Source organism: Nonomuraea sp. NPDC050547, from assembly GCF_044457345.1.
GTDB lineage: Bacteria > Actinomycetota > Actinomycetes > Streptosporangiales > Streptosporangiaceae > Nonomuraea.
In genome coordinates, this window is sequence record NZ_JBITGW010000015.1 from 228,118 (window position 1) to 285,788 (window position 57,671).

Below are 57,671 nucleotides of genomic sequence, written 5' to 3' on the forward strand. Positions count from 1 at the left end.
CCGCTGTCGAAGGCGCTGGCCAACGGGCGGCGTATCCGGGCGGTGATCAGGGGCTCGGCGGTCAACCAGGACGGGCGCAGCAACGGGCTCACCGCGCCCAGCAGGAGCGCCCAGGTCGACGTGATCACCCGCGCGCACGCCGCCGCCCGCGTCCGCGCCGACGAGGTCGACTACGTGGAGGCGCACGGCTCCGGCACCCAGCTCGGCGACGCGATCGAGCTGTCGGCCCTGCACGACGTGTTCGGCGAGCGCCCGGCCGAGCGGCCGCTGCGGGTGGGCGCCATCAAGACCAACATCGGCCACACGCAGGCCGCCGCCGGGGTCGCCGGGCTGATCAAGACCGTGCTCGTGCTGGAGAACGGGCTGGTGCCGCCCAACCTCAACCTGGACCGTCCCGCGACGGCCATCCCCGAGGACGGCACCGTCCAGCCGGTCAACGAGGTGCTGGAGCTGGCGCCGAGGCTGGCGGGCGTCAGCTCGTTCGGCCTGTCGGGCTCGAACGCCCACGTGGTGCTGGAAGCGGCCCCCGCTCCCGAAGCGCCGCCGGTGGCCGCACCCGTCTACGCCCTCCCCGTCTCGGCGGGCAGCGAGACCGCGCTGCGCGAGCACGCGGGACGGCTGGCGCTCAGCCTGGCCGGGCAGCCGGATCTGCGCGCCGCCGACGTGGCCCGCACGCTGCAGGACGGCCGCGCCCACCTGGACCACCGGCGCCTGCTGGTCGTGGAGGACCTGCGCGAGGCCGTCACCCGCCTGCGTTCCCTGGCGGAGGCCCCCGGGACGCCCCGGGCCAAGGACAACCCGAGGATCGCCTTCCTGCTCCCCGGCGTCGGCGACCAGTACGCCGGCCTGGGCAAGGAGCTGTACGCGAGCGAGCCCGTCTACGCACAGGCCGTGGACGACTGCGTCGAGCGGGTGCTGGCGCACGCCGACCTGGACCTGCGCCCCTTCTTCGAAGCCGAGGCCGCCCCGCGGCAGGACGACCTGGCCGCGCTGCTCGGCCGCGACACCGGCGAGCGCGCCGACGACCCGCTCGACCACGCCCCGATCGCCCACCCCTTCCAGTTCACGGTCGAGTACGCGCTGGCCAAGCTGCTCGCGCACTGGGGCGTCACCCCCGACATGCTCATCGGCTACAGCCTCGGCGAGTACGTGGCCGCCTGCCTGGCCGGCGTCTTCACCCTTGAGGACGCCCTGCACGTGGTGATCGAGCGGGCCCATCTGATCAACGCGGTCCCCGCGGGCCGCATGGTCGCTGTGGCCGCCTCGGAGGAGCGCATCCGCGAGGCGCTGCCCGACCTGGAGGTCGACGTGGCCGCGCTCAACGGCCCGTCGATGACGGTCCTGAGCGGCCTGCCCGGCCAGATCGAGCAGGCCACCACCGTCCTGATGGCCGCCGGGCTGGCCTGCCGCCCGATGCGCTCGGCGCACGCCTTCCACAGCTCGCTGCTGCAGCCGGCCCGCGACAAGCTGCTGGCTCTGCTGGAGACCGTGCCGCGAAAGCCGCCGTCCACCACGATCGTCGCGAACCTCACCGGCGCCGCCCTCACCCCCGAACAGGCGGTCAGCGCCACCTACTGGGCCGACCAGCTCGTCAGCCCGGTCCGCTTCGCCGACGGCGTACGCCACTGCGTGGACCAGGACATCGACGTCTTCATCGAGCTGGGCGCCGGGCAGACGCTCGGCGGGCTGGTCCGCCAGAACCTCGCCGGCGCGGGGCCCGCCGCCGTCCTCGGCACACTGCCCGCGCTGTGGACGACCGGCGAGCGGCGCGACGCCAGGACCGAACTGCTGGAGAGCGCGGGCCGGCTGTGGGAGCTGGGCGCCACGATCCGCTGGGACCTGACCGGCCCGTCCGGCGCGGGCGTGACCACCCTGCCGGGCTACCCGTTCCAGCGCACCCGCTTCTGGCCCGAGCCGGGCCGGGACGTCGCCCCCGCCACCGTCATCAGGGCCGCCGCCCCCGCCCGTTCGAGCGACCCGGCCGACTTCCGGTTCGTGCCCGCGTGGCAGCGGGCCGCCGCACGCCCCGCCCACCCGGCCTTCCTCTCCCTGCCCGGCCCGCTCGTGATCTTCTCCGACGGCCTCGCCGGTACGGCTCTCGCCGACCTGGCCGAAGCCGGCGGCACCACGGTCATCGAAGTCCTCCCCGGCACGAGCGCCGGCACCCCTGCCCATCGTGAAGGCCGCCGCCTGACCATCGACCCCGCGGACCCGGCCCACTACGCCGAGGTGTTCGCCGACCTGCCCGGCGGTCCCGTGCACGTGGCCCACCTGTGGAGCCTGCTGTCGGACCGTACCGACCTGGTGGCGGCCATCGGCCACGGCTTCGACAGCCTGCTGCTGGCCACCCAGGCCATGAACGTCACCCCCGGCTCCCGGCTGCTCACCGTCACCCGGGGCGCCACCGAGATCCTCGGCGGGGACGCGCTCGCGCCCCAGCAGGCCATGGCACACGGGTTCGGGCGGGCGGTGCAGCACGAGTTCAAGGACCTGAGCTGGACCGGCGTCGACCTCGACCCCGACGCCCCGGCCGAGGCGCAGGAAGCCGGGCGACTGGTGGCCGGGCAACTGGCCGCCGAACTGATCGCCGAGGTCGGCGGCAGCGACGCCCTGGCCGGCTGGCGCCGCACCCACCGCTGGCTCCGCGCCTGGTCCGAGGTGCCGTCCACGCCCCCCGGCGAGGGCTCACCCTGGCGCGCCGACGGGGTCTACCTGATCACGGGTGGCACCCGGGGGCTGGGGATGGGGCTGGCCAGGCACCTGGTGCGGAGCGGGGTCAGGAAGCTGGCGCTGCTGAGCCGTACCCCACTCGACAGGGAGGCGACGCCGGAGCCCGGCAGCCGTGCGGAGCGCACGCTCCAGGACGTCGCGGCGCTGGAGGCAGCGGGCGCGCAGGTGCTGCTGGTGGCCGCCGACACCGGGAACGCGGAGCGGTTCGGGCGGGCCATCGAGGACGTGCGCGGCCACTACGGCGCCCTGCACGGCGTGATCCACTCGGCCGGTCTGCCCGCGGGCGGGCTGATGCAGCGCAGGACCGTCGCCGAGGCCCGCGCGGTGCTCGCGCCCAAGGTCCTGGCCATGGGCCCGCTGGCCGAACTGGTCAGCGCGCGGACCCCGGAACACGAGCGGCCGGAGCTGCTCGTCCTGTACTCCTCGGCGGTCACCGCGTTCGGCGGAATCGGCGAGGGCGACTACTGCGCGGCCAACAGCGTCCTCGACGCCTACGGCGAGGCGCTGGCCGCCACCGCCCCTTCCACCAAGGTCGTCTCCATCTCCTGGGGCCCCTGGCTGCACGACGACTGGCAGGCCGAGAACTTCAAGGGCACCGGCGGCCTGGCCGAGCGGGTGCGCGCCTACCGCGAGAGGTACGGCTTCGCCGAGGAGGCGGGCAACGAGCTCCTCGACACGATCATCCGGGGCGGCCACGGCTACGTCCTGGCCGCCAGGCAGCCGCTCGGGGAGGTGGTCAGGGAGTGGACGGCGATGCTCGACATCGACAACCTCATCGGCGCCGCCTCCGCGGTCCCGCGCGGCGAGCGCTTCCCCCGCCCGCAGCTGCGCACCGACTACGCGCGGCCGCGTAACGAGCGGGAGACGCTGATCGCCGAGATGTGGGGCGCCTACCTCGGCATCGCCCAGGTGGGCGTGCACGACCCGTTCTTCGACCTCGGCGGCAACTCCCTGGTCGGAATGGCCATGGTGCTCGCCATCGAGAAGGAGCTCGGCGTCCCGATCGCCCCGGCCGTGCTGTTCGAGCACCCGACCGTGGCCGCGTTCGCCGCGGCCGTCGACGGCGGCGAGTCGGCCACGCAGGAAGTACTGACCAGCAGCTCGGCGAGGGGTCAGCGGCGGCGCCGCGCCCGGTCCGCAAGCGGAAGGCCCAGCACCGGAAGGGACAAGAACCGTGAGTGACGAGAGCGCCGGCACCGACATCGCGATCGTCGGGATGTCCGGGAGGTTCCCGGGCGCGCCCGGCGTCGCCGAGTTGTGGTCCGCCATCAGGGCGGGCAGATCGGGGATCACCCGCTTCACCGACGAGGAACTGCGCGCCGAGGGTGTCACCGAGGAGCAGCTCCAGGACCCGAGCTACGTGAAGGCCAACCCGGTCATCGAGGGCATCGACCTGTTCGACGCCTCGTTCTTCGGGCTGGGCGCCAAGGAGGCGCAGATCCTCGACCCGCAGCACCGGTTGTTCATGGAGCACAGCTGGGCGGCGCTGGAGGACGCGGGCTGCGACCCGACCCGCTTCGACGGCTCCATCGGCGTCTTCGGCGGCTGCGCCCACAGCTCCTACATGCAGAACAACCTGCTGCCCGGCGGCATCGGCGAGGTCATGGGCCACCTGGCGCTCGGCCTGGCCAACGACAAGGACTCGCTGACCACCCGCGTCGCGCACACGCTGGGCCTGACCGGACCCAGTTACGGCGTGCAGAGCTACTGCTCGACCTCGCTGGTCGCGATCTGCGCGGCGGCCACGAGCCTGGCCGGGTTCGAGTGCGACATGGCGCTGGCCGGCGGCGTCGCCGTCAACGTCCCCCACCGCGTCGGCTACATCTACCAGCCCGGCGGGATCGCCCCGCCCGACGGCGAGTGCCGCGCCTTCGACGCGGCGGGACTCGGCAGCCCGCTCGGCAGTGGCGTCGGCGTGATCGTGCTGCGCCGTCTGGAGGACGCGCTGGACGCCGGCGACCAGATCTACGCGGTCATCCGAGGCTGGGCGGTCAACAACGACGGCGGCAAGAAGGTCGGCTTCACCGCACCCGGCGTGCAGGGACAGGCCTCGGTCATGGCCGAGGCGCTGGCCGCCGCCGACCTCGCCCCCTCCGACATCGACTACGTGGAGGCGCACGGCACCGGCACCGCGCTCGGCGACGCCGCCGAGCTCGCCGCGATCCAGCAGGTCTTCCGCGGCGAGTCGCTGCTCGTCGGCTCCGTGAAGACGAACCTGGGCCACCTCGACCGGGCGGCCGGGGTGACCAGCCTCATCAAGGCGGCGCTGGCGCTGCGCAACGACGAGATCCCGCCCACGCTCAACCTGGTCACGCCCAACCAGCAGCTCAGCAGCGGCGACGCCGAGATCGAGGTCGTCACCGAGCTGCGCTCCTGGCCGCGGGCGGCCGGCCGTACCAGGAGGGCGGGGGTCAGCGCCTTCGGCATCGGCGGCACGAACGCCCACGTGGTCCTGGAGGAGGCGCCGCCGGCGCCGAGGCCGGAGACGGAGCCGCGGGCCGAGCTGCTGGTCTGGTCGGCGCGCACCGCCGAGGCGGCGGACGCGATGACGGACCGGCTGGCCGCCCACCTGGAGAGCCAGGAAGGCGTACGGCTGGCCGACGTCGCGCACACGCTGCAGTCGGGCCGTCAGCTGTTCGGGCACCGCAGGATCCTGGTCGCCGGCGACGCGGCCGAGGCCGTGGCCGGGCTGCGCGAACCGGCCGTGCTCACCCGCTCCGACACCCGTGACGACCGGCCCGTGGCCTTCCTGCTGGCGGGCACCGGCGAGCAGTACGCGGGCATGGCCGCCGACCTGTACGACACCGAGCCGGTCTTCGCCCAGACACTCGACCGGTGCCGTACGGCGCTGCGCGGGCTCATGGACGGCGCCGACCCGCTGGCCGGCATGCTCCGCCCCCGCGTGACGGGCGAGGCGGGCGCGCTGGCCAGGATGCTGGGCCGCGCCGAGGCCTCGGACGCCACCTCGACCGACCTGCTCCAGCCCGCGTTGTTCGCGGTGGAGTACGCGCTGGCGCGTCTCGTGCGCTCCTGGGGCGTCGAGCCGTCGATCCTGGCCGGCTACAGCCTCGGCGAGTACGTGGCCGCGACCCTGGCCGGGGTCCTCTCGCTGGACGACGCGCTCGCGCTGGTCGCCCACCGGGCCAAGCTGATCAACCAGTTGCCCGCGGGCACCATGAGCGCCGTCCCGCTGCCCGAGGCCGAGGTCAGGGCGCGCATCGCTCCCGTCCCCGGCGTGGACGTGGCCGCCGTCAGCGGCCCCGAGCTGACCGTGATCTCCGGCGAGCCGGAGGGCATGGCGGCCGTGCGGGCGCTGCTGGAGGCCGAGTCGATCCCGTGCCGCCCGCTGGCCACCACCCACGCCTTCCACTCGCGCATGATGGAGCCGATCCGCGGCGAGCTCACCGCGTGGATCGCCGCCACCATCACGCTCAACCCGCCCCGCGTCCCCTACGTCTCCAACGTGACCGGCGCCCTCGCCACCGCCGAGCAGGTGACCGACCCCGGCTACTGGGCCGAGCACATGTGCGCGCCCGTGCAGTTCGACAAGGTCATCGGCACGCTGCTCGGGCACGACGAGGCCGCGCTGCTGGAGATCGGCCCCGGTCCGTCGCTGGGCGCGATGGTCCGCGGGCACCGCGACTGCCCGCGCGACCGGTGGCCGCTCATCGTGCAGGCGCTGCCCGCCGAGAGCGACCGGCGGCCCGCCGGGAAGGTGCTCGCCGAGGCGGTCGGCCGGCTGTGGCTGGCCGGGGTGCCCGTGGACTGGGCCGGCTACCAGCAGGACCGCCCGGTGGCCAAGGTGTCGCTGCCGCCGTACCCGTTCCAGCGCACCCGCTACTGGGTGGACGCGCCCACCGCCACGGCGGCTGCCGTCGCGCCGATCGACCTCCCGGCACCGGCCGCCACGCCGGAACCGCACGTGCGGGTGATGACCGCGAAGTGGACCGCCGCGGAAACCGCCGGGGCGTCCGCGCCGGTCGGGCGGGCCGTGCTGGTCGCCGACCGCGGCGGCGTCGCCGGGGCCCTGGCCCGGGTACTGCGCGCCGCGGGCACCGACGTCGAGATCGACGCCGGAGCCGCGGACGTGGCCGTCGACGCCGGGCCCGGAGCGGCCGACGTGGTGGTCGACCTGCGCATGCTCGACCACACCGACGCCGGCAGCGACGGCCGCGAGGCCCTGCTGCCCGTGTCCGCGCTCCTGGACACCTGGGCCGAGAGCGGCGACAACACCCGGATCCTCGTGGTCACCTCCGGCGGCCAGGCCGTGCTTCCCGGCGAGAGCCCGTCGCCCGCCCAGGCGGCCGTGGCGACGCTGCCGCTGGTGGCCAACCAGGAGTACCTGAACCTCGACTGCCGCGCCGTCGACCTGCCACCGGGCCTGGCCGCAGGGGAGGCCGCCGCGCTGCTGGCCGCCGAACTCGCCGCGCCGCAGGGCGAGGTCCTGGCCGCCTACCGCGACGGCCGCCGCCTCCTGCGCGCCTTCGAGCCGGCACGCCCCGCCGACACCCGAGAGGCCGGCGAATCCGCCGACCGCCTGGAGGGTGTCAGGAAGGGCGGCGCCTACCTGGTGACCGGTGGCCTGGGCCCGGTCGGTCTTCTGCTGGCCGACCACCTGGCCGACGCCGGAGCCGGCCGCCTCGTCCTGACCAGCCGCAACGGCCTGCGGAGCCTCAACGGGCAGGCCGCCGACCCGCGTCACGCGGCTGTGGAGCGGCTCAGGGCGCGCGGCGTCGAAGTGGCGACCCCGGCCGTGGACGTCACCGACCCGGACGCCATGCGCGCCGCCCTCGACGGCGTCGACGGCGTGATCCACCTGGCCGCCGAGAGCTCCCCCGACACCTTCGTCTCCCTGCGCGACCTGGACGAGGCCGCTGTGGCCAGGCACTTCGCCGCCAAGGTGGCCGGTGCCAAGGTCCTGGAGCGGGTCTTCGACGAGATGGAGCGGCCGCCCGCGTTCTGCGTGCTGTTCTCCTCCACCTCCTCGATCCTCGGCGGCATCACGTTCGGCAGCTACGCCGCCGCCAACGCCGCCCTGACCGCGCTGGCCCACCGCGTCCACGCCCGCCGTACCCCGACCACGTGGGTGGCGGCGGGCTGGGACACCTGGGCGGTCTCGCTGGAGCGCCTGGGCGGCGGGCTCGGCGCCGCGATGGTGGCGCACTCGATGAGCACGGAAGAGGGCATGGCCGCCTTCGACCGGCTGCTCGCCGCGCCCGAGCCGGGCCTCGTGGTGGCGGCGGGCGGGCTGGACGACCGGCTGCCGCGCGCGGCCGCGACCACGCCGGTGACGGCCAAGGGGGACCGGTTTCCCCGGCCTGAGCTGCCGCAGCCGTACAGCCCGCCGCTCACGGACGCCGAGCGCGGCCTGGCCGAGCTCTGGTCCGACGTGCTGGGCGTCGAGCCGGTCGGCACCCGGGACAACTTCTTCGACCTGGGCGGCAACTCGCTGGTCGCGCTGCAGATGCTCCGGCTGGTGAAGGAGCGGTTCGGCGTGGCCGTACCGACGGTGATGCTGTTCGAGGCGCCGACGGTGAACCGGCTGGCGGCGATACTCGACGAGCGCGGCGCGGCCCTGCCCGCCGCGCCCGCGAACGCGAGGGTCGTCGAGCGGGCGAAGCCCAGCGAGGACGACGACGACCGGCGGATCGCCATCGTTGGCATGGCCGGGCGTTTCCCCGGCGCCTCCGACGTGGGCGCCTTCTGGCGCAACCTGCGCGACGGCGTCGAGTCCATCACCTTCTTCTCCGAGGAGGAGCTGGTGGCGGCGGGCGTGGACCCCGAGCTGGTGCGCGACCCGGCCTACGTGCCGGCGCGGCCGGTGCTGGACGAGGTGGCCGAGTTCGACGCCGCCTTCTTCGGGATGAGCCCGCGCATGGCCGCGATCACCGACCCGCAGCAGCGGGCCTTCCTGGAGGTCTGCTGGGAGGCCCTGGAGCAGGGCGGGTACGCCGCCCCCGAGAACCGGGGCCGGGTCGGCGTGTTCGGCGGCGCCAACATCAGCACGTACCTGCTGCGCATGAGCGACCACCTGCTGGGCGCCGACAGCGACGACTTCAGCGACTTCGAAGTCATCATGGGCAATGACAAGGACGCCCTGACCACGGTCGTGTCCTACCTGTTCGACCTGTACGGGCCGAGCGTGGCGGTGCAGACGTTCTGCTCCACCTCGCTGGTGGCCGCGCACATGGCGGTGCAGAGCCTGCGGGCGGGCGAGTGCGAGCTGGCGCTGGCCGGCGGCGTCTCGATCCGGGTGCCGGACCGGGTGGGACACAAGTTCGGGCCGGGCGGGCAGGAGTCGCCCGACGGGCACGTGCGCACGTTCGACGCCCAGGCGCGGGGCAGCATGTTCGGCGACGGGGCCGCGGCCGTACTGCTGAAGCGGCTGCCGGACGCGATCCGCGACGGCGACCACGTCTGGGCGGTCATCCGCGGCGCGGCCATGAACAACGACGGCGCGCTCAAGGTCGGCTACACCGCGCCCAGCGTGGTCGGCCAGGCCAGGGTCATCTCCGACGCGATGGCCGACGCCGGCGTGAGCGGCGACGACATCAGCTACATCGAGGCTCACGGCACCGCGACCGAGCTCGGCGACCCGATCGAGGTGGCCGCGCTGACCCGGGCCTTCGGCCGGACCAGTGACAAGCGGTACTGCCCCATCGGCTCGGTGAAAACCAACGTCGGCCACCTCGACCGCGCGGCCGGCGCCAGCGGCCTGATCAAGACGGCGCTCGCGCTGGACAGCGGGATGATCCCGCCGAGCCTGCACTACACCAGCCCCAACCCCGAGATCGACTTCGACGACAGCCCGTTCTACGTCAACACCGAGCTGGCCGAGTGGCGCACCCGTGACGGGCGCCCGCGCATCGCCGGACTCAACTCGCTCGGCATGGGCGGCACGAACGTGCACCTCGTCGTCGAACAGGCGCCTGCCAGGGACACCGCCCCCGAGTCCCCGCGCAGGTACCAGGTGCTCCCGCTGTCCGCGCGCAATGCCACGGCGGCGGACCAGGCGTGCCAACGCCTTGGCGGGCACCTGCGAGAGGCGACCGGGGCCCGGCTCGCCGACGTCGCGTACACCCTTCAGGTGGGACGCAAGACGTTCGAGCACCGCCGGGCCCTGGTCGCCGCCACCGTCGAGGAAGCCGCGCGGGAACTGACCGGCACCGGAGTCCTGAACCGGGTCGACACCGTGCAGGGACGGCAGGTCGCCTTCCTCCTGGGCGGCGTCGGCGAGCAGTACCCGGGCCTGGTCGGCGGGCTCTACGCGCACGAGCCGGTCTTCAAGGCCCACCTCGACACCTGCCTTGAGCAGCTGCGGGAGCTGGACCTGGACGACCTGCTGACCGGCGAGCGCGGCGGCGCGCCCGGCCTGGCCGCGCTGCTGGGCCGCGGCGGCGACGGCGACGAGCGCGCCGCCCGGCTGGAGCGCACGGAGCTGGTCCAGCCCGCGCTGTTCGCCGTCGAGTACGCGCTGGCCCGCACGCTCATGGACTGGGGCCTCCAGCCGCGGATCATGCTCGGCTACAGCCTCGGCGAGTACGTGGCCGCCACCCTGGCCGGAGTCCTGTCCCTGGAGGACGCGCTCAAGCTGGTCGCCCACCGGGCCAGGCTCATCGCCGGACTGCCCGGCGGCTCCATGCTCGCGATCTCCATGCCCGAGGACGGCCTGCGCCGCCGCTTCCCGCTGGACGGGCTGGACGTGGCCGCCGTCAACGGGCCGCAGGTGACGGTCGTCGCCGGGCCGGGCGAGGCGGTGGACGCCCTGGCCGAGCGGCTTCGGGCGGCGGAGGTGCCGTGCCGACCGCTGCAGACCACGCACGCCTTCCACTCCAGGATGCTGGAGCCGATCGCCGCCGAGCTCACCGACTGGGTGAAGAAGAACGTCCGGCTCAACGCCCCGGCGCTGCCGTACGTGTCGAACCTGACCGGCCAGGTGGCCGGCGAGGAGGTGCGCGACCCCGGCTACTGGGCCAGGCACATGTGCGAGACCGTGCGCTTCGCCGCCGGGCTCGAGAGCCTGCTGGCCGACCCGGAGCTGGCGATCGTGGAGATCGGGCCGGGCCAGTCGCTCGGCGCGCTGGTGCGCGGCGCGGGCTGCCCGCCGCAGCGCTGGCCGCTCATCTCCCACGTACTGCCGGCCGCCGGGGACAACCGGCCCGACGACGAGGTGTTCGCCGGCTGCCTGGCCCGCCTCTGGCTGGGCGGCGCCACCCTCGACTGGGACGCCTACCACGGCCGCGTCGAGGGTGCCGACCCCGCCGGGCTGCCGGGCCGCGTGCCGTTGCCCACCTATCCGTTCCAGCGGCTGCGCTACTGGATCGACCCGCCCGCGAGCAAGGGCAGGAAGAGGACGGTCGAGGACGCGATCGCCGAGGGCTCGCTGTTCGACGCGATCACGAGCCTGGCCAAGCTGCCCGAGGACCAGTGGCTCTACCAGCCCGTCTGGCGCCAGGTCACCGCCTCGCCGAGGGCCGAGCCCGCCACCTGGCTGGTCTACGCCCGCGACGGGCTGGCCGAGCGCGTGGTGGACGAGCTCCGCCGTACCACGGACAAGCCCATCTCGGTGGTACGGCCCGGCGACGCCTACACCACCTCCCCGGACGGCTACACGATCAGGCCCGGCAACGTGGCCGACACCGCGGCCCTGCTCAGAGATCTGCGCGGCGCGGGCCGTCCCCTCGACCGGGTCGTCCACCTCTGGGGGCTGGACGCGACGGAACAGGGCCCCCACACGCTGGTCGCGCTGGCCAGGGCGGCGGGCGAGTCGGGTGTGGACAGCTGGTCGCTGGACGTGGCGGTCACCGGCACCCAGCAGGTGCTCGGCGAGGACGTCACGAACCCGGACAGCGCGCAGCTGATCGGCCCGAGCCTGGTGATCCCGCTGGAGTACCCGAACGTCCGCACCCGCTTCATCGACGCCGAGCGGGACGGTCCCGCCGACCTGGTGGCCGAGCTGGTGCGCGAGCAGTCCGCCAGGACGGTGGCGCTGCGGCGCGGCAGGCGCTGGGTGCCCGGCTACGACCGCATGCCGCTGCCGGAGGCCGAGCCGCTGCGCGACGGCGGCGTCTACCTGATCACCGGCGGCCTGGGCGGCATCGCGCTCGGCCTGGCCGAGCAGCTGGCCAAGGAGTCGCAGGCCAAGCTGGTGCTGCTGGCCAGGAACGGCCTGCCGGAGCGCTCCCGCTGGGCCGCGATCCTGGGCGGCGCCGAGCAGGCCGGCGAGACGATCCGCCACCGCGTCGAGCGGGTGCTGGCGATCGAGGCGGCCGGCGGCGAGGTCGAGGTGGTCGTCGGCGACGTGGCCAGCGCGGACGACGTCGCCCGCGCGGTCGAGCGGGCCCGCGAGCGGTTCGGCACGCTGCACGGCGTGCTGCACGCGGCGGGCGTGCCCGGCATGGGACTGATGCAGTTCAAGCGGCCGGAAGAGCTCGACGAGGTCATGGCGCCCAAGATCGCCGGTATGCGGGCGCTGGCCGAGGCGCTGCGCCTGGGCGAGCCGGACGAGGCCGAGCTGGACTTCCTCGTCCTGTTCTCCTCGATCACCTCCGCCACCGGCGGCGGCCCCGGCCAGGTGGACTACTGCGCCGCGAACGCCTACCTCGACGCCTATGCCCACCGGCCGGCCTCCTCCGGGACCCGCGTGGTGTCGGTCGACTGGGGCGAGTGGACGTGGAACGCCTGGGAGGCCGGCCTGGCCGGCTACGACGAGGGGCTCCAGGACTTCTTCCGCAAGAACCGGGTGCGCATCGGCATCGGGTTCGAGGACGGCTGGCGCTCGCTGTTGCGGGTGCTGGCCAGCGGCGAGCCCCGCGTCGTGGTGTCCACCCAGGACTTCCCGACGCTGGTCGAGGGCAGCTCGATGTTCACCCTGGAGGCGGTCACCGCCGCCGAGGCGAGCGGCGAGCGGCACCCCCGTCCCGAACTGGTCACCTCCTACCAGGAGCCCACCGGCCCCGCGGAGGAGAAGATCGCCGGGATCTGGTGCGACCTGCTCAAGCTGGAGCGGGTCGGCGTCCTGGACAACTTCTTCGAACTCGGCGGCAACTCGCTGCTCGGCGTCACCATCGTGGCCGCGGTCCGCCGCGCGTTCGAGCTGGCCGAGCTGCCCCCGCACATCCTCTACGAGGCGCCCACGGTGGCCGCGCTGGCCCAGACCGTGGAGGCGATGGCCTCGGGAGAGGCGCAGACCGACGGCGGCACCGAAGGCGGCAGCCAGGTGCGCGCCCAGCTCCGCAGATCAGGACTCGAAGCCTCGGCCGCCCGCAGGCGTGGCCGGTAACGAAGGGGAATGTCATGGCTTTGATCGGCGTAATCGGCGCAGGCGTCATGGGCGTCGGCGTCGCCCAGAACCTCGCGCAGACCGGGCACGACGTGGTCCTGGTCGACAAGGACGAGCAGATTCTCAAGGAGGCGCTCGAAACCATCTCGCGCAACGCGCGGATGAGCCGGCTCATGGGCGGACCGGCGCTGGACGCCGACGAGATCCTGTCGAGGATCACCACGTCGGTGGGTGTCGGCGGCGCGGCCAAGGCCGAGGTCGTCATCGAGAACGTCACCGAGAACTGGGACGTCAAGCGGGCCGTCCACGAGGAGCTCGACGAGGTCTGCGGGCCCGACACGGTCTTCGTGGTCAACACCTCGGCGATCCCGATCACCAAGATGGCCTCGATCACCCGGCGTCCCGACAAGGTCGTCGGGGTGCACTTCATGAACCCGGTGCCGGCCAAGCCCGCCTGCGAGCTGATCCCCGGCTTCCACACCTCGGCCGAGACCGTCGAGCGTACGCGCGACCTGCTCAAGGCCATGGGCAAGAAGGCCATCGACGTCAAGGACGCCTGCGGGTTCGTCTCCAACCGGGTGCTCATGCTCACCGTCAACGAGGCGGCGTACCTGGTCCACGAGGGCGTGGCCACCGCCGAGTCCGTCGACGAGGTCTTCCGCAGCTGCTTCGGCCACCCGATGGGCCCGCTGGAGACCGCCGACCTGATCGGCGTCGACACCATCCTCTACTCCGTCGAGGTGCTCTACGAGCACTACGCGGACAGCAAGTACCGGCCGTGCCCCCTGCTCAAGCAGATGACGGACGCCGGGCTGCACGGCCGTAAGTCCGGCCGCGGTTTCTACACCTACAACTGAGAAGGGTTCACCACCATGTCCAACACCGCTCAGGGCCAGATCCTCGACTTCGTCCGTGGCCGCTTCCCGCAGGCCGAGCTCGACGCCGCGCAGGACATCTTCGCCCTCGGGTTCGTCAACTCGCTGTTCGCGATGGAGCTGGTGATGTTCGTCGAGAAGACCTTCGGCGTCACCATCCCCAACGACGAGCTGCGCATCGACAACTTCCGCACGGCCGACTCGATGGCCGAGCTGGTCGACAGGCTGGCGAGAGTGGCGGCGTGACCACGAGCAGGGTCACCGACCGGCGCTCGGCCCGCGAGTTCGTCGACGCGCACATCGTGCCTCACGCCGACGCCTGGGACCTCGACGGCCGCGTGCCCGAGGACCTGATCCGCAAGGCGAGCGAAGCGGGCCTGTGGGCCCCCTTCCTGCCCGAGCGGTACGGCGGCGCCGGCATGGACATGGTGACGCTGGGCGAGGTGCACGAGGAGGTGGGCCGGGGCTGCTCCTCGGTCCGCAGCCTGCTCACCGTGCACACGATGCTGTCGTGGACCGTGCAGCGCTGGGCCACCCCGGCCCAGCGCGAGCAGTGGGGCCCGGCACTGGCGAGCGGAGCGGCGCTGGGCGCCTTCTGCCTGTCGGAGCCGGGCGCCGGCAGCGACACCTCCGGCATCACCACCACCGCCACGGAGACCGACCGCGGCTGGGTGATCAACGGCACCAAGAAGTGGACGACCGGCGGCCAGCGGGCGGACGTGTTCCTCGTCTTCGCCCGCACCGCCTCCAGCATCGGCGCCTTCCTGGTGCCGAAGGACACCCCGGGCGTCCGGGTGCGCCCGATCGAGGAGATCCTGGGCACCCGGGCTTCCATGCTGGCCGAGATCACCTTCACGGACGTGGAGGTCGAGCGCGAGGCGTTGCTCGGCCCGAGCGGCTTCACCGCGGGGATGGTCCTCACCGGCACCCTCGATCTGGGCCGCTACAGCGTGGCGGCCGGGTCGGTCGGCATCGTCCAGGGCTGCCTGGAGGCGAGCGCGGCCTACGCCGCCAAGCGTGAGGTCGGCGGCAAGCCGCTGCGCGACCTCCCGCTCATCCAGGCGAAGCTCTCCGACATGGTCACCGACGCGCGGGCGGCGCGCCTGCTGCTGTCCGAGGCCGGCCGGCTGAAGGACGCGGGCGACTCGGCCACGCTCATGGCCACCTGGATCGCCAAGTACTTCGCCTCCACCGCGGCGGCGAAACACGCCTCCGAGGCGGTCCAGATCCACGGCGCCAACGGGTTCACCCCCGACTACCCGGTGGCGCGCTTCTACAGGGACGCCAAGGTGATGGAGATCATCGAAGGCAGCAACGAGATCCAGCGCATGACCATCGCTGGTCAGGCAGATCGGGAGAAGCCATGACCGTAGAGACCGTCGCCCTCCTCCCCGAGAAACCCGTACAGGGGCGGATCAAGTGCATCGTCTGGGACCTCGACCACACGCTGTGGGACGGGGTCCTGCTGGAGGACGAGGAGGTGCACGTCCGCGAGAGCGTGGTGGAGGCGATCTTCGAACTCGACCGCAAGGGCGTCCTCCACTCGGTCGCCAGCAAGAACGACCGGGACACCGCGCTGGAGAAGCTGCGCGTGCTCGGCCTGGACAAGATGTTCCTGTTCCCGCAGATCGGCTGGAACGCCAAGTCGGAGTCCATCCGCCGGATCGCCAAGGCGCTCAACCTGGGCCTGGACGCCTTCGCCTTCGTCGACGACCAGCCGTTCGAGCTGGCCGAGGTGGCCCACGAGGTGCCCCAGGTGACCTGCGTCGACATCCTGGAGCTGCACGACGCGCTGGAGCGGCCGGAGTTCCAGCCCCGCTTCGTCACCGACGAGTCGGCGCTGCGCCGCGAGATGTACCAGGGCCAGATCGCCCGCGACGAGCTGGAGAGCGAGTTCGTCGGCACCAACGAGGAGTTCCTCGCCAGCCTGGAGATGTCGTTCACGATCGCGCCCGCGCTCCGCGACGACCTGCAGAGGGCGGAGGAGCTCACGGTCCGCACCAACCAGCTCAACTCCACCGGCCGCACCTATTCCTACGAGGAGCTCGACACGCTGCGCGAGTCGCCCGACCACCTGGTCCTGGTCGCCTCGCTCACCGACAAGTTCGGCAGCTACGGCAAGATCGGGCTGGCCCTGGTGGAGAAGCAGGAGGAGGTCTGGCGGCTCAACATGATGCTCATGTCGTGCCGGGTGATGTCACGCGGCGTCGGCATGGTCCTGCTGAACCACATCATGCGGCTGGCCGCCGAGGCCGGGGCCGCGGTCCGCGCCGACTTCGTGGAGACGGGCCGCAACCGCATGATGCAGGTCACCTACGCGTTCGCCGGGTTCCGGGAGGTGAGCAGGGACGGCGCGCACGTGGTCCTGGAGGCCGACCTGAGCGTGGTCCAGCCGCCGCCGTCGTACGTGCAGCTTGAGATCGTGGAATGAGGCGCCCCCCATGACCGTCAACGACGTGATGAGCACGGACGCGCTCAACCGTTGGCTGCCCTTCCGCACGCAGACCGGCGCCGAACCCGGCGCGCTCCCGCTGTACTGCCTGCCCCACGCGGGCGGCGCGGCCTCGGCCTTCCGCCTCTGGCAGCGCAAGCTGCCGGGGGTGGCGGTCCAGCCGGTGCAGCCGCCCGGCCGGGAAGCCAGGCACAAGGAGCCGGCCTACGAGCGGATGGGGGCCCTGGTCTCCGATCTGGCGGATGTCGTCCTGGCCGACGTGGAGCTGAACGCCGCCGGGCGGCGCTATGCGCTCTACGGGCACAGCCTCGGCGCGCTCGTGGCGTTCGAGCTGGTCAGGGAGATCCGGCGGCGGGGCGGGCCGGAGCCGGTGCACCTGTTCGTCTCCGGCTGCGACGCGCCGCAGGTCACCTACGAGGACGGCCAGCCGGTACGCACGATGACCAGGCCGCAGCTGGTGTCGTTCCTGCGCGGGCTCGGCGGCACGCCGGAGTGGCTGCTCAGTGACGAGGGCGCCATGGCGATGATCCTGCCGGCCATCCAGGCCGACTTCACGATCAAGGAGACCTACACGTACGCGCAGGAGCCGCCCCTGGACCTGCCGATCACCGCGCTGCCGAGCACCAGGGACCCGCGCATCGCCGAGTCGAAGGTGATCGGCTGGCGGGACCAGACCGCGGCGGCGTTCGTGCTGCGGCCCTTCGACGGCGGCCACTTCGCCGTCTTCGAGCAGGCCATGCTCACGCACCGCATCCTCGCGGAGGCGCTGCGGCCGTGGGTGTGAAGGTGTGGAAGGTGCACCTCGACCGGCCGGGCATGCCCGGCTGGTCGGCCCTTTCCGAGGCCGAGTGCGAGCGGGCGCTGCGCTTCGCCGACCCCCTGGAGCGCCGCCGCTGGGTGGTGGCGCGCTCGACGCTCAAGCGGATCCTGGGCGAGCTGTGCGGCATCCCCGCCGCCCGGCTCGCCTTCAGCACGGAGGACGGCGGACGCCCCCGCCTCGACCACCGCGGCCTGGACTTCAATCTGTCGCATTCGGGGGAGTGGGCGCTGATCGCCGTCGCTCCCGAGGGCCGGCGGGTGGGCGTCGACGTCGAGCGCATCAGCTCCGACGCCGACATCCTGGATCTGGCCGCGCGCATGTACCAACCGGAGGAAGCCGAGCGCGTCCGCGCGGCGGGCGCGCCCGAGTTCTTCCGGCTGTGGACCGCCAAGGAGGCCTACATCAAGGCCACCGGCGTCGGCCTGGCCGGGCTGCGCGACACCCGGGTCACCCCGGCACACGAAGGGAGCGCGGCCCTGGTGGGCTCGCGCTCCCTTGACGGTGAGTGGCCGGTGCGGTGGCTGGACGTGGCGCCCGGCTACGCCGCGGCCCTCGTCACGACCGCTTCGACACCGGAACCACGTACCGGCTGAAGACCAGGTCGCGCAGGACGTCGTCGCCGCCCTCCACGATCGAGACGTAGCGCATGTCGCGCGTCAGCTTGCCGATGACCGACTCGTGCGTGTAGCCGAGCCCGCCGAACATCTCCGACGCCGCCGAGGCGATCTGCCAGCCGGTCTGGCCGCAGAACATCTTCGTGGTCAGCGCCTGCTTGAGCGTGCCGACGCGCAGGAACTCCTCGCCGGCGTCCGGCCTGGCCGCCACCTCGTCGTACGCCCGCGCCGCCGCCAGGCACTGGTTGGCCATGACCTCGATCTGCATCTCGAACTGGCCGAGCCGGGAGGCGAAGACCGCGTTGTTGGCCAGCGGGGCGCCCTTGACCTGCTTGGCCTTGCCGTACTCCATGCAGACGTCGCGGATGCGGCGGGCGATGCCCAGCGCCGTGGTGGCGATGAGGATACGGCTGGCGTTCAGGCCGATCTCCAGCAGGCGCAGGCCGTTGCCGCGCAGCACGTTGGCCGCGGGCACGCGGACGCCCGACAGGGAGACCTGGTAGGTGGCCGACGAGCGCAGGCCGATGACGTCCCAGCGCTTGTCGATCCTGACGCCGGGGGTCTCGCGCGGGACCAGGACGGCGAGGTAGCCCGCCGGGTCGTCCTGGGCGCGCGCGACCACGACGAGGAAGTTCGCGAAGCCGGTGTTGGTGGAGAACGCCTTCTCGCCGTCGAGCACGATCTGGTCGCCTTCGCGGCGGGCCGTGGTGGTGATCCTGGCCAGCTCGCTGCCGGCGGCGTGCTCGCTGCCCAGGGTCGCCGCGTAGCCGCCGTTGACCAGCGGCTTCAGGTGACGCTCCTTGAGTTCGGCGCTGCCGTACCAGGAGACCATGCTCGTCGTCAGGACCGGGATGAAGAGCGTGAAGGCCACCCCCGCGTCGGCGTAGGCCAGCTCGGCGGTGATCCGCACGCTCTCTTCCAGGCCGAGACCCAGCCCGCCGCTCTCCTCGGGCAGCCACCAGTTCGCCAGGCCGGTCTCCGCGAACCGCTCGTAGAGCGGCAGCGGAGCCTCGGCCAGCGAGTCGAGGTAGGCATCCTTGCCCAGGAGTTCGCGGCGGGCGAAGGCCTGTACCGTCCGCAGGTACTCAGGCTGCTTCATCCTCGTCCCTCGCGTCGAGGAGTGCGGCGAGCTGGCGGACCGTCGGGCACTCCAGCAGTCCCGTCACCGGGATCGAGGCGCTCACGGCCCGGCGGATGCGGGTCGTCAGCTCGATCGCCAGCAGCGAGTGGCCGCCGAGCTCGAAGAAGTTGTCCAGCGCGCCGATCGGCTCGATGCCGAGGACCCGTGACCAGATGTCGGCCAGCGTGGTCTCGGTGCCGGGGGCGGGCTCGACGTAGGCGTTGTTCAGCTCGGGCCGTGGGTGGCGCTCCTGCTCGTCGAAGTCGCCGTCGGTGTCGTGGATGTCGCCGGTCACCCACTGCGCGATCCGCGTCTCCAGCCAGCCCGTCGAGATGACGAAGTGCCCGGCGCGGTCGGCCGCGGACAGCGTGCGCTCGAAGACGTCCACGCCCTCGGCGGGCGCCATCGCGTAGCCGACCACGGCCTCGCTGTGGCCCTCGACCCGGTCGGGGTCGATCGCCCAGGTGTCCCAGTCGACGGTGACCCACCGGCCCTCGCCCGCCGTCCTGGCCTGCCTGACGTAGGCGTCCAGGGCGGCGTTGGCCGCCGCGTACGGCGCCAGCGTCATCCCGCCCAGCACCGAGGCGATGGACGACAGCGTGATCCGGCGCTCCGGGCATCGATCGCCCAGGACCTTCTGCAGCACGTGGAACCCGGTGACCTTGGCGGCCAGGTGGGCGTCGCACTGCTGGCGGTCCATGAGGTGGGCGAAGTTGAAGTACGCCCCGTCCTGCACCCCGGCGCCGTGGACCACGACGTCGATGGTGCCGAACCGGCCGACCGCCGCCTTGACCACGGCCGCCATCTGCTCCTCGTTCGCCACGTCCGCCGACAGCGGGAGCACCGTGGCGCCCCTCGCCTCCAGGTCGCGGATGTTGCGGATGTGCCGCGAGGTACGGTCCCCGTCGTGCCCTTCCAGGTAGGCGTCCCAGTCCTCGCGCGGCGGCAGCGGGGAGCGGGCGGTCAGCACGAGGCGGCAGCCGTACGTGCTGGCCAGGTGGCGGGAGAGCACCAGGCCCACGTCGCCGAGACCGCCGGTGATGAGGACGGTGTCGCCGTCGCGGATCGGGCGCGCCTCGCCCTCGGGCTCGGTGATGGGGTGCTGGTCGTAGGCGCGCACGAACGTCTCGCCGGCGCGCACGGCCATCGGCCCCTCGTAGGGGGCGACGGACGCGGTCAGGATCTGGGCGGCCAGCAGGTGCAGGCCGTCCTCGGCCACCTCGTCGGCGTCGATGTGCCGCGCGCGCAGCCGGGGGTTCTCCTGGGCCAGGCTCGGGGCGAGGGCCGCGAGCGTGGAGTGCTCGGGGTGGCGCAGGTCGGCGCCGGCCACGCCCACCGCCTGCGAGGTCAGCAGCACCAGCTCCGCGCGCGGGGCCGAGCCGGTGTTGTCCACCAGCTCCCTGGCCAGCGCGAGAACGGAGTAGAAGCCGCGGTTCTGCTCGGTGGTGAAGTGTTCGACGGGGTCGCCGTCCGCCTCGGGACTGGCGAGGCTGAAACCGTGCACGATGGCGCGCGGGCCGGCCACGAGGGAGTAGATCAGCTCGGCCACGTCGTCGGGCTTGTCCACCCGGATCGTGAAGTCGCCGGCGTCGTCCTGCTCGAAGCGCTCGCCTGGCCGTACCGCCGTCACCTCGGCGCCGGCCTGGTTCAGCCGCCCGACGAGCGCCTCGCCGCGCGCGTCGGCGGAGAACACCAGCCACGGCCCCGCCAGCCTGAGCTGCTCGTCCAGGTCGGTGGTGGACAGCGGACGCTGCTTCCACGTGGGCAGGTAGGTCCACTGGGAGCGGTCGAAGTTCTTGCCCTCGGCGACCGGCGCCTGCGCCTGGCCGGGCAGCGGCTTGACCCAGAACCTGCGCTTCTGGAAGGGATAGGTCGGCAGCAGCACGCGCCGCCCCTCGCCCTTGTGCAGCGCGGGCCAGTCGACGGTGACGCCGCCCTGCCACAGCCTGGCCAGCGCGGCCAGCACCCACTCGGCTGCCGACAGGTCGCCGTCGGGCTCGACCACGAGCTCCTCGACGCCGTTGGCCTGGTCCTTGCCGTCGCGCAGGGTCCGGATGCCGAGCGCGGTCAGGCTGTAGGCGAACGCGGTGAGCGCCGCCTCCCGGCCGCTCGCGTCGTCCTCACCCGCCGTCTCGTCCGGTACGGCCCGCAGCTTGGCGGCCGCCTCCCCGGTGGCCAGCTCGGTGGCGGCGGCGCGCAGGTCGGCCCACCAGCTGTCCGGGACCTCACCCGCGGGCCGGATCAGCTTGACCTTGGCGTGGCGGCGCTGCGTCTTGCCGTCGATCCAGCGCGACGGGTCGGACAGCGCGGCGATGGCGTCGGCGCGGTCGCGGACGACGACCGCCCGGCGCTTGGCGAAGCCGCCGCGCGAGACCTGGAGCGTGTAGGCCACGTCGGCCAGGTCCACGCCGTCCTCGTCCTCCAGGTAGCGGCGCAGCTGGGTGGTCACGTCCGTGAGGGCCTGGTCGTCGCCGCCCGAATACACCAGCAGGTGCGGGCCGGGACGCGCCGGCCGCTCCTCGCGGGGCGGCGCCTGCTCCAGGACGACGTGCGCGTTCGTGCCGCCGAGGCCGAACGAGCTGACGCCCGCCCGCCGCGGGTGCGGGCCCTCGGGCCAGGGCTGGTGCTCGGTCAGGACGGTGAACCGGTCCTGCGCCGAGGCCAGCGCCGGGTTGGGCGTCTGGTAGTTGGGGGTGCCGGGCAGCAGCTCGTTCTTCAGGTTCATGGCCGCCCGCATCAGGCCGGTCACGCCCGAGGCGCGGTCGAGGTGGCCCAGGCTCGGCTTGACCGAGCCCAGCACGCACGGCGTGTCACGGCCGGTGCGGAAGACGCGGTTCATGGCCGCCAGTTCGATCGAGTCGCCCAGCATGGTGCCGGTCGCGTGGCACTCGACGTAGCCGACCGTCTCGGGTTTGACCCCGGCCACGCCCAGCGCGGACTCGATCACCTCGGCCTGGCCCTCCACGCCCGGCGCGGTGTAGCCGGCCCGCATGCGGCCGTCGTTGTTGGCGGCCGAGCCCAGGATCACCGCGTGGATCACGTCGCCGTCGGCCAGCGCCTCCGACATGCGCTTGAGCGCGACCACGCCGGCGCCGCTGCCCATCACGGTGCCGCCCGCCTCGGCGTCGAAGCTGCGCACGATCCCGTCGGGCGACATGATGCCGCCCTGCTCGTACAGGTAGCCGGAGGGCTGGGGCAGCGGGGTGAAGGCGCCGCCGGCCAGCGCGATGTCGCACTCGTAGGTCAGCAGGCTCTGGCAGGCCAGGTGGACGGAGACCAGCGAGGTCGAGCAGAACGTCTGGACGGAGATCGCCGGGCCGCGCAGGCCCAGCTTGTAGGCGACCAGCGAGGCGAGGGAGTCGCGCTCGTTGCCGACCGCCATGAGCAGCGCCCCGCCGGGCTGGTAGATGAGGTGGTTGATGTTCTTGACGATGTAGTCGGGGAAGCCGCAGCCGCCGAACACGCCCACCTGTCCGGGTACGTCCGTCGGGCAGTAGCCGGCGCTCTCCAGCGCCTCCCACGAGCACTCCAGGAAGAGCCGGTGCTGCGGGTCCATGGACTCCGCCTCACGGGGGTTGATCCCGAAGACCGAGGCGTCGAACATCGCCAGGTTGTCCACCGGCCCGCCGACGCGGACGTAACGGGGGTCGGCCAGCGTGCCGGGCTCGGCGCCCGACTCCGTCAGCTCCTCCTCGGTGATCTTCCGCAGGCCCTTGACGCCGGCCAGCAGGTTGCTCCACAGCTCATCGACGTTGCTCGCCCCGGGGAACCGCCCGGACATCCCGATCAGCGCGATGGCTGAGTCATAGTCGGTGGTCTCCGTCATACGTTGTTCCTCCCACTCCTGAGCATGTTGCGGCGCTGCGCGATCCTGGAGCGCTGCTGGTCCCTGCCGTCGTCCTGCTCGTCGTCGTCACCGCTGTCCTGCGCGGTGGCGGCCTCGGCCAGGGAGGCCACCGTGGGCGCCTGGTAGAGGATGTGCGGCGGCAGGTACGACAGCTCCAGGGCCTTCCTGACGTCGGCGATGATCTCCATGCCGAGCAGCGAGTTGCCGCCGAGCTCGAAGAAGTTGTCATGGATGCCGACCTGCTCCAGGCCGAGCGCTTCCTCCCAAACCTCGACGATCTTGGTCTCGGTCTCGCTCTGCGGCTCGACGTAGGCCGTCGACAGGTCCGGCCGGGGGTGCCTGCCGAACGCGTCGCGGATCTTCTTCACCGTCGCCTGGTGGCTCTCGATGGACGAGCGGCGGCTCATCGCCACCAGCGGGGCGAACTCCTGCGTGGAGGCCACCACGTGCCGCTGGCCGCTGGCCAGCACCCGCTGCAGCGTCTTCCAGCCGTCGTCGAACGACAGGCCGAACTGGCCGCGGTACCACTCGAAGTACTGCTTGGAGCCCTCGTCGTAGTTCTCCAGGCCGTCGGTCCAGCCGTTCCACTCCCACTCGCACCAGTCGATCGAGGCCAGCGCCACGCCGGGCAGCGCGTCGCTGAAGGCGAAGGAGTCCAGGAACGCGTTGGCCGCGCAGTAGTCCACCTGGCCGGCGCCGCCGCCGGTCGCCGAGGTGGTCGAGGAGAACAGCGCCAGGAAGTCCACCGGCACGTCCTTCAGCGCCTCGGCCAGGGCCAGCGTCCCGGCCACCTTCGGGGCCAGCACGCGTTCCATGTCGGCGCCGGTCTTGAACTGCATCAGGCCCACCGCGGGCACACCGGCCGCGTGCAGCACGCCGTTCAGCTCGCCGAAGCGGTCCAGGGTCTCGCGTACGGCCCGCCGTACGTCGGCCGGCTTGGAGACGTCGGCGGCGACCGTGAGCACCTCGATGCCCGCCGACTGCAGGCGGCGCAGGCCCTCGATGCGCCGGCGCACCTCGTTCGCGGTGCTGTCGGCGGCCAGGATCTGGTTCCACTGGTCCTGCGGCGGCACCGGGGTGCGGCCGAGCAGGACGAGGCGGGCCCGGTAGTCCTCGGCCAGGCGCTCGGCCATGGCCAGGCCGATGCCGCCGAGACCGCCGGTCACCATGTAGACGCCGCCCTCGCGGACCGTCGCCGCGGGCGGGGCCGCCTCGATGTAGGCGGCGTCGAGCGCCTCGTAGTCGGGGATCCAGCGCCTGCCGCCGCGCAGCGCGACGACCTGGTCGGTCGGCTCGGTGAGCAGCTCGGACACGACCTCGCGGGCGCTGACCTCGTCGATGTCGATGAGGCGGGTCTTCACCCTCGGGTACTCGACCGGGATGAGCCGGGCGGGGCCGAGCAGGGTGCCGCGCTCCGGCGTCATGCGGTCGCCGGGCAGCACGTGGTGGCTGCCGCTGGTGACGATGTCCAGCCACCAGCCCGGCAGGCCCAGGTCGCCGGCGGCGCGGGCGAAGGCCACGATGCTGTACAGGCCGCGCTGCAGGCTGGTCTCGATCGGCTCGCTGCCGTGCTCGGCGTTCCACATGTGCACGATGCGTTCGGGCAGCCAGTCGCGGCCGTTGAGCTCGCGCAGCGCGGACACGGCGTCCTCGGGGGAGCCGGGCCGGACGGTCAGCACGTCGCCGTCGCTGGTGAAGCGGTCGCCGGGCCGTACCAGAACGATCTCGCGGCCCTCGGCGCGCAACCGCGCGGCGAGCGAGTCGGCGAGGCCGTCGTCGGTGTAGACGAGCCAGCGGGTGGCCTCGTCGGCGCGGGCGGGGCGGTGCGCGGTCTGCTTCCACACCGGCGTGTGGATCCACTCCGTGTCCGGCAGGCGCGGGAAGGCCTTGGCGATGCTCGTCGGGTCGCTCTCGTCGAACAGGGCCGCGCCGCTGCCGCCGCCCATCATGGGCGAGTTGAGGTCGATGTCGAGCCAGTAGTCCTGACGCTCGAACGGGTAGGTCGGTAGCGGTACGCGGCCCGGCCGCCAGCCCTCGTCGTCGTGGAGCACCTCCCAGTCGACCGGCACGCCGGTCAGCCAGAGGCGGCCCACCGCGGCGGCGACGGCGGCGTTGGCGTCCTGGCGGTCGCCGGCGGCGGGCAGCGTGGTGACGATCAGCGGCCACTGGTTGCGGTCACAGGCGGCGTGGCCGCGGGTCAGCGCGCCCAGCGACTGGCCGGGGCCGATCTCGGCGAGGGCCAGCTCGGGAACGCTCAGCACGTGCTCGAGACCGGCGCCGAACTCCACCGTCTCGCACATGTGGCGGGCCCAGTAGCCGGGGTCGGTGACGACCTCGGCGGTGGCGAGCTTGCCGGTGACGTTGCTGACGTAGGGGATCTCTGGGGCGTTGAGCGTGATGTTGTCGCTGATCCAGGTGGTGAGCTCGTCGGCGACGGGGGCCAGCATCCGGGAGTGGAAGGCGTGGGTGGTCTCCAGGCGCCGGTGGCCGATCTTGACCTCCAGCAGCTTCTCCATGGCCGACTCGACCGCCTCGACCGGTCCGGCCAGCACGACCTGCGAGCCGGTCCTGACGGCCACGTCCAGCTCGTCGGAGAACAGTGCGCCGAGAACCGTCTTCAGCCGGCGCTCGTCGGCGGCGACGGCGAGCATCGCGCCCTCGGGCTGCGAGGTGATCAGCTTGGCCCGGTAGGCGACCAGCTTCAGCGCGTCCTCCAGCGACAGCACGCCCGACAGGCACGCGGCCACGTACTCACCGAGGCTGTAGCCGACCATGACCTCGGGCCGCACGCCCCAGCGGATGAACTGACGGGCCAGCGCGTACTCGGCGACGAAGACGGCCGGCTGGACCAGGTGCGCCTCGGTGGCGGAGGCGGGCGCCGGCGCGGCGCGGCCCAGCAGCCTGGCCAGGTCGCCGGCGGTGTCCTCGTTCTCGCCCGAGGGGGTCACGAAGATGTCCGACAGCTGGCCGGGCTCGGTCAGGCCGAGCACCGTCAGGCACTCGTTGACGTCGGCGCGGTAGGCGGGCTCCTCGGCGTACAGGTCGGCGACCATGCCCGGGTACTGCTCGCCGACCCCGGCGATGAGGAACCCGGCCTTGCGGCCGACCGTCGCGTCGTTACGGCCCAGCGAACCGGCCGGGTCGGCCAGCCGGGAGGCGGCCTCGCCGGTCGAGTCGGCGATGACGATCTTGCGGTGGTTGAAGACGCGGCGGCCCAGCTGCAGCGTGTAGGCCACGTCGCCGAGGTCCACGTCGTTGTCGCGCAGCCGTTCCGCCAGCCTGGCGCAGGAGTTCTCCGCGGCGGCGGCCGACTTGGCCGAGACGGGCAGGATCTGCCAGCGGCGGGCGCGCTGCTTGCGCGGCGCGGGCACCGGCGCCTCGGTGAGGATGACGTGCGCGTTGGTCCCGCCCATGCCCAGCGAGCTGATGCCGGCGATGCGCTTGCGCTCGGCCGCGCGCGGCCACGGGGTGTTCTCCGCCGTCACGCGGAACGGGCTGTTGTCGAAGTCGATCTCCGGGTTGGGGGAGGTGTAGTGCAGCGTCCCCGGGATGAGCTCGTGGCGCAGCGACTGGATCACCTTGATCAGGCCGGTGACGCCGGAGGCGCGGTCGAGGTGGCCGACGTTCGGCTTGATCGAGCCGAGCACGCAGTACTGCTTCTTCTTCGTCTGGCCGAAGGCCCGCGTGAGCGCGGCGGCCTCCATCGGGTCGCCGACCTCGGTGGCGGTGCCGTGCGCCTCGACGTAGGAGACGTCGTTGGGGTCCACGCCCGCCCGCTTCAGAGCGGCGGACACGCAGCGGCGCTGGCCGTCGATGCTCGGGGCCAGGTAGCTGAACTTGATCGCGCCGTCGTTGTTGATCGCCGAGCCGCGGATCACCGCGAGCACGGTGTCGCGGTCGCGTACGGCGTCGTCCAGCCGCTTCAGCGCGACCACCGCCGCGCCGTCGCCGAACATGCTGCCGCGGCCCTGCGCGTCGAAGGTGCGCACGTGCCCGTCGGGCGACTCCTGGCCTCCCTCCTCCCACAGGTAGCCCATGCGGTCGGGGATGCGCACCGAGACGCCGCCGGCGATGGCCATGTCGCACTCGCCGCGGCGCAGGCTCTCGCCGGCCAGGTGGACGGCCACGAGGGAGGTCGAGCAGAACGTCTGCACCGACAGGCTCGGGCCGTTCAGGTCCAGGCGGAAGGAGACGTTCGTGGCCAGGGAGTCCTTGTCGTTGCCGATCATCAGGGCGGAGGTGTCGATGCCCATGTTGAACGCGCCGAGCCGGGTGAGGAGGTAGCCGCTGATGTTCATGCCGGCGAAGACGCCGACGCTGCCGCGGCCGTCGGTGGGGGCGTACCCGGCCGACTCCAGCACCTCCCAGACGCACTCCAGGAAGATGCGCTGCTGCGGGTCGGCCAGCGTCGCCTCGCGCGGGTTGTAGCCGAAGAACGCGGCGTCGAACCCCTTGATCCCCTCCAGGATCGGCCGGATGCGCACGTAGTTCGGCTGCTGGAACGTCGCGGGGCTGACGCCGGACTCGATCAGTTCCTCGTCGGTGAACGTCGTGAACGACTCGGCGCCCGAGCTGATGTTGCGCCAGAACGTCCCCACGTCGGAGGCCCCTGGGAACCGGCCGGCCATGCCGATGATCGCGACATCGGATTCGCCCGGTGAGTGGTGCTGGTCCATCAACATGCCCCTCTTCACGGAATTGGCTTGTGCTTCTGGTCGGGCCCTTACATCAACTTGCCGCGGCTCCAGCCGCGGGCCAGCCGCCGGGCGGCGAAGGTGCCGGCCAGCAGGCCGATCGCGAGCAGGACGGAGGCGGGCAGCAGCATCGCCGACTCGTTGCCGGCGACCGCGGCCTGCAGCATCGAGAGGGCCCAGTACCCGGGCGAGGCGTGACCGGCGATCTGCGCCCATTCCGGCATGATGCTGAGCGGCACCAGGGCGCCGCCGAGCGAGCTGAGCGTCAGCGCGCCCACGTCGGAGATCACGCTGAGCTCGCCGTGGCTGCGCACCAGCGTGGCCAGCGCGGCGCCGATCGCCAGCAGCGCGAAGGCCCAGATGAGGATGGCCAGCGCCACCCACCAGGGTTCGGCGGGCAGCGGCAGGCCGATGGCGATCACGCCGTAGATCACCAGGATGGTCTGCTGCAGGACCATGACCAGGAAGATCGGGAAGGTCTTGCCGACGAGCAGTTCGATCGCCGGCGCCCGGCTGACCCGCAGCCGGTCCCAGGTACGCCAGGTGCGCTCCGACAGGATGGAGTTGCCGGCCAGCCCGATCGCGAAGACCGAGAACATCACCATCAGGCCGGTGGCCACCTGGGTGGAGCCGGCGTCCAGCGCCCTGACGTACAGGGGCTTGAGCACCAGCATGAGCACCATCGGCATGGCGATGTAGCTGATGATCTGGCCGGGGTCGCGCAGGCGGACGATCCAGTTGTGCCGCGCGATGGCGGCGATCCGGTAGAACATGCCCCCCGCTCGGGGAGCGGCGTCAAGAAGCATCGCGGGCCGCCAGCGAGTGGTAGAGGTCGTCCAGGGACGGGTTGCGCAGGTCGACCGCGCTGACCGGGCGCTCGGCCCGGTTGAGCAGGTCGATGAGCGTGGCCGTGGGCTCCGTGGTGGAGACGCTGATCTCCTCCTCGTTGTCCAGCGTGAGGCGTACCTCGCCGGGCAGGCCCTCGATCAGCTCGTCGTAGGTGCCCCGGGCGATCACGCGCCCGTCGCGGGCGACCGCGATCGTGGCCTGAAGCTCGGTGATCTCCGGGAGGTAGTGGGTGGTGTACACGACCGCCGCGCCCTCGCCGGCGCGCTGTTTGACGACGTCGAGGATCGCCTGCCTGGTCTCCAGGTCGGCGCCCGCCGTCGGCTCGTCCAGCAGCATCAGCCGCGGGCGGTGGATGAGCGCGGTCGCGGCCTGGATACGGCGCTGCTGCCCGCCGGAGAGCCGGCCGGTGCGCCGGTCCATGAGGTCGGTGAGGCGGAGCAGTACGGCGAGGTCGTCGATGGCGGAGTCCAAGGCGGCGCGTCGCAGCCCGCCGAGCCGGCCGAACAACACCAGGTGTTCGCGGACCGTCACGGTGGGATAGAGCGCGATGTGCTGGGGCGCCACACCGACCTGGCCGCGCACGTCGGCCGGCGGCTTGCCGTCGATGGTCACGTGGCCGCTGTCCTGGCGCAGCAGGTTGGAGACGATCTCCACGAAGGTCGTCTTCCCCGCCCCGTTGTGCCCGACCAGTCCGACGATCTCGCCGGACGCGACGCTCAGGGTGAAACCGTCCAATGCCGTGACCGGGCCATAACGCTTGACAAGATCGACTACTTCCAGCAACGCGCACCTCCTCAGGTGCCTTATTGAATGCAGCCCAATAATTCGATTTAAATCGGCTGTCGTCGCCACCATAGCCCCATATGCATTTGGCGGCTTATGGCAGGAAGTTCTCTGCGAATACTGGACATCAGGGCAGGTGAGCGTTGTCACTGGCCACTAGTTACCGCAATTTCTGGCCAGTGCGGTTTTTGCCGATCCGTGCTTAGGCTTAATGGCATGCATGCGGGAAACCTGATCGCTTCCGGCCGTGACTGCCACATCCTGGCCTCCGGCTCCGGCAAGGTCATCCGGCGCGCCCGCGACGGCCGCAGTCTTGAGCGCGAGGCGTCGATCATGCGGCACGCGCGGCGGCACGGCTTCCCCGCTCCCGAGGTGTACGACGCCGACGGCCCCGACATCCTCATGGAGCACCTCGACGGGGTGAGCGTGGCCGACGACGCCCGCGCTCACCCGAACCACCTGCCCGGCCACGGCAGCCTGCTCGCCGGGCTGCTCACCAGGCTCGGCGCGATCCGCGCCCCCGGCTGGCTGCCGGCCGCCGACGGCTGCCCCGGCAACCGCCTGCTCCACCTGGACCTCCACCCGGCCAACGTGCTGCTGACCGCCGACGGCCCCACCGTCATCGACTGGGCCGACGCGGCCAGGGGCGCCGCCGCGGCCGACGTGGCCTCGACGTGGATCGTGCTGGCCTCGGCTCCGTTGGACCCGGCGCTGGAAGAGCTGCGCCCCGACCTGCTGGCCGCCTTCCTCGACCACGTCGACACCGACGCGGCCCGCCGCTACCTCCCGGTTCTGGGATCGCGCCGCAGGGACCACGAACACACGGGCGAGGCGGAAGGCGCCAGGATCACCGCCCTCCTCACCCTCTAGCCTGGAGTGCATGCGTACCTGGGTGACCGAGCGGTTCGGGCGGGAGGTGCCCTTGGTCGGGGCGCCGATGGCCGGTGCGGGCGGGGGACGGCTGGCCGCGGCCGTGTCCGGAGCCGGGGCCCTGGGGATGTTCGGGGTGGGCTCGTCGGACACGCCGGAGTGGATCGCGGAGCAGGCGGCGATCGCGGGAGCGGGCGGCCTGCCGTTCGGGATCGGCCTGATGGCCTGGACGCTCCCCGGCAACCCGGCGCAGGTGGACGCGGTGATCGCGGCGCGGCCGAGTCTGGTGTCGGTGAGTTTCGGGGACTACGCGCCGTATGTGGCGCCGTTGCGGGCAGCGGGAATCACCGTCGTGACGCAGGCGGGCACCACGCGGGAAGCCGTTGAGGCCGAGCGCGCCGGGGTGGACGCCGTCGTGGCGCGTGGCGGCGAAGGCGGCGGGCACGGCAGGGACACGGTGGCCACGTTGCCGCTGCTGCAGAGTGTGCTGGACGCGGTGAGCGTGCCCGTGCTGGCCGCCGGAGGCATCGCGGGCGCGCGGGGACTGGCCGCCGTGCTGGCCGCGGGCGCCGAGGGAGCCTGGGTGGGAACGGCGTTCCTGGCCTGTACGGAGGCGCGGGGGTCCGCCCCGGCCAAGCGGCGGATTCTCGAAGCGGGTGAGGAGGACACCGCCTACGGGCGGGTGTTCGACGTGGCCCAGCGGCTCGCGTGGCCCCGGGAGTACGGCGGCCGCGCCCTCCGCAACCACTTCTTCGACACCTGGCACGGCCGCGAACGCGAACTGGCCGAGGACGAGCAGGCGGCGGCGGAACTGAGGACGGCCCGCGCCGCCGGCGACTACGACACCGCCTGCATCTACGCCGGCCAGTCGGCCGGCATGGTGCGCGAGGAGCGCCCCGCCGCCGCGGTCGTCGCCGGCTTCGCCGAGGCGGGGGAGCTCCTGCGCCGCTGGTCATGACCGGCAGACGGCCCCGGGCGGAGGCAGCTTCAGCCAGGTCAGATACCTGTTGACGTGCCCGATCGTGCAGGGCTCCGCGCTGAGGTAGAGGCCGTGGCCGTGGCCGTCGAAGCGGATCGTCGCCGAGCCCGGCACCTGCTTGACCAGTTGGTCCACGTCAGGCTCGGTCCAGCTCGCGGCGCCGAGCAGGGGCGGCAGGCCGGTGGACGGCAGCGGCTGGGGCGGGTTACCCGGCGGCTCGGGCCAGCCGGGGCAGGCGAGACCGTGCCAGAGCTCGTGCTGCGGGTAGCTGGGCGCCAGCCGTTCGTTGCGGCTTCTGGCTTCGGTGAAGTCGGCGTATTCGCGGAAGCCGATGCCGTCGAGGCAGTGGGTCATGTTCATGCCGACCGGCGACGGCGGTTTCAGGCTGCCGGTGCCCGCCTTGACGTAGTCGGCGAAGCCGGACGCGTCGCCCGCCCTGGCCAGCACGATCGCCTTGGCCAGCTCCTTCCAGCGGAAGTGGTCGGTGCCGGGAGAGATGAAGTGGGGCCCGGCGGCGATCTGGACGTCGAAGCCGTCGTAGGAGACCTGCCGGCCCCTGACCGGGATGCGCTTCGCCGAGGCCACCTCCCGCCAGGCCTTGGCCACGTCCTGGCCGTTCAGCACGCACTCGGTGGTGCCCGCGCACCACGCGGCGAACTTGACGAGCTGCCCTTCCATCACCTGGTGGCGCAGGCGCCGCTGGTTCAGCAGATTGACCGCGCCGTCGAGGACCATGGCGCGTACCCGGGAGGGGAACAGGCGGGCGTAGTTCGTGGCGGTGACGCCGCCATAGGAGGTGCCGAGGAAGCTGAGCCGTTCCTCGCCCAGCGCGATCCTGATCGCCTCGACGTCCCTGGCCACGGAGGCCGAACCGAGGTTGCCGAACAGCTCGGCGTCCCGGGCGCGGCACTTCTCGGCCGCCGCCCGGTTGACCGCGGCCTGGCGGTCGAACTCCGCCTCGTTGGACGGCAGCCGGATCCAGGGACCGCCCAGCAGGCAGTCCTTGGACAGGATGCCCAGGTCCAGGCCGTTGCGCGGGGTGAAGCTGATCACGTCGAAACGCTGACGGAGCTGGGCGAAGGCCGCGCCCTTCTTCTCCAGGTCCTCGATGCCGGAACCACCGGGGCCGCCGGGCAGGGCGAAGAGCGTGCCGATCCGGCGGTGGGCTCCGGTGGCGGGCAGCCGTACCAGGGGGAGGGTGATCTTTCGCCCCTGCGGTTTGTTCCAGTCCACGGGCACCTGTACGGCCCCGCACTCCATGTCCTTCTTGCAAGGCCGCCAGGCGAAGTCCGACGCCTGCGCGGGCTGCGCCACGACGACCGTGGCCAGCAGGATGCCGGTGGCGGCGAGCCCGGCGATCATCGGATGCGTCCTTCTGCCCCTGAGCGCGATCGCGACCACACCCGCGCTCAGCGCCGCGACCGGGTAGGCCAGCAGCAGCGCCAGCGCCGCGACCGGCGGCAGCAGCCCGTCGCCCACGAGACGGTCGAGCATGACCGAGCCGACCCGCGCCTGCCACGGCTGCGGCAGCGTGGCGGCAGCGGTCGGCAGCACGAGCACGATCATGATCAGGACCACCAGCGTCCCGGCCGTGGAGCGCACCACGGCCCCGATGCCCAGCCCGACCAGCGTCACCAGCCCGATGGCCACGCCCGACAGCAGCACGCCGCTCAGCACGCCCGGCTCCGACAGCGGCGTGCCCAGCGTGCGCCCGTCCATGAGCACGTGCCCGGCGTGCCCGCCCAGCATCGCCATCGCGCCGTAGTGCATGGAGAACGCCAGCACCTGCCCGGCCACCAGCCCCACCCCGAGCAGCACCGGAACCTTGGCCATCAACAGCACGTGCCGCTTCGGCACCACCGTGAGGCTCGTCCGGATCTGCCCGGTGGAGTATTCGGCGGTCACCGCCAGCGCGCCCAGCACGCCCATGACGAAAAGCGCCACCTGCAACCCCGGCCCGAGACCGTCGCCGATGCCGGTGAACCGCATCCGGTCCGCCGCCTCCTGCCCGGCGAAGCCGCGTACCACCATGGCCGCCAGCCCGACGCTGATCAGCACCGACAGCAGCGAGGCCGCCAGCAGCCAATGGTTCGAGCGCAGCGTGCGGAACTTCATCCATTCCGCCGCGATCGCGTCCCCGATCATGCCCGTCCCCCCGCCGCGAACTCCACGCTGGCCTCCGTCAGCTCCATGTACGCGTCCTCCAGCGACCCGAACCGCCCGACCAGCGAGGCCATCGAGGCGTCCTCGATCAGCCGGCCCCGCCCGATGAGCACCACGTGCGCGGCCGTCTTCTCCATCTCGCCCATCAGGTGGCTGGACACCAGCACCGTGCGACCCTCGCCGGCCAGCGTGCGCAGCACCCCGCGGATCCACCGGATCCCCTCCGGGTCCAGCCCGTTGACCGGCTCGTCGAACATCAGCACCCCCGGATCGCCCAGCAGCGCCACCGCGATGCCGAGCCGCTGCCGCATGCCGAGCGAGAACCCGCCCACCCGCCGCCCCGCGACCCCCGCCAGTCCCACCAGCTCCAGCACCTCCTCCACCCGCCGGGCGCCGATGCCGTTGCTGCGCGCCACGCACGCCACGTGCGCGCGCGCCGTGCGCCCGCCGTGCACAGCGGACGCGTCCAGCAACGCGCCGACCTGCTCAAGCGGCCTGCCGGTCATGCCGTACGGCCGGCCGTCCACCAGCGCGATGCCCGCGTGCGGCGCCTCCAGGCCGACCACCGCGCGCATCGTGGACGACTTTCCGGCGCCGTTCGGTCCCAGGAACCCGGTCACCTGGCCGGGTTTCACGGCGAAGGTCAGCTCGTCGACCGCGACGGCGGCGCCGTACTTGATGGTGAGCCCATGTATCTCGATCACCGCTCCAGGCTCGCGCGCCGCGTACGCGCAGGCCATGGGCGCACTCCCCCTCCGGGGGGTAGGCCTAGGCCTACCGACGCACCGCCCGGGAGAGGGCAGACTGCAGGGGTGGAGAGGATCGGACGGGGCTGGGCGGTGCGCGCCGCGCTCAACGTGCTCACCGGGGTGGCGGCGCTGGCGCTGCTGCTCGCGCTGCCGTTCGCGCCGCGCCCGATCCTGCGCGCCGCCCGCACCCTGGGCCGGGTACGCGAGCCGGACCCCGGCGACCTGCGCGTCATCGCCTGGCTGGCGGCGCACGGGGTGATGGGACCCGGCACCGTCCTGGCGATCGGCAGCATGCTCTCGATGATCGGGGTCATCTGGAGGGTCTACACCCCGTACCCGTCGAAGAACCTGACGATCGCGTTCACGCTGTCGATCATCGCGATCACCCTGCTCAGCGCGCTGACCGCCTACACCTCCCTCCGCTTCCAGGACTATCTGGCGCTGCTGCTGCTCGGCGAGACGCCCGAGGCGCGGCGCATCAGGGAGCTGACCGCCTCCCGTGCCGCCGCCGTCGACGCGCAGGCCGCCGAACTGCGCAGGATCGAACGCGACCTGCACGACGGCGCCCAGGCCAGGCTCATCGCCATGCGCATGAACCTCGGCCTGGCCAGGAAGAGCACCGACCCCGCCCTGACCCGCGAACTCGTCGAGGAGGCCTGGCGCTCGGCCGCCCAAGCTCTGGACGACCTGCGGGGCCTCGTCCGCGGCATCCACCCTCCGGTGCTCGCCGACCGCGGCCTCACCGGCGCGATCCGGGCCGCCGCGATGCTCTGCCCGGTGCCGGTCGAGCTCGACCTCGACCTGCCCGGCCGCCCCGAGGCGCCGGTGGAGTCCGCGCTGTACTTCGCCGCCGCCGAGGCCCTCTCCAACGTGGCCGCTCACAGCCAGGCCACCCGCGCGTGGGTACGGCTGCGCTACCCCGGCGACCGAATCAGGCTCACCATCCGCGACGACGGCCGGGGCGGCGCGTGGCCTTCCGCCGGTACGGGCCTGCTCGGCATCGAACGCCGCCTGTCCGCCTTCGACGGCACCCTCACCGTGGCCAGCCCCGCTGGCGGGCCGACAGAACTGACCATGGAGTTGCCGTGCGCGTTGTCATCGCGGAAGATCTCGCACTCCTCCGGGACGGCCTGATCCGCCTGCTGTCCACGCACGGTTTCGAGGTGGTCGAGGCGGTCGACAACGGCCCGATGCTGCTCGCCGCCCTGCTCAAGCACCGCCCCGACGTGGCCGTCGTCGACGTACGGCTCCCGCCCACCCAGACCGACGAGGGCCTGCGCATCGCCCTTGAGGCCCGCCGCCGGGTGCCGGGGCTGCCGGTGCTGATCCTGTCGCAGTACGTGGAGCAGCTCTACGCCCACGAGCTTCTGTCCGACCGATCCGGTGGCGTGGGCTATCTGCTGAAGGACCGGGTCGGGGATGTCGAGCAGTTCGTCGACTCGGTCCGTACGGTCGCCGCCGGCGGCACCGCCATGGACGCCGAGGTCATCGCCCAGCTCCTCACCAGGCGCGGGCGGGACGAGCCGCTGGCCGGCCTGACGCCGCGGGAGCGGGAGGTGCTGGGGCTGATGGCCGAAGGCCTGTCCAACCATGCCATCGCCGCCCGGCTCGTGGTCACCGAGAAGGCGATCGGCAAGCACACGTCCAGCATCTTCGCCAAGCTCGGGCTGCCGCCCAGCGACGACCAGAACCGCCGGGTGCTGGCGGTTCTGGCCTACCTGGAGTCCTGACGTACTCAGACCAGGGCCCTGCGGTTGAGGGCGGTCAGCCCCGCGGCGGTGAGCGCCGCGGTGAGCGCGGTCATGATCAGGAGGGGAACGGCGCTGAAGTTCTCGCCCGACAGGACCATCGGCAGGTTGGGGAACGGGACGAAGTACTTGGCGATCCAGTAGTCGATCCCGATGATCGGGCCGAGCACCTCGCCGAAGAGGTTGACGAACAGGAACGCGGCCCAGCTGATCGCGGCGGCCGCCTTGGGCAGGACCCCGAAGGCCAGCACACCCACCCCGGCCAGCACCCAGACGGCCGGGACCTGCACCAGCGTGCCGGGCAGCACCGACAGCGGGTCGCCGACGGCCACGCCCATCGCCAGGCCCGCGAGGCCCAGGATGACGACCGGCCCGGCCAGCGCGAACACCAGGTGGCTCCAGGCCCAGCGCAGGCGGCCCACGGGGTGGGCCAGCAGGAGTTCGGCGCGGCCGGTGGTCTCCTCGGCGCGCAGCCGTAGCAGGGCGAGCAGGGGGTAGAGGGCGGCGACGTAGCCGAGCGAGAGGCTGATCAGCCACAGGTACGCGTCGGTCATGCCGGCCTCGGGGGAGGCGGTGTAGCGGCGCAGGAACTCCTCGACCGAGGCGCCCTGGCGGGAGACTTCGGGGATCGACAGGGCCAGGGCGCCGAGCACCAGACCGGCGACGGCGTAGCCGATGCTCCAGCCGGTCAGCAGCCCCTTGTGCAGACGCCAGGCCAGGGCCAGTGGGGAGGACAGCCGGCGCGCGTGCGCCGGGCCGGGACGCTGGGCCAGGATGCCGTGGCCGAGATCGCGGCGGGCGTTGAGCCGGTACGCGGCCGCCATCGTGGCCAGCGAGAGGGCCAGGCTGGGCAGGAGCGCGGCCAGGTCGTTGGCGGCGTACGGCTGGACCAGGTGCGACCAGCCCTGCGGGGAGGCCCACTTCACCGCGTCGCCCGCGCCGCCGTCGGCGACGAAACGCAGCAGGTACGACAGGCCGAGACCCATGGCCGCCAGGCCGATCGCGGTCCTGGCGCCCTCGGTGAACTGGGCGGCCAGCGCGCCCACGCCGGTGAAGACGAGCCCGACCCCGGTGATGGCGGCGCCGAAGGCGAGCGAGCCGGTGACGTCGAAACCGAGCTTGATCATGGAGAACGCGGTGACGATGCCCGCCAGCAGCATGGAGGTGGCGGTGACGGCGAGCGCCGCCGTCAGCGGAGCCAGGCGGCCGATCACTCCGGCCCCGACCAGTTCGGCGCGGCCGGACTCCTCCTCGCCCCTGGTGTGCCTGATCACGGTGAGGATCGCGATCAGGGCGAGGATCGTGTAGATGGCGTCGGCGTTCTTCCAGACGGCCATGCCGGCGATCGAGGGGGAGTAGACCTCGCCGGCGAAGGCGGTCAGCGCCTTGTTGGCGGTCATCTCGCGGGCGAAGTCGGCTATGGACTGGGGCGTTTGGAAGGTCTGGGCGTAGCGGTTGGCCTGGCCGGCGGCGAGGACCGCCAGCAGGAGGATCCAGGCGGGGGTGATGAGGCGTTCGCGGCGGATGACGAGCTTGATGAGGGTCCAGGTGCCGTGCATGGTCAGTTGCCCTTCCCGGCTGCGGGGTGGCTGCTCTTTCCTGCCGCGGAGTGGCTGTCCTTCTCTGCCACGGAGTGGTTGCCCTTTCCTGCCACGGAGTGGCTGGAATTCTCGGCCGCGGAGTGGCTGCCCTTCCCGGCCGCGGAGTGGCCGGATTTCTCGGCCGCGTAGTGGCGCATGAAAAGGTCTTCGAGGGAGGGTGGGGTGCTGGTCAGGCTGACGATGCCGGACTGGGCGAGGGTCAGCATGGTCGTGTCGAGGTCCTGGTCGTCGACCTGGAAGCTGATCTTCCGGCCGTTGGTGGTGAGGTTGCGGGCGGTGGGGAGCGCCGGGATTTTCCCCGAAATTTCGGCGGAAATCTGGGTCATGGTGAGGTGGCGAAGTTCGGACAGAGTGCCCGATTCGACCGTGTGGCCGGCGCGGATGATGCTCACGCGATCGCACAACGCCTCCACCTCCGACAGGATGTGCGACGACAGCAGCACCGTGCGGCCCAGCACCTTCTGCTCGGCCACGCACTGCTGGAAGACCGCCTCCATCAGCGGGTCCAGGCCCGAGGTGGGCTCGTCCAGGATGAGCAGCTCGGCGTCGGAGGCGAACGCGGCTACCAGGGCCACCTTCTGCCGGTTGCCCTTGGAGTACGTCCTGGCCTTCTTGCGCGGGTCAAGCTCGAAGCGTTCCAGCAGCTCCGCGCGCCGCGTACGGTCCTGGCCGCCCCGGATCCGGCCCAGCAGGTCGATCACCTCGCCGCCGGTCAGCGACGGCCACAGGCTCACGTCGCCCGGCACGTACGCCAGCCGCCGGTGCAGCTCGGCCGCGTCCTTCCAGGGGTCGCCGCCCAGCAGGCGTACGGAGCCGGAGTCGGCCCGCATCAGCCCGAGCAGGATCCGGATCGTCGTCGACTTTCCTGAACCGTTCGGGCCAAGGAAGCCGTGCACCTCACCGGTGTGGACGGTCAGGTCGAGCGCGTCCAGCGCGGGCGCCTTGCCGAAGCTCTTGTGAAGCCCTTGGACGGCTATCGCGGTGTTCATGTCGCTCCTCGAAGCGGGAATTCTTGCAGGTCAAAACGCTAGATTTCCCGGGCTTCCGGCGGTATCGGGCATCCGCCCTAACTGTCAGCAGGCTGCAAGTCCGGAGCAATGGGACGGGCGCACAGTCCGACCATGAGACCAGCCAGCAAGTTAGCCATGGCCGCCACGGCGGCCCTTCTCGTCGCGTTCGGAGCCTCGCCCGCGACCCCCGCCTCCGCCACGTCCGTCGCTTCCGGCACCTCCGTCGCTTCCGGCACCTCCGTCGCTTCCGGCACCTCCGCCACGTTCGGTGCTTCTGGCGCGGACACCTTCGCCCGGGTCATGTCCGGCGAGCTCGAGTACAAGGCCGCGCCCGGACAGGTCAACCATGTGACCTTCACCGCACCGGACGCCGACACCTACCTCGTGGACGACATCGTCCCCATCACTCCGCTGAACGGCTGCGCCCACCCCGACCCGGCCGACCTGACACTCGTCGAATGCACCGCCGCCGCCACGTTCAGCGGCCAGCTCATCATCGACGTCGGCGACCTGGACGACATCGTCAACCCGACCGGCCCCAACCACGCCCTGATCGGCCTCGGAGCCGGAAACGACGTGGCGTACGGCTACCCGGGGAGCATCGGCTCGCTGGTGAGCGGCGGCACGGGCAATGACGTCATCCATTCCGGGCCGGGCCGTCACACCATCGACGGCGGCTTGGGCACCGACACCGTCAGCTACGCCTCCCGAGTAGCCGCGGTGACGGTGAAGCTGACAGCGTGCCCATGCGGCGAACCAGGAGAGAACGACGGCCTGCCCGGCATCGAGAACGTCACAGGCGGCTCAGGCAACGATCTCCTGGAGGGTACGGCAGCCGCCAACGTGCTGAGCGGCGGCGCGGGCGACGACACCATCATGGGCTGGGACGGCAACGACAGCATCTACGGCGGACTGGGCAACGACTTCGTCAGCGGCGTGAAGGGCAACGACACCGTGTCCGGAGGCTCCGGCGACGACGAGGTCTTCGGCGACTGGGACAACGACATCCTGTACGGCGACGCCGGCCACGACACGGTGTACGGCGGCCCGGGAGCGAACACGGTGACCGGCGGCAGCGGCAACGACACCTTGTACGGCGGCCCAGTGACAGACACCCTGAACGGTGGAACGGGTAACGACACCATGGAGGCCGGAGCAGGCAACGACACGCTACGCGGCAGCTACGGCACCGACCACCTGGACGGCGGCACCGGAGCAGCCGACGACTGCGACGGCGGCCCCGACCCGGACACCGAAACCAACTGCGAAATCTAACCCAAAAGAAACTCCGCTACGCTCCGCGCGCCCTGCCCGAGGCCCGCCCCGGGCTAAGGTGCTCCGCTTCGCTCCGCGCGTTCTGTCTGGGCCCGCCCGTTGCCCGGCTAGGTGCTTGGCCGGTTGGATCCCGCCCTGGACAGAGGTGCTCCGCTTCGCTCCGCGCGTTCTGTCTGGGCCCGCCCGCTGCCCGCCTAAGTGATTGGGCAGTTGGACCCCGCCCTGGACAGAGGTGCTCCGCTTCGCTCCGCCGCGTTCCGGTCACGCTATCGCCCGGCTCGATGGCACGCGCCTTGAAGCTCAGCGCCAGTAACACGGCACAACCGGACCAGGCGGCCGCCCTCACCGTGGCCGCCTGGTCCGGCGTCATCGGTCAGTCAAGCGCCATGAAGCTGCCGACGTTGTCCACCCGGACTTCGCCGGGCTCGACCGGGTTGAAGATCCTGGTCCGGCATGCGGAGTCGGGGAACACCAGGATGGTCCCCTCGGTGGCATTACGCACCAAGGAGCCGGCGCCGGTGCCTACGTGACACACGTGGGGCTGAGGGTTCTCGACGGTCTTTTGCGCGCCGCTCGGCGAGTGGAGGAACACGACGCCTGGTGCGGCGAAGGCGGGACCGGTGCCGACGAACGCGAGCGTCGCGGCGGCGGCCACCAGCATGAGGGGGATCGGGCGCATGAGGTTTCCCTTCTGTCGTGGGGATGGACCTCACCAGGCTTCACCCTTCGCAGCAGGTCCACCACTCTCCGTAATGTCACGCTGCGCTGGCCAAACGGTACGTATGCCAAGCCCACCCGAGCTCTTTCGACTCTGAGGCGGACAAGGGTTCTACCGCTCAGCCAGGGCGGTCAGGAGCCGATCGTCCTCTACGCCGGCCTTGGCGGAGCGGGGACTTCTGCCCAGTGAGCCGTACGCAAGGCAATTGAATCTGCAAGCTCCGCGAACACCGCTTCTCGCGCACACGAGGCCGCGCGCATCAAGGTGCTTCAAAGAACTGCGGATGTGCGAGGCTGGTGAGCTCTTTGGCGGGTCAGGTAAAAGCGGACAGGCGGGGGCGGTGCCTGAGGCCCAGTTGGGTGGTTGGCCGGTTGGAGCCCGCCCGGGGCAACAGTGCTCCGCCTATCGTGATCGCGCTAGCCATCGCCGATGGCAGGCGTTCAGCGAACTTGAACCGTTCGCCTTCTCATCGACCGGGGATCGGCAGTTGGAAGGCGGTCATCACAGGCCCACGCCAGGGGAAGGTGCCCGCCGGTGGCCGATTTGGCTATGTTTGGACTCATATGGAGTGCTAAAGCGGTCAGTCTCGGCAGATCAGTTGCTGCATCTTCAGTGGAGCGCCTGCTGGACACGGCCAGTCTCGATAGATTACGCAACGTGCCCGTGGATGTCGGCAGACGCCAACTTTTTGCGAGTTCCTGCGCCCACCAGCAGGCGGCTGAACTTCTTTCAGAAGGCTCTCCAGCAGCAGTGCTTCTTTTCTATGGCGCTGAGTGCGGCCTAAAGGCGGCTCTCCTAGGTCGTCTCAACCTACGCTCGACGGCTCAGCTTCCCGAACATCTCAGAAGCCATGACTTGCAGAAACTTGCTAAGGAGTTGCGGCTGCCTCCCCATCTATGCGCACGAATGCAACACTGTGCGAGCCACAACATGGCAAAGGTACAGGTCGAGTTCCGCGACCTGCATCAGGCGTGGCGTTACGGGCACACCCTTCGCAAGGAGCACGAGCAAGAGGCTCTCGCGGTGCTACGTGACCTGCTGGACTGGTGTCGGCAAGAATTGAGGGCATGATCATGCCAGACCTGTGGACCAAAGTACCGGAGCGTCTCTACACCTGGATGGACGTGGACGCCCACTTGGCGATGCTCGCGACGCAGAACCAATGGCCTGCTTGGCTCCACGAGTGCGATGCCTTCTGGGACGGCCTCGAACTCAGGATTGATCCGCAGGCATCATCGGAAGCCGCCTTGTCTTGGCTGAGCGAGCGGTTTGGTGTCGGCTCGGTTGTGCTCCATGAGCAGATCAATGCGCTTCGTCTCGACGATGTTCCTGGACGCACTGCCACAAGGCTACTCCCGATCATGGTTTCTCACCGAGACCCCGATATTCCACGGCGGGAGCCCCGGTGGCGTGAGCGGCGCGTCGTTCGTGCCCTCGGTCAACCCTTGCCTCCTCCCGATCTGTCGTTCCCCGGCAACGTGCGGATCGCCGCGCTGCACTCTTTCAAAGGTGGGGTGGGACGTACCCTGCACGGTGTGGCTCTTGCAGACGCCATTGCGCGGCGTGGTGAGCGAGTGCTTCTTATTGACGCTGACCTCGAAGCGCCGGGAATCACCTGGATGTTCGCATCTCGGGGCCGGCGCGTTGACTTCAGCTACGAAGACTTCCTCGCACTTCTGCACTCCTCCGAGGATGGCCGTCCGTCAGATGCAGTGTCATTGGGTGCGACCTATCTGTTGAACCAGACGCTGGACAACGTGATCATCATGCCTACCCGTCGTTCCCTGCACGACATAGCACCGTCTCGGCTTGAGCCCACCGATCTCCTAACCCCCGACCGGTCTATCTACTTTCTAACAGAATCCATTGCCGAACTTGCATGCCATCTGGATGCGCGGTCGGTTCTGATCGATCTCCGTGCGGGAAGCAGCGAACTTGCGGCTCCGGTGTTGCTGGATCCGCGAGTTCAGCGCATCTTCGTCACCACCATTAGCAACCAATCGCTATATGGTTCGATTCGCACTATTCAGGAGCTCGGCCGAAGAGCCCCGAGCCGAGCTGACGATCCATCGAGCATTGCTATCGTAACTCAGTTCAGAGAACAGGGACACCGCGACCAGGCAGCCAAGGCTGCCGCAATGCTTCGAGATGCCATCGCAGAGACACTCGAACCGCGTCCAGAGGACAATGAGGACCGGACCGTCGATGGCGACCTCAAACTGGAGCCAATCTTTAGCGCCTTTCAAGACGGGCTTCTAGCTCTGCCGTCCTCTTGGGAGGAAGTTGTGGAGCTTACTCGACGTCATCAACTTGAAGGGATGCTTGCGTCATTGGCTGAAGGCCTTGCTCCTTCGAAGAGTTCGACTCTTTCCGATGAATCGCATGCTGTAGAGTCGCTCCGTGTCAACCTGCAGGATAACCTCGTGCCTCTCCGTGAGGCCCTGGGTGATTTCGCTCGACGACTGGTTTATGCCGAGACAGCGGATGATACTGCCTTTCTGCCTACTGAGTCGCTCCGAAATCTGCTGACGTCACATCGGACGGAGCCGCCGCTGTGTGTGGTGGCAGGCGCGAAAGGTTCCGGGAAAACCTTTACCCAGATACAGATGTGTTTCCGTAGAACCTGGCGGAAGTACGCACGTGACGTGGGCGTTGAAGAAGTAGCTCTAGACGCCTTGTTGGCGCCGGTCTTCGTCTCCAAGAACCTCAATGACGCCACCAGGCAACGAGTTGAAGAAATTCAACACAGCGCGTCAGTGTCAACTGACTCGGAATCATATAGCCAGCTTGACCTGCGTGATGTCATCGATGAGTCCCTCCGTTCGGAGCTGACAGATCTACAATGGAGGCAGGTTTGGCTCACGTGCATGGCGCGCGCCATAGGGATCAGGACCAGCCCCATAGACGTCGAGGAGAAGCTGGCTGAATTCGGTCGTTTTAACAGGAGAATCTTTCTCATAGACGGACTCGAGGATCTCCTTCAAGATTTCTCCGATGACAGTGCCCAGGTCCAGGCACTCCGAGTTCTATTGATCGACTGCATTGACTGGTTGAGGAGTCTGCGTGGTCGGCCACTCGGACTGGTGATCTTTGTTCGGCGTGATCTGGTTCAGGCGGCTATCAAGCAGAATTATGGACAGTTTTTCGCTCGATACAGCGAGTATGAACTCAAGTGGAACCCGGCCGAAGCTCTCAGGCTTGCCCTCTGGGTGACGCAACGCTCGAACGCTCTCCCGGGGTTGACCTCAGACGAGGTGGTCTCGGCCAAAGATCAGCGGCTCAGTGAATGGCTTCTTCCCGTGTGGGGAGAGAAAATGGGATCACTGCGCTCGCGTGAAGCGCGATCGGACGGCTGGTTCCTTGCTGCGCTGTCAGATTTCAATGGTCAGATTCAGGCCCGCGATATTGTTACCTTCCTCAAAGAGTCGGCTGCCTTGTCGGTTGCAGACACTCGCTCGACAGACCGCTTGCTCGCGCCCGCCGCGATGAGGAAAGCCCTGGTGCAATGCAGTCGGGAGAAGATCCAGGCAATTGGCGATGAAAGTCCGCAGGTCGGAGAGCTTCTCAAGCACCTTGACGCTCTAGGTGTGGAGCAAAAGCGAATTCCGTTCAGCCCTGAAGCGGTGGGACTGTCCAATGAGAACCTGGAGATTCTTGCCGCCAATGGCGTCGTTTTTCGCGAGGAAGATCAATACTGGATCCCTGAGATATTCCGGCACGGGCTCTCCTTCAAGGCAACTGGGCGGCCGAAGATTTTGGCCATCGCAAACCTAGTTCGTCAGCGCAACAACCTCGACTGAGGTCCTAAGGGGTCGGGTTCCGGGAGGGTCAGGTCGCAGGCCAGGCCGTAGTGGTCTGAGGGCCAGATGTTGTTGTGCGGGGTGGTGAAGGTCAGCCAGGTCCGGACCGGGCGAGCGCTGGTGAAGATGTAGTCCAGGCGTCTCGTGGGCTCGTCGTCGTACTGGCTGACGAAGGCGTTCTCGCGGGAGAAGGTGTCGCCGGGGGTGCCGTCGCCTGTTGCGGTCCAGGCGTCGGTGAAGCATCCGCTCAGGTATTGGATTTCCGGGGAGTCCGGGGTGGCGTTGAAGTCGCCCAGCAGGACCGCGGGGGGACCGGCCATGTGGGCGGTGATGAAGCGGGCCTGCTCCTGGCGGATGGGGCTGTGGCCGGGTTGCCAGTTCAGGTGGGTGACGTAGACGGGGAGGTCGCCGGCCTGGACGTAGAGGAGGGCTCTCGGTTCGTGGCCGGCCACGGGGAGGGGGATGTGGTGCTGGGCGGTGATGGGGAGGCGGGTCAGGATGGCGTTGCCCTGGATGCGGCCGTCTTCGGCGGTGAAGGCGGGGGCGTAGGCGATTTCGTAGCCTAGGTCGCCGGCTATTTCTTCTGCCTGGCAGCGGCCCTCGTGGCGCCAGACTTCCTGGAGGCCGATGACGTCCGGGCTGAGGTCGGTGAGTTCTTGGCGGATCAGGGCCAGGCGGGACGGCCAGGGGCCCTGTCTGCCCCAGACGTTCAGGGTGGCGACGCGGATCATGGCTCTGACCTCTCGATCCGGGGTGGGAATTCATGGTCTATTCAACCGGTCTTGCTCTTGTTGTGGGTGAACGCGAGACTTCTTCCGTGGCGACCATCGGGGTCCGCAACGCCCCGGTCGGTTCGCCGCGGAAGGGAACCCGTTGTGGAAGCGGTGTTCGAGACCGCGTATCGCGGACTGCCGCCCGACGCGGCGCGCCTTTACCGACTGCTGGGGCTGTTGCCTGGGAGCGATTTCACCGCTGCTCTGGCCGGCGCGCTCGCGGGTGGTGAGGTGCGGCCGTTGATCGGGGCGCTTCTGGAGACGTACCTGGTGGTGGAGGCGCTGCCCGAGCGGTATCGGCTGCATGAGCTGGTTCGGGGGCATGCGGCGCACGCTGCCGAAGGGGAGCCCGCGGCCGAGCGGGATGAGGCTCTGCGGCGGGCGGCGGCCTGGTATTCGCGCATGGTCACCGCGGCGCACTGCCTGGTCCTGGACCGTCCTGGGGAGCCGGGGGTGTTCGACGGTCCCGGTGAGGCGCTGGACTGGCTGGAGAGCGAGCGGGGGAATCTGCTGGCGTTGCTGCGGCAGGCCTCCACCGCGGGGTGGGATGAGCTGGTACGGCGGAGCGCCGAGGCCATGTGGGCGCTCTATGCCAACCGCAAGCACTACGCCGACTGGCTGGAGACCAGCAGGCTCGGGACCCTGTCCGCGCACCGGCTCGGTGACTGGGCGGCTGAGGCGCGGATGCGTGACCAGACGGCCAGGGCGTTGATCGAGCTGTCGGACTTCCCGGCGGCCGAGGCCGAACTGGCCAAGGCCGCTGCCGGGGTGGAGCGGGCCGCCGATGCGACCAAGACACCAGAGCCAACGCGCACCGGAACCGAGAACCCTGGGCCGGGGAGCGCGGGAGGCGAAAGCCCAGAAAGCGCCGCGAGCGCCGGGAGCGCTAGGGGCGAAAGCGCTGGGGGCGAAAGCGCTAGGGACAAAAGCGCTGGGGACAAAAGCGCTGGGGGCGAGCGGGCTGGGGGCGCAGGCGCCGGGGGCGAGAGCGCTGGGAGCGCAGGCGCCGGGAGTGAGAGTGCTGAGGGTGGGGCTGTCGCCCAGAAGGCGGCCGAGGTGCGGGCGGTGATGATCGAGACGCGGGGGCTGCTCGAACTGGCCCGGGGCGACACCGACGCCGCGGCCGAGCGTTTCGAGGAGGGGGTCCGCGCCTATGAAGTGCTGGGAGACGCACGGGGCAAGGCGCTGCTGACCTATCAGCGAGGGCGGGCGCTGGCCGTTGCCGGGCGAAATCAGGAGGCGGCCCACCTGCTGGAGGCGGCCGCCGGCCTGGCGCACGATGACGAGCTCACCCGGGGCAGGATCGCCATCGTGCTCGGACAGGTCTATCGGCGGCTGGGCCGTACCGAAGAAGGGGAGGTGTGGCGGAGAGAGGGCGCGGAGATCATGCGGGTGCGGCGGATTCCGGTCAAGGAGTGAGTCACGGCATGCCGGGCCGGTCGGTGATGATGCCGTCGACGCCTTGGGAGGCCAGGCGGCGCCACTCGGCGCGGTCGTTGACGGTCCAGGTGAAGACCTTCATGCCCAGCCTGTGGATGCGGTTCACGTAGGCCCGGGTGACGTACCGGTAGGGCGGGTTGATCTGGGTGGCGTAGCGGGACAGGGTGCGGAGCTGGCCTACCGGGGGCGTGCCGAGGAGGCCTACCGGGATGCGCGGCATTCTGTGGTGGAAGGTACGCATCGAGCGCCAGTCGAAGGACTGGACGACCAGGCGGCCGGGCTGCAGCCACCAGGAGTTCTTGCGGAGTTCGGCGGCCACGCGGCGCTCGATGCCTGGGTACTGGTCCGGGTCCTTGATCTCCAGGAGCAGGCCCATGCCGCTGCCCTTCATGGTGCGCAGGGTCTCGCCGAGGGTCGGGACGCGTTCGCCGGAGTGACCGGAGCCGAACCATGAGCCCGCGTCGAGTCTGCGGAGCTCACTCAGGGTGAAGGCGCTCAGCGGCCACGGCGCGCGGTCGGGGAAGACGCTTTCGACGTTGGTGGTCCTGGTCAGCGTGGGGTCGTGCAGGAGGATGAGCTGATGGTCCTTGGTCTCGCGGACGTCGAGCTCGAACATGTCGGCGCCCTGCCGGCCGGCGAGCCTGAAGGCGGCGAGGGTGTTTTCCGGGGCGTCGGCCGAGGCGCCCCGATGGGCGACGTTGGTGGGGTCGGCGGCGGCGGAGACCGTCGGCGTCAGGGTCGTCAGGGTCGTCAACGCGGTCACGATGATGAAGCCCAGTCGTCGCATGTGACCGAGCTTGACAGGCGAACGTGACTCCGAGTTGAGCGCAGAGTGACGCGTCGCTTACAAATCAGGTCAAGCGTCCCACATGTGCTAGTGCCTGCTTGAGCAGCACGCCCTGCCCGCCGGCCATCTCCTGCTGCACCATCGGGGACGACGCCTCCTCGGGAGTGAACCAGACGAGGTCGAGCGCGTCCTGCCGCGGGCGGCAGTCACCGGACACCGGGACGATGTAGGCCAGCGAGACCGCGTGCTGCCTCGGGTCGTGGTACGGCGTGACGCCCGGCGTCGGAAAGTACTCCGCGACCGTGAACGGCTGGGGCGAGATCGGGATGTTCGGCAGCGCCACCGGCCCGAGATCCTTCTCCAGGTGCCGCATCAGCGCGTCGCGGACCCGTTCGTGGTGCCGGACCCGGCCGGAGACCAGCGCCCGGCTGACCTCGCCGTCGGAGCTGATGCGCAGCAGGAGGCCGACGTGGGTCACGACACCGGTCTCGTCGACTCGCACGGGGACGGCGTCGATGTAGAGGATCGGCATGCGTCCGCGAATCGACTCCAGCTCTTCGGGAGCGAGCCAGCCAGGTACGGTTTCGGTCTTTTCGGTCACCCGCTGATCGTACGTCCTCCCCGGCCGCGAGGCTGGCAGCCGGGGTCAGCGTCGGTCCTGGTCGTCGGACGAAGAGGCGGGGTCGCGGGGCGGCGAGGGCAGGAAGGCGAGCCCGCGCAGGCGCTCAGGGCTGGCGAGGATGTCCATGGCCACGATCTTCCCGCCGGACACGGTGACCGCGGCGACGATCTTGGGCTTGCCGTTCGGTGCGGACATCATGCCCACGGCCCCGTTGACCAGCACCGGCACGTAGCGGTCCGCCATCGCGCGGAACGACATCGCCTGGCCCGCCACCTCGGCGGCCCCGCGGATCACCCGCAGCGTGCCGATCGGCACGTCGGCGCCCTCGACGCGCAGCACCACGTCCGGGTCGAGCACGGAGACCAGCGCCCCGAAGTCGCCGTCACGGGCGGCGGACAGGAACGCGGCGACGACCTCGCGCTGCCGGGCCAGGTCGGGGTCGGGAGCGACACGGGCGCCCTGGATCCGGCGGCGGGCCCGGCTGGCGAGTTGCCGGGTGGTGGCGGGGGAGCGTTCGACGATCGCCGCGACCTCCTCGAACGGCACGCTGAACATGTCGTGCAGCACGAACGCCAGCCGCTCGGCGGGCGCCAGCGTGTCGAGCACCACGAGCAGCGCCAGCCCGACCGAATCGGCCAGCAGGGCCTCGTGCTCCGGGTCCACATGGTCGCCGACGCTCACGATCGGGTCGGGCAGCCGTTCGCCGATGGGGTCCTCGCGCCGGGACTCGCGTGAGCGCAGCATGTCGAGGCAGACCCGCCCGGTGACGGTGGTGAGCCAGCCGGCGAGGTTCTCGACGTCGCTCACGTCGGTCCTGCTGAGGCGGAACCACGCCTCCTGGACGGCGTCCTCGGCCTCGGCGAGCGAGCCCAGCATGCGGTAGGCCACGGCCCGCAGGTGCGCGCGATGCGTCTCGAACCGGGCCGCGAGCAGGTCATCGTCGTTCATCGGTCACAATCTTTCGCGGTCCGTCATCAAGGGCGAAGCCCAATGTACGGGGCCAAAACGCCGTAAGGATTAAGGGGTGGGGCGACCGGCGATCGCGTCCTGGACCGAGTGCTTGAACCGTTCGATCGGCTCCCGGATCCGGCGCTCGCGCCACTCGGCGCGCCGCAGTTTGCGCGACCCCTCCCGGTACCGCCGGCGCGCCCACGGCGAGCCCGGCCTGGCCAGCCGGATGGCGCCGACCAGCGCGAGCGGGGTGAGGTAGACCCCGATCAGCCCGGTCCAGACCTTGCCCTTGGTCAGGCTGAGCACCGCGAACAGGATGTTCGCGGTGACGACGAGCCCGCCGTTGATCAGGTCCTGGCCGGTGAACAGTTCGTCGACCTCCAGCGGGCTGACCCCGAGCAGTCCGAGCCCGCACAACGCCAGCGCCATGAACACCGTGTCCACCGACAGCCGCCCCTGCTCGGTCCAGTAGACGTCCTGCAGATGCAGCACCAGCGCGAACTCGTCGAGCACGAGCGCCGCCCCCACGCCGAACACCGCCGCGGTCACCCCCGCGGGCGGAGAACTCCCATCCTGTACGGCGAGCCCGCCGATCCCGCCCAGGCACATGAAGACCAGCCCGAACACCACATGGTGGATGTGCGTCCCGCCCGGGGTGACGTTCCCCGGCCACCACCGCACCCGCTTCCTGATCATCCGGACGCTGAACCTGATGAACAGGAACGTGAGCAGGAACAGCACGAAGAAGCAGAACAGCCGGAGCTTCCCCGCGTCGACGATCTCCCGGGCGAACCAGTGCCGCATCTACCCCCCAACGACCGGCCGGGGGGTAGTGCTAGGTGTACCCGCAATACTCGCCTCTGTGCCAATGTGCCCGCTGACCTGCGCCGATTGAATGATCGGCATGACGCGGACACACTCTCTCCCCGGCCCGTGGGTCGAGGCGGCCGGGCTGCTGCTCGGCCCGCTCCTGCTTCTCGCCGGGGTGCTGACCCGGATCGGCCAGGACGACTTCTTCCCCGGCCAGCTCGCCGCCTACGCCCGGCAGCCCGGCACGATGACTCTGTCCTACAGCCTGTTCGCCGCCGGGCTCGTGCTCCTGTGGCCCGCCGCGGTCGCGCTGGCCCGGCGGATCTCCGCCACGCACCCCGGCTGGGCGCGGTGGGGCGTGACGCTGGTGGTGCTCGGGTTGTTCGGCCGGGTCTTCCACGCCGGGGTCGGCCACCTGGCCTTCCAGATGGTCGACGCGCTCGGGCTCGAGGCCGCGCAGAAGGCCGTGGCCGGCACGTATGGGGCCGTCCACGTCTTCAAGGCGGTCAACGTCGTCATCATGGCCGGCTGGATCGTGCTGGCGGTCGGAGCCTTCCGCGCGAAGGCGTTCGGTCCCGGCGCGGTCGGCGTGGCCCGTTGCGTCGCGCTCGCGTCGGCCACCGGGCTGCCGCTCGGCGTGCTCAAGGGCAGCACGGACCTGCCCTCCCTGCTCGCCGTCGCCGGCCTGGTCGTGGCCTTGGCGCCGCTCGGGGTGAGCGTGCTGAGGCAGGCCGGCCCGGCGCCGCGGTGGTGGGCGGTGGCGCTGACCGTCGCGGCCGTCCCGGTGGCCTTCCTACTCGGGCTCAGCGGGTGAGCCCCAGATCTTGGGGTTCTCGTCCGGCTCGGGGAGCTTGGACAGGAGGTCGGCGATGCTGTCCCAGTTGGCGACCCGGACGAGGTCGCCCATGAGGCGCAGGCGTTCGGCGAGCTGTTCGTGGGCCTCGTCCAGATGGACCAGGCCCTTGGCGATCTGGTCGGTGTGGGCCTCGTAGCCGCGGGCGCCGCCGTCGCCCTTGAAGAACGTGACGCCCTCCTGGGTACCGCCCCAGAAGGCGCCGATGGCGGTCAGTTCCGCGGCGGCCCGCCGTACGTGGTCGGCCAGGTCGCGGCGCTCGGTGTCGTAGGCGTCGGCGACGGCGCGCAGCCGGGCGCGGTCGATTTCCATCCTGCTCACCCCGCGGGTTTGTGGGCCATCGTGAAGTAGAGGAGCATCCGGCCCAGCGTTTCCTTCCAGGTCGGGATCAGGTCCTCGCCGCCCTGGCCGTTCATGGCGTCGTAGCTGGGGCCGTAGCCGACGGAGCCGCCGGCCATGCGGCCGATGAAGTACTGCAGGTCGAGGTTCTTGGTCACGGCCCTGGCCGCGGGCATGGCCGCGTCGAAGGCGCCGTAGAAGGCCACCGAGGCGGCGAACTCCTTGAGCGCCTGCCGGGCGTTGTCGCCGAGCGAGCCCGGGTCCTCGCCCCGCGCCGCCTTGACCCCGGCGACCACGCCCACGTCGCCGATGGCGAAGAAGGCGCTGCCGATCGAGTACTCGGTCAGCTTGGCCAGCACGACCCGCGCGACCGCGTGCTCCAGGAGCTTCGACAGCAGCTTCGCCTGCGCCCTGCGCATGAGGAACTGCGTGATCTGGTACGCCGCCCCCGCCTGCCACGGGAACGTGGTGATGAAGATGAAGCTGGCGAGGTTGGCCAGGGCCATGGTCCAGTAGGCGTGCCGTACGGTCTCGACGATCTCGGCGAAGTCGTCGCAGGCCCCGGCGTTCGCGCGGCAGGCTGCGGCCAGTTTGCCCGGGTAGCCGAGGGCCGGCGGCATCGGGTAGAGGCCGGCGGTGACCGTCCTTTTGAAGGCGTCCACCCCCTCGCCGCTGTTGCGCCGCCAGACCGACTCGGCGGCGGGGTAGGTGTTGCCGGAGCTCTTCTCCACGCGTTCGGCCAGCCGTAGCCAGGTGTCTCGGGCCTGGCGGGCGCGGTCGGGGTCGCCTTCCGGGTAGTCGACCGCGAGCATCTGGAAGACGAAGGCGGTGATGCCGAGGGCGCCGAAGCCGTAGATGGAGGCGCGGGTGGGGTTGATCTTCATCGCAGCACGTCGGGGGTGAACGGCTCGGCCAGCGCCCTGGCCTGATCACCGGCGTCGCGGGCGGCCGCGGCGGCGGCCTGGAGGACGGCGGCGGCCAGCTCGTCGGAGCCGAGCCGCATGGCGCGGGGGTCGATGGTGAGCCCGGCCAGGGCGCCGGTCATGGTGGCCTCGGCGACGACCCGGCCCTCGGCGGCCTCACCCCGGCCGCGTACCTGCTCGATCTCTTGCTGGAGTCCCTGGAGTCGGGCGATCTCCCCGTGGAACTCGGCGAACATCCGGTCCAGCTCGTCTGTCATTCGGCCCAACGTAGATCGTGACACCGGTATTGGCAACTGAACTAGTAGGTAAAGCGTTTCACCTCACATTCAACAGAATCCGCCCTTCGTGCGTCTGGGATGTGATGGACGGAAGAAGGGTGAGGCCAGGGTGGACGACTTCGCGGCGTTCGTCGCCGAGCGCGCCGACGCGCTCCTGCGTTACGGGTACGTGCTCAGCGGCAACCCGCACGACGCGGCCGACCTGACCCAGGAGGCGCTGATCAGGCTGCACCGGGCCTGGCCGCGGGTGCGTGGCAAACGCGACCCGGAGAGCTACGTGCGGGTGACCATGGCCAGGCTGCACATCAGCACCTGGCGGTTACGGCGGCGCGAACGGCTCGGCTGGGACCTGCCGGAGACCTCGCACGAGGACGTTCTGCCCTCGGAGTCCGAGCAGGGGCTCTGGCAGGCGCTCGAAGGGCTGCCCAAGAAGCAGCGCGCCGTGCTCGTCCTGCGCTACTACGAGCAGCTGACCGACGCGGAGATCGCCGGGGTGCTCGGCATCTCCCAGGGGACGGTCCGCAGCCACGCCTCGCTCGGGCTGAGCAGGCTCCGCTCGGCGATCGACCGCCCCTCCGCCACGAACGGGAGCGCCCGATGACTCTGGAAGACGAGCTGCGCACCACCTTCGGACACGCCGCCGAGCGCGCGCCACACGCCCCCCAGGGCCTGCCCGCGCACATCGCCGGCCGGTCCAGGCGACGCAGGATCCGCGCGAACGCGCTGATGGCGGCGGTCGCGGTCGTGGTGATCGCCGGAGGGGCCGCGGTGGCGCTGCGCGGCGAACCTCCGCGGCAGCCGATCCCCGCGATCCGTCCCACCTCCACCCCGGCCCGGATCACCGAGGCCGAGCCGGTGGAGAAGGTGTGGCCGGCGGCCGTCACGAAGATCCCCGGCAAGCTGCGCGGCGGCGCGAAGATCCGCCCGCTGAAGCTGATCGGCGACCGGTCCGTGCTGTTCGAGACGTGGGAGAGCCACGAGAAGGCCAACGCGATCTACGCCTACGACCTGGAGGCGCGGACGAGCCGGAAGATCACCAATATCCGCACGCCGAAGGGTGTCTTCGCCAGCAACTGGACGATCGGCACGGACCGGGTCTTCTGGAGCACGATCGAGGACGGCGGCACCGGCCTGTGGTCGGTCCCGCTCGAAGGCGGGAGCACGGAGCGCCTGGCCACCGTGCCGGGACGGGTCGACACGATGGCGGTGGCCGGTGACCGGCTGGCGTTCTCCGTGATGGACGGCGGCGGCGTCTCCACCCTCCCCCTCGGGGGCGGGAAGGTGGAGGCGGTGCGGGGGGCCGAGCGGCACCACATCCTGAGCTGGCCATGGGCGGGGACGCCGAGCGATTACACGCCCAACGGCGAGACCAGCTACGAGGAGATCGTCAACGCCGAGACGGGCGAGACGAACAGGGCGGTGGTGCGCGCGGGCGAGACCTGGGTGCGGTGCGGCGTGCTCACCTGCGTCGGCGCCAGGCCGGACCGGACCGCTTTCATGCGCCTGCGCGACGGCACCCAGGAGCGGGACCTGCCCGAGATCCCTATGCCCGGAATCGCCGCGGACCGGTTCATGACGGTGCGGTTCGACTCGGCCGGCCGCGGTCAGGCGCTGCTCGACCTGGCCACGGGCCGCTCGGGAGACCTCGGCATCCGGCCCGGCGACGATGGCGGGATGCAGGTGGTTCACCCGGGCGTCGGCGACGGCCGGCTCGTGCACTATTCGCTCAAGGGCGAAAACGTGATCATCGACCTCTCGAAGATCACGTGACTGTTGACGAGAACCGGAGGAAAGGATACGTTCCGGTAGATTTCACGGCTGTCAGGGGAAATCCGGTGAGATGCCGGTGCGGACGCGCCACTGTATCCGGGACGTAGATCCCGGGAGCCAGGTCACCTCACGGCCGTGACCTCACCTGTTGGGACGCGTCATCCCTGAGGAGGCCTTGATGAGTGGTGGGACCACTTCGACGTCCGTGCCCTTTCCCCGTTTGCGGCCCTGGCTGCTGAGCGTGCCGTTGTTCCTGTTGATCGCGTACCTGGTCCTGATGGACAACGGCGCGGTCTCACAGACCGGCACCCTGCTCCACGAGCTGATGCACGACGGGCGCCACCTGCTCGGCGTGCCCTGCCACTAGAGGCCGGGCACGATGGTGCGCACCCTTGTGGTCAGAGGCCTGCTCCTGGGCCTGCTGGCCGGACTGTTCGCGGGCGCCTTCGCCTTCCTGGCGGGGGAGCCCCACGTCGACAGCGCTATCGCTTTGGAAGAGGCCGCGGCGGCGGCAGCGCCCGCCGCGCCCGCCGACGATCATCACGGTGAGGAGGCCGAGGTCAGCAGGCCGGTGCAGAAAGCCGGGCTGTTCCTCGCGACGGGCCTCTACGGTCTCGCCGTCGGCGGCATCTTCGGCCTGGTCGTGGCCGGGCTGCGCGGACGGGTCGGGCCCAGGTCGGACCCCGCCCTCGCGTTCGCCGCCGCGGGCACGGCCTATCTGGCGATCGTCCTGCTGCCCTTCCTGAAATATCCCGCCAACCCGCCCGCCGTCGGCGACCCCCACACGATCGGCAGCCGGACCCTGCTCTACGTGGTCATGGTGCTGGTGGGCCTGGCCGCCGTGGCCATCGCGGTCGCCAGTGGGCGCCGGGTCACCGGTGGTCCGTGGGCGCGCTGGAGCGTCACCGTCGTGACCTTCCTCGTGCCGGTGGTCGCCGCGCTGGCGCTGCTGCCGCGGGTCGACGAGGTGCCCGCGGGCTTTCCGGCCACGTTGCTGTGGGAGTTCCGGCTCGCGTCGCTGGGGACACAGCTGGTGTTCTGGGCGGCGTTCGGGGCGCTGTTCGCCTGGGCGGGCGAGCGCGCCGCCCGCCGGACCACCGCCGCCGTCCCAGCCGCCGCACCGAGCTGAGCGGAGTGCTTTTCGTACGGCATGCCAGCACACCAGGCATGCGCACAGCCTGCTTCCCGGCGCCGGAGCAGGCCGATCGCGCCAGCCTGGCGAAGGCCGCCCTTCTGGCCGGGACCGCCGACCTGGCCAGGACGGCGTCATACGCGGGACCCGGCACCCGGCCCGAGCTCCGCGAGCCCGGCGAACTCCGCGAGCCCGGCGTGTCCGGCGACGCGGAGCCCGGTGGGCTTGGGGAGATACTGACGGCCGGGCAGGCGGGGGCGGCGTTCGTCGCGCCGTCGGTGGCCGCGTTGCAGACCGCCTCGGCCATGGGGCTCGCGCCCATCGTGGTCGACGCGCTGGCCGAGGCGGATCACGGCCGGTGGGGCGGCCTGCCGTACACGCGGGTCGCCCAGGAGGAGCCGGACGCGCTCGCGAGCTGGCTCGCCGACCCCGGCGCGGCACCCCACGGCGGCGAGAGCCTCGACCGGATGACGGCGCGCGTCACGGGGTGGCTCGACGAGACGCGGGCCAGGTTCGACGGCCGGCGCGGGCGGCCGTTCCTGGTCATCTGCGACTCGGGAGTCATCCGCGCCGCGCTCGGCCACGCGCTCGGCCTGCCCCCGCTGCACGCCGCCCGTTTCGACCTCGCGCCACTGTCCACCACCGAGCTGGCCGTCACCCGCGGCGGCTGGCGGGTCGCCCACGTCAACCGGGACGCCCTCGAACACCGGAAGGTCACCTCTTGATCGCCACCTACCCGTTCAGCGCGGTCGTCGGGCTCGACGACCTGAAGCTGGCGCTGGTGCTCAACGCCGTCTCGCCCCGGGTGGGCGGCGTGCTCGTCCGCGGGGAGAAGGGCACCGCCAAGTCGACGATCGTCCGCGCGCTGGCCGCCCAGCTGCCGTCGGTGGACGTGGTGGCCGGTTGCCGGTTCGCCTGCGACCCGGCCGCGCCGGACCCGGACTGCCCCGACGGGCCGCACGACCCCGGCGAACACCGCCACCGGCGGCCGGCCTCCCTGGTCGAACTGCCGGTCGGCGCCTCCGAGGACCGGCTCGTCGGCTCGCTCGACGTCGAACGCGCGCTGACCGAAGGCGTGAAGGCGTTCGAGCCGGGACTGCTGGCGGGCGCGCACCGCGGCGTGCTCTACGTCGACGAGGTCAACCTCCTGCACGACCACCTCGTGGACCTCCTGCTCGACGCCGCCGCGCTCGGCACCTGCTATGTCGAGCGCGAAGGCGTGTCGGTACGGCACGCCGCCCGCTTCCTCCTGGTCGGCACCATGAACCCGGAGGAAGGCGAGCTGCGCCCCCAGCTCCTCGACCGGTTCGGACTGACCGTCGAGGTGAAGGCGTCGCGGGACCCGGACGAGCGGGCCGAGGTGGTACGGCGGCGCATGGCCTACGACGCTTCACCCGAGGAGTTCGTGGCGCGGTGGACCGCCCAGGAGTCCGCGCTCGGCGAGCGGATCCTGCGGGCCAGGGCGCTGCTGCGCGGCGGGGTCGCGCTGCCCGACACGCGGCTGCTGCAGATCGCGGCGGTGTGCGCGGGCTTCGAGGTGGACGGCCTGCGCGCCGACCTGGTCACGGCGAACGCGGCCATGGCGCACGCGGCCTGGCAGGGGCGGGACCGGGTGACGGAGGAGGACGTGCGGGTGGCGGCCCGGCTGTCCCTGCCGCACCGGCGGCGCCGGGACCCGTTCGACGCGCCGGGGCTGGACGAGGACCTGCTGGAGGAACTCCTGGACCGCCACCGGGGCGACGACGACCCCGACGGCGGCGGCACCCCTGACACCCCACCGGACGGCCCCGGCTCCCAGCCCGACCAGGGCGAGGCGGGACCCACGCCGGATCCCGGGCCCAACTCCCAGCTCGACCAAAGAGGGGCGGGGGACCAGGAGGAAGGCGGGGACGACTCCTCGGGCGGTGTCACGGCGGTGGCCGGGGTGGGGGCGCCGTATCGGGTGCCGGTGATGAAGGTTCCCGGGCTCGGGGCCGGTGCTTCTGGGCGGAGGTCGCGGGCGCGTACGCCGCGTGGCAGGGCGACCGGGGCGCGGGTGCCGCACGGCAAGGTGAAGGATCTGCACCTGCCGGCGACTCTGCTGGCGGCGGCGCCGTACCAGAAGGAGCGGGGTCGGACCGGAGCCGGGCTGCTGCTGCGCGGCGGCGATCTGCGCGAGGTCGTGCGGGAGGGCAGGGAGAGCAACCTCGTGCTGTTCGTGGTCGACGCGAGCGGCTCGATGGCCGCGCGCAGGCGGATGACCGCGGTGAAGACGGCGGTGCTCAGCCTGCTGCTCGACGCCTACCAGCGCAGGGACAAGGTGGGGCTGGTGACGTTCCGGGGGAGGGGCGCGGAGGTGGCGTTGCCGCCGACGTCGTCGGTGGAGGCGGGGGCGGCGCGGCTGCGGTCGCTGCCGACCGGCGGGCGTACGCCGCTGGCCGAGGGGCTGGCCAGGGCGGCGGAGGTGCTGCGGGTGGAGCGGATGCGCGATCCCGACCGGCGTCCGCTGGTCGTGGTGGTGACCGACGGGCGGGCGACCGCGGGCGGTGACGTGGACGCGGCGGCCGGGCTGCTCAGGGGCGTGGCGTGCGTGGTCGTCGACTGCGAGAGCGGCCCGGTCCGGCTGGGCCTCGCCGTACGGCTGGCGGCCAGGCTGGCCGCCGAGGTGGTCACGCTGGACGACCTGGGAACCGTGGTCCGCGAGCACAGGAAGGCGAGCTGAGATGCCGCAGGGCAAGCCGAGCGTCGTGCCGGAGGACGGGCTGACCACGCGCCAGCGGCGTACCCGGCCGTTGCTGATGGTGCACACGGGTCCGGGTAAGGGCAAGTCCACGGCGGCGTTCGGGATGGCGCTGCGGGCGTGGAACCAGGGCTGGCCGATCGGGGTGTTCCAGTTCGTGAAGTCGGCGAAGTGGCGCATCGGCGAGGAGCGGGCGCTGCTGGTGCTGGGAGAGTCGGGCGAGGGCGGCTCGGTGAGCTGGCACAAGATGGGCGAGGGCTGGTCGTGGATCCAGCGTCCCGGCACCGAGGAGGAC

The 57,671-nt window shown here is 71.3% G+C and carries 42 protein-coding genes and 1 riboswitch (2 of these 43 only partly in view); of the genes, 24 read left to right on the forward strand and 18 right to left on the reverse strand.

All coding sequences use genetic code 11. The features are described from left to right. The 8 genes in view from ACIBHY_RS34280 to ACIBHY_RS34315 are tightly spaced (at most 15 nt apart) and all read left to right on the forward strand, a layout consistent with a single transcriptional unit that may run on beyond the window. Positions 1 to 3,912, forward strand: the 3' portion of a protein-coding gene (locus tag ACIBHY_RS34280; RefSeq protein WP_397308857.1) for an SDR family NAD(P)-dependent oxidoreductase. It extends 846 nt beyond the left edge of the window; the window shows 3,912 of its 4,758 coding nt (coding positions 847–4,758); its start codon lies off the left edge, out of view; it ends in the stop codon at positions 3,910 to 3,912. Beyond that, positions 3,905 to 13,012: an SDR family NAD(P)-dependent oxidoreductase gene (locus tag ACIBHY_RS34285; RefSeq protein WP_397308858.1), complete on the forward strand. Its 9,108-nt coding sequence runs from the start codon at positions 3,905 to 3,907 to the stop codon at positions 13,010 to 13,012. Before ACIBHY_RS34280 ends, ACIBHY_RS34285 begins: the two co-directional genes overlap by 8 nt. A gap of 14 nt (positions 13,013 to 13,026) precedes the next feature. Further along, the gene (locus ACIBHY_RS34290; protein WP_397252672.1) at positions 13,027 to 13,869 is read left to right on the forward strand and encodes a 3-hydroxyacyl-CoA dehydrogenase family protein; all 843 of its coding nucleotides are present in this window, start codon (positions 13,027 to 13,029) and stop codon (positions 13,867 to 13,869) included. Positions 13,870 to 13,884: 15 nt separating this feature from the next. Then, a complete protein-coding gene (locus tag ACIBHY_RS34295; RefSeq protein WP_184971176.1) occupies positions 13,885 to 14,133 on the forward strand; it encodes an acyl carrier protein in 249 nt (82 codons plus the stop codon). Next, complete coding sequence (locus ACIBHY_RS34300) at positions 14,130 to 15,254, forward strand: acyl-CoA dehydrogenase family protein (RefSeq protein ID WP_397252671.1); 1,125 nt, start codon at positions 14,130 to 14,132, stop codon at positions 15,252 to 15,254. Before ACIBHY_RS34295 ends, ACIBHY_RS34300 begins: the two co-directional genes overlap by 4 nt. After that, positions 15,251 to 16,318: an HAD-IIIC family phosphatase gene (locus tag ACIBHY_RS34305; protein WP_397252670.1), complete on the forward strand. Its 1,068-nt coding sequence runs from the start codon at positions 15,251 to 15,253 to the stop codon at positions 16,316 to 16,318. The genes ACIBHY_RS34300 and ACIBHY_RS34305 overlap by 4 nt, the downstream gene beginning before the upstream one ends. A gap of 10 nt (positions 16,319 to 16,328) precedes the next feature. Beyond that, positions 16,329 to 17,123: a thioesterase II family protein gene (locus ACIBHY_RS34310; RefSeq protein WP_397252669.1), complete on the forward strand. Its 795-nt coding sequence runs from the start codon at positions 16,329 to 16,331 to the stop codon at positions 17,121 to 17,123. Then, entirely contained in the window at positions 17,114 to 17,752 is a 639-nt protein-coding gene (locus ACIBHY_RS34315; RefSeq protein WP_397308859.1) for a 4'-phosphopantetheinyl transferase family protein, read from the forward strand. Before ACIBHY_RS34310 ends, ACIBHY_RS34315 begins: the two co-directional genes overlap by 10 nt. Here ACIBHY_RS34315 and ACIBHY_RS34320 read toward each other — a convergent pair. The 5 genes from ACIBHY_RS34320 to ACIBHY_RS34340 are packed head-to-tail and all read right to left on the reverse strand — an operon-like array spanning position 17,715 to position 29,066. After that, positions 17,715 to 18,872, reverse strand: a complete 1,158-nt coding sequence (locus ACIBHY_RS34320; protein ID WP_397252667.1) for an acyl-CoA dehydrogenase family protein — start codon at positions 18,870 to 18,872, stop codon at positions 17,715 to 17,717. The two genes, ACIBHY_RS34315 and ACIBHY_RS34320, sit on opposite strands and share 38 nt — an antisense overlap. Next, positions 18,859 to 22,719 (reverse strand): SDR family NAD(P)-dependent oxidoreductase, encoded by a 3,861-nt coding sequence (locus ACIBHY_RS34325; protein WP_397308860.1) that lies wholly within the window; start codon positions 22,717 to 22,719, stop codon positions 18,859 to 18,861. The genes ACIBHY_RS34320 and ACIBHY_RS34325 overlap by 14 nt, the downstream gene beginning before the upstream one ends. Further along, positions 22,716 to 27,422, reverse strand: coding sequence for an SDR family NAD(P)-dependent oxidoreductase (locus ACIBHY_RS34330; RefSeq protein ID WP_397308861.1), 4,707 nt, complete (start codon positions 27,420 to 27,422; stop codon positions 22,716 to 22,718). The genes ACIBHY_RS34325 and ACIBHY_RS34330 overlap by 4 nt, the downstream gene beginning before the upstream one ends. A 41-nt stretch (positions 27,423 to 27,463) precedes the next feature. After that, positions 27,464 to 28,207 carry an ABC transporter permease gene (locus tag ACIBHY_RS34335; protein WP_397252664.1) on the reverse strand — a complete coding sequence of 248 codons (744 nt, stop codon included), beginning with the start codon at positions 28,205 to 28,207 and terminating at the stop codon, positions 27,464 to 27,466. 22 nt (positions 28,208 to 28,229) lie between these two features. Then, positions 28,230 to 29,066 (reverse strand): ABC transporter ATP-binding protein, encoded by an 837-nt coding sequence (locus tag ACIBHY_RS34340; protein WP_379611814.1) that lies wholly within the window; start codon positions 29,064 to 29,066, stop codon positions 28,230 to 28,232. A 216-nt stretch (positions 29,067 to 29,282) separates the two neighbouring features. Between ACIBHY_RS34340 and ACIBHY_RS34345 the strand changes: the two genes are divergently transcribed. Continuing rightward, positions 29,283 to 29,936 carry a phosphotransferase gene (locus tag ACIBHY_RS34345; protein ID WP_397308862.1) on the forward strand — a complete coding sequence of 218 codons (654 nt, stop codon included), beginning with the start codon at positions 29,283 to 29,285 and terminating at the stop codon, positions 29,934 to 29,936. 10 nt (positions 29,937 to 29,946) lie between these two features. After that, positions 29,947 to 30,894, forward strand: a complete 948-nt coding sequence (locus tag ACIBHY_RS34350) for an NAD(P)H-dependent flavin oxidoreductase (protein ID WP_397308863.1) — start codon at positions 29,947 to 29,949, stop codon at positions 30,892 to 30,894. On the opposite strand, the gene ACIBHY_RS34355 is transcribed toward ACIBHY_RS34350, so the two are convergent. Beyond that, positions 30,889 to 33,060, reverse strand: coding sequence for an alpha/beta fold hydrolase (locus tag ACIBHY_RS34355; protein ID WP_397308864.1), 2,172 nt, complete (start codon positions 33,058 to 33,060; stop codon positions 30,889 to 30,891). The two genes, ACIBHY_RS34350 and ACIBHY_RS34355, sit on opposite strands and share 6 nt — an antisense overlap. Next, entirely contained in the window at positions 33,057 to 33,782 is a 726-nt protein-coding gene (locus ACIBHY_RS34360) for an ABC transporter ATP-binding protein (protein WP_397252660.1), read from the reverse strand. The genes ACIBHY_RS34355 and ACIBHY_RS34360 overlap by 4 nt, the downstream gene beginning before the upstream one ends. Positions 33,783 to 33,890: 108 nt before the next feature. Between ACIBHY_RS34360 and ACIBHY_RS34365 the strand changes: the two genes are divergently transcribed. After that, positions 33,891 to 34,961, forward strand: coding sequence for a sensor histidine kinase (locus tag ACIBHY_RS34365; protein ID WP_397308865.1), 1,071 nt, complete (start codon positions 33,891 to 33,893; stop codon positions 34,959 to 34,961). After that, positions 34,913 to 35,557: a response regulator gene (locus ACIBHY_RS34370; protein WP_397308866.1), complete on the forward strand. Its 645-nt coding sequence runs from the start codon at positions 34,913 to 34,915 to the stop codon at positions 35,555 to 35,557. The genes ACIBHY_RS34365 and ACIBHY_RS34370 overlap by 49 nt, the downstream gene beginning before the upstream one ends. A 5-nt stretch (positions 35,558 to 35,562) precedes the next feature. On the opposite strand, the gene ACIBHY_RS34375 is transcribed toward ACIBHY_RS34370, so the two are convergent. Next, positions 35,563 to 37,134 (reverse strand): ABC transporter permease, encoded by a 1,572-nt coding sequence (locus ACIBHY_RS34375; protein WP_397308867.1) that lies wholly within the window; start codon positions 37,132 to 37,134, stop codon positions 35,563 to 35,565. A 2-nt stretch (positions 37,135 to 37,136) separates the two neighbouring features. Beyond that, complete coding sequence (locus ACIBHY_RS34380; protein ID WP_397308868.1) at positions 37,137 to 38,165, reverse strand: ATP-binding cassette domain-containing protein; 1,029 nt, start codon at positions 38,163 to 38,165, stop codon at positions 37,137 to 37,139. A 132-nt stretch (positions 38,166 to 38,297) separates the two neighbouring features. Here ACIBHY_RS34380 and ACIBHY_RS34385 point away from each other — a divergent pair, with 132 nt between their 5' ends. Beyond that, on the forward strand, positions 38,298 to 39,461 hold the full coding sequence (locus ACIBHY_RS34385; RefSeq protein ID WP_397308869.1) for a calcium-binding protein: 1,164 nt from the start codon (positions 38,298 to 38,300) through the stop codon (positions 39,459 to 39,461). A gap of 373 nt (positions 39,462 to 39,834) precedes the next feature. On the opposite strand, the gene ACIBHY_RS34390 is transcribed toward ACIBHY_RS34385, so the two are convergent. Further along, positions 39,835 to 40,140 (reverse strand): hypothetical protein, encoded by a 306-nt coding sequence (locus tag ACIBHY_RS34390; RefSeq protein WP_397252654.1) that lies wholly within the window; start codon positions 40,138 to 40,140, stop codon positions 39,835 to 39,837. A gap of 573 nt (positions 40,141 to 40,713) precedes the next feature. Here ACIBHY_RS34390 and ACIBHY_RS34395 point away from each other — a divergent pair. Further along, positions 40,714 to 41,250 (forward strand): hypothetical protein, encoded by a 537-nt coding sequence (locus ACIBHY_RS34395; protein WP_397109457.1) that lies wholly within the window; start codon positions 40,714 to 40,716, stop codon positions 41,248 to 41,250. Then, positions 41,247 to 43,979 (forward strand): KGGVGR-motif variant AAA ATPase, encoded by a 2,733-nt coding sequence (locus ACIBHY_RS34400; protein WP_397308871.1) that lies wholly within the window; start codon positions 41,247 to 41,249, stop codon positions 43,977 to 43,979. The genes ACIBHY_RS34395 and ACIBHY_RS34400 overlap by 4 nt, the downstream gene beginning before the upstream one ends. On the opposite strand, the gene ACIBHY_RS34405 is transcribed toward ACIBHY_RS34400, so the two are convergent. Next, positions 43,958 to 44,710: an endonuclease/exonuclease/phosphatase family protein gene (locus ACIBHY_RS34405; RefSeq protein WP_397308872.1), complete on the reverse strand. Its 753-nt coding sequence runs from the start codon at positions 44,708 to 44,710 to the stop codon at positions 43,958 to 43,960. The genes ACIBHY_RS34400 and ACIBHY_RS34405 overlap by 22 nt on opposite strands. A 144-nt stretch (positions 44,711 to 44,854) precedes the next feature. Here ACIBHY_RS34405 and ACIBHY_RS34410 point away from each other — a divergent pair, with 144 nt between their 5' ends. Next, positions 44,855 to 46,171, forward strand: coding sequence for a hypothetical protein (locus ACIBHY_RS34410; protein ID WP_397308873.1), 1,317 nt, complete (start codon positions 44,855 to 44,857; stop codon positions 46,169 to 46,171). A 1-nt stretch (position 46,172) separates the two neighbouring features. Here the strand turns inward: ACIBHY_RS34410 and ACIBHY_RS34415 are convergent, their stop codons facing one another. The 4 genes from ACIBHY_RS34415 to ACIBHY_RS34430 form a co-directional block, all read right to left on the reverse strand. Then, the gene (locus ACIBHY_RS34415) at positions 46,173 to 46,979 is read right to left on the reverse strand and encodes a glycerophosphodiester phosphodiesterase (RefSeq protein WP_397308874.1); all 807 of its coding nucleotides are present in this window, start codon (positions 46,977 to 46,979) and stop codon (positions 46,173 to 46,175) included. A 64-nt stretch (positions 46,980 to 47,043) separates the two neighbouring features. Next, positions 47,044 to 47,580, reverse strand: coding sequence for an NUDIX hydrolase family protein (locus tag ACIBHY_RS34420; protein WP_184971135.1), 537 nt, complete (start codon positions 47,578 to 47,580; stop codon positions 47,044 to 47,046). 45 nt (positions 47,581 to 47,625) lie between these two features. Beyond that, the gene (locus ACIBHY_RS34425) at positions 47,626 to 48,549 is read right to left on the reverse strand and encodes a sigma-70 family RNA polymerase sigma factor (protein ID WP_397252648.1); all 924 of its coding nucleotides are present in this window, start codon (positions 48,547 to 48,549) and stop codon (positions 47,626 to 47,628) included. Between the two features lie 69 nt (positions 48,550 to 48,618). Further along, a complete protein-coding gene (locus tag ACIBHY_RS34430) occupies positions 48,619 to 49,356 on the reverse strand; it encodes a hypothetical protein (protein ID WP_397308875.1) in 738 nt (245 codons plus the stop codon). 100 nt (positions 49,357 to 49,456) lie between these two features. Between ACIBHY_RS34430 and ACIBHY_RS34435 the strand changes: the two genes are divergently transcribed. Then, positions 49,457 to 50,176 (forward strand): hypothetical protein, encoded by a 720-nt coding sequence (locus tag ACIBHY_RS34435; protein ID WP_397252646.1) that lies wholly within the window; start codon positions 49,457 to 49,459, stop codon positions 50,174 to 50,176. On the opposite strand, the gene ACIBHY_RS34440 is transcribed toward ACIBHY_RS34435, so the two are convergent. From ACIBHY_RS34440 to ACIBHY_RS34450, 3 genes are read right to left on the reverse strand one after another with little or no spacing between them, the layout of a single operon-like run. Beyond that, a complete protein-coding gene (locus tag ACIBHY_RS34440) occupies positions 50,156 to 50,527 on the reverse strand; it encodes a hypothetical protein (RefSeq protein ID WP_397252645.1) in 372 nt (123 codons plus the stop codon). The genes ACIBHY_RS34435 and ACIBHY_RS34440 overlap by 21 nt on opposite strands. 5 nt (positions 50,528 to 50,532) lie before the next feature. Next, positions 50,533 to 51,438, reverse strand: coding sequence for a hypothetical protein (locus ACIBHY_RS34445; protein ID WP_397308876.1), 906 nt, complete (start codon positions 51,436 to 51,438; stop codon positions 50,533 to 50,535). After that, complete coding sequence (locus ACIBHY_RS34450) at positions 51,435 to 51,734, reverse strand: YbaB/EbfC family nucleoid-associated protein (protein WP_397308877.1); 300 nt, start codon at positions 51,732 to 51,734, stop codon at positions 51,435 to 51,437. Before ACIBHY_RS34450 ends, ACIBHY_RS34445 begins: the two co-directional genes overlap by 4 nt. A gap of 130 nt (positions 51,735 to 51,864) precedes the next feature. Between ACIBHY_RS34450 and ACIBHY_RS34455 the strand changes: the two genes are divergently transcribed. The 7 genes from ACIBHY_RS34455 to cobO form a co-directional block, all read left to right on the forward strand. Then, positions 51,865 to 52,356: a SigE family RNA polymerase sigma factor gene (locus ACIBHY_RS34455; protein ID WP_397252642.1), complete on the forward strand. Its 492-nt coding sequence runs from the start codon at positions 51,865 to 51,867 to the stop codon at positions 52,354 to 52,356. After that, entirely contained in the window at positions 52,353 to 53,525 is a 1,173-nt protein-coding gene (locus ACIBHY_RS34460; protein ID WP_397308878.1) for a hypothetical protein, read from the forward strand. The genes ACIBHY_RS34455 and ACIBHY_RS34460 overlap by 4 nt, the downstream gene beginning before the upstream one ends. A gap of 29 nt (positions 53,526 to 53,554) precedes the next feature. Continuing rightward, positions 53,555 to 53,702: riboswitch (adenosylcobalamin (AdoCbl) riboswitch) on the forward strand. Positions 53,703 to 53,730: 28 nt separating this feature from the next. Beyond that, entirely contained in the window at positions 53,731 to 53,892 is a 162-nt protein-coding gene (locus ACIBHY_RS34465; RefSeq protein WP_397252640.1) for a CbtB-domain containing protein, read from the forward strand. A 12-nt stretch (positions 53,893 to 53,904) separates the two neighbouring features. Continuing rightward, positions 53,905 to 54,654 carry a CbtA family protein gene (locus ACIBHY_RS34470; RefSeq protein WP_397252639.1) on the forward strand — a complete coding sequence of 250 codons (750 nt, stop codon included), beginning with the start codon at positions 53,905 to 53,907 and terminating at the stop codon, positions 54,652 to 54,654. A 38-nt stretch (positions 54,655 to 54,692) separates the two neighbouring features. Further along, positions 54,693 to 55,382: a histidine phosphatase family protein gene (locus ACIBHY_RS34475; RefSeq protein WP_397308879.1), complete on the forward strand. Its 690-nt coding sequence runs from the start codon at positions 54,693 to 54,695 to the stop codon at positions 55,380 to 55,382. Then, positions 55,379 to 57,358: a putative cobaltochelatase gene (locus ACIBHY_RS34480; protein WP_397308880.1), complete on the forward strand. Its 1,980-nt coding sequence runs from the start codon at positions 55,379 to 55,381 to the stop codon at positions 57,356 to 57,358. Before ACIBHY_RS34475 ends, ACIBHY_RS34480 begins: the two co-directional genes overlap by 4 nt. 1 nt (position 57,359) lies before the next feature. Then, positions 57,360 to 57,671: the 5' portion of a cob(I)yrinic acid a,c-diamide adenosyltransferase gene (cobO, locus tag ACIBHY_RS34485; RefSeq protein ID WP_397109489.1), read on the forward strand. 291 nt of this gene lie beyond the right edge of the window; only the first 312 of its 603 coding nucleotides appear in the window; its start codon is at positions 57,360 to 57,362; its stop codon lies off the right edge, out of view.

What these genes read in the sequence shown, in the direction of transcription:
- ACIBHY_RS34350 (WP_397308863.1), top strand. Translation starts at nt 29,947, where the DNA reads ATGCGTACCTGGGTGACCGAGCGGTTCGGGCGGGAGGTGCCCTTGGTC.
- ACIBHY_RS34380 (WP_397308868.1), bottom strand. Translation starts at nt 38,165, where the DNA reads ATGAACACCGCGATAGCCGTCCAAGGGCTTCACAAGAGCTTCGGCAAG.
- ACIBHY_RS34450 (WP_397308877.1), bottom strand. Translation starts at nt 51,734, where the DNA reads ATGACAGACGAGCTGGACCGGATGTTCGCCGAGTTCCACGGGGAGATC.
- ACIBHY_RS34445 (WP_397308876.1), bottom strand. Translation starts at nt 51,438, where the DNA reads ATGAAGATCAACCCCACCCGCGCCTCCATCTACGGCTTCGGCGCCCTC.
- ACIBHY_RS34345 (WP_397308862.1), top strand. Translation starts at nt 29,283, where the DNA reads ATGCATGCGGGAAACCTGATCGCTTCCGGCCGTGACTGCCACATCCTG.
- ACIBHY_RS34385 (WP_397308869.1), top strand. Translation starts at nt 38,298, where the DNA reads ATGAGACCAGCCAGCAAGTTAGCCATGGCCGCCACGGCGGCCCTTCTC.
- ACIBHY_RS34295 (WP_184971176.1), top strand. Translation starts at nt 13,885, where the DNA reads ATGTCCAACACCGCTCAGGGCCAGATCCTCGACTTCGTCCGTGGCCGC.
- ACIBHY_RS34320 (WP_397252667.1), bottom strand. Translation starts at nt 18,872, where the DNA reads ATGAAGCAGCCTGAGTACCTGCGGACGGTACAGGCCTTCGCCCGCCGC.
- ACIBHY_RS34355 (WP_397308864.1), bottom strand. Translation starts at nt 33,060, where the DNA reads ATGATCGGGGACGCGATCGCGGCGGAATGGATGAAGTTCCGCACGCTG.
- ACIBHY_RS34435 (WP_397252646.1), top strand. Translation starts at nt 49,457, where the DNA reads ATGACGCGGACACACTCTCTCCCCGGCCCGTGGGTCGAGGCGGCCGGG.
- ACIBHY_RS34310 (WP_397252669.1), top strand. Translation starts at nt 16,329, where the DNA reads ATGACCGTCAACGACGTGATGAGCACGGACGCGCTCAACCGTTGGCTG.
- ACIBHY_RS34290 (WP_397252672.1), top strand. Translation starts at nt 13,027, where the DNA reads ATGGCTTTGATCGGCGTAATCGGCGCAGGCGTCATGGGCGTCGGCGTC.
- ACIBHY_RS34460 (WP_397308878.1), top strand. Translation starts at nt 52,353, where the DNA reads ATGACTCTGGAAGACGAGCTGCGCACCACCTTCGGACACGCCGCCGAG.
- ACIBHY_RS34305 (WP_397252670.1), top strand. Translation starts at nt 15,251, where the DNA reads ATGACCGTAGAGACCGTCGCCCTCCTCCCCGAGAAACCCGTACAGGGG.
- ACIBHY_RS34405 (WP_397308872.1), bottom strand. Translation starts at nt 44,710, where the DNA reads ATGATCCGCGTCGCCACCCTGAACGTCTGGGGCAGACAGGGCCCCTGG.
- ACIBHY_RS34335 (WP_397252664.1), bottom strand. Translation starts at nt 28,207, where the DNA reads ATGTTCTACCGGATCGCCGCCATCGCGCGGCACAACTGGATCGTCCGC.
- ACIBHY_RS34400 (WP_397308871.1), top strand. Translation starts at nt 41,247, where the DNA reads ATGATCATGCCAGACCTGTGGACCAAAGTACCGGAGCGTCTCTACACC.
- ACIBHY_RS34425 (WP_397252648.1), bottom strand. Translation starts at nt 48,549, where the DNA reads ATGAACGACGATGACCTGCTCGCGGCCCGGTTCGAGACGCATCGCGCG.
- ACIBHY_RS34475 (WP_397308879.1), top strand. Translation starts at nt 54,693, where the DNA reads ATGCGCACAGCCTGCTTCCCGGCGCCGGAGCAGGCCGATCGCGCCAGC.
- ACIBHY_RS34330 (WP_397308861.1), bottom strand. Translation starts at nt 27,422, where the DNA reads ATGTTGATGGACCAGCACCACTCACCGGGCGAATCCGATGTCGCGATC.
- ACIBHY_RS34375 (WP_397308867.1), bottom strand. Translation starts at nt 37,134, where the DNA reads ATGCACGGCACCTGGACCCTCATCAAGCTCGTCATCCGCCGCGAACGC.
- ACIBHY_RS34415 (WP_397308874.1), bottom strand. Translation starts at nt 46,979, where the DNA reads ATGCGACGACTGGGCTTCATCATCGTGACCGCGTTGACGACCCTGACG.
- ACIBHY_RS34325 (WP_397308860.1), bottom strand. Translation starts at nt 22,719, where the DNA reads ATGACGGAGACCACCGACTATGACTCAGCCATCGCGCTGATCGGGATG.
- ACIBHY_RS34440 (WP_397252645.1), bottom strand. Translation starts at nt 50,527, where the DNA reads ATGGAAATCGACCGCGCCCGGCTGCGCGCCGTCGCCGACGCCTACGAC.
- ACIBHY_RS34390 (WP_397252654.1), bottom strand. Translation starts at nt 40,140, where the DNA reads ATGCGCCCGATCCCCCTCATGCTGGTGGCCGCCGCCGCGACGCTCGCG.
- ACIBHY_RS34430 (WP_397308875.1), bottom strand. Translation starts at nt 49,356, where the DNA reads ATGCGGCACTGGTTCGCCCGGGAGATCGTCGACGCGGGGAAGCTCCGG.
- ACIBHY_RS34470 (WP_397252639.1), top strand. Translation starts at nt 53,905, where the DNA reads ATGGTGCGCACCCTTGTGGTCAGAGGCCTGCTCCTGGGCCTGCTGGCC.